34 protein-coding genes (1 of these 34 running past the window's edge) are annotated in these 57,671 nt (G+C 34.6%); 11 read left to right on the top strand and 23 right to left on the bottom strand.

Annotated features, from left to right (window positions below; genetic code table 11):
- The 10 genes from BSF41_RS14345 to BSF41_RS14300 all read right to left on the bottom strand — a co-directional run.
- A protein-coding gene (locus BSF41_RS14345) for a DUF4837 family protein (RefSeq protein ID WP_095930192.1) crosses the window boundary here: on the bottom strand, window positions 1-6 show its 5' portion. It extends 963 nt beyond the left edge of the window; only the first 6 of its 969 coding nucleotides appear in the window; its start codon is at window positions 4-6; its stop codon lies beyond the left edge, outside the window.
- A gap of 46 nt (window positions 7-52) precedes the next feature.
- Entirely contained in the window at window positions 53-1,870 is a 1,818-nt protein-coding gene (locus tag BSF41_RS14340) for a LysM peptidoglycan-binding domain-containing protein (RefSeq protein WP_095930191.1), read from the bottom strand.
- Window positions 1,871-1,980: 110 nt separating this feature from the next.
- On the bottom strand, window positions 1,981-3,168 hold the full coding sequence (gene pgk, locus BSF41_RS14335; RefSeq protein ID WP_095930190.1) for a phosphoglycerate kinase: 1,188 nt from the start codon (window positions 3,166-3,168) through the stop codon (window positions 1,981-1,983).
- A 158-nt stretch (window positions 3,169-3,326) separates the two neighbouring features.
- Window positions 3,327-4,283, bottom strand: coding sequence for a type IX secretion system membrane protein PorP/SprF (locus BSF41_RS14330; RefSeq protein ID WP_250834677.1), 957 nt, complete (start codon window positions 4,281-4,283; stop codon window positions 3,327-3,329).
- Window positions 4,284-4,326: 43 nt separating this feature from the next.
- A complete protein-coding gene (locus tag BSF41_RS14325) occupies window positions 4,327-21,942 on the bottom strand; it encodes a T9SS type B sorting domain-containing protein (protein ID WP_172426912.1) in 17,616 nt (5,871 codons plus the stop codon).
- A 132-nt stretch (window positions 21,943-22,074) separates the two neighbouring features.
- On the bottom strand, window positions 22,075-26,709 hold the full coding sequence (locus tag BSF41_RS14320) for a type IX secretion system membrane protein PorP/SprF (RefSeq protein ID WP_095930188.1): 4,635 nt from the start codon (window positions 26,707-26,709) through the stop codon (window positions 22,075-22,077).
- A 1-nt stretch (window position 26,710) separates the two neighbouring features.
- Window positions 26,711-28,144 (bottom strand): gliding motility protein SprC, encoded by a 1,434-nt coding sequence (gene sprC / locus BSF41_RS14315; RefSeq protein WP_095930187.1) that lies wholly within the window; start codon window positions 28,142-28,144, stop codon window positions 26,711-26,713.
- Window positions 28,141-28,545: a hypothetical protein gene (locus BSF41_RS14310; RefSeq protein WP_253251832.1), complete on the bottom strand. Its 405-nt coding sequence runs from the start codon at window positions 28,543-28,545 to the stop codon at window positions 28,141-28,143. Before BSF41_RS14310 ends, sprC begins: the two co-directional genes overlap by 4 nt.
- 100 nt (window positions 28,546-28,645) lie before the next feature.
- Complete coding sequence (locus BSF41_RS14305; protein WP_095930185.1) at window positions 28,646-29,938, bottom strand: hypothetical protein; 1,293 nt, start codon at window positions 29,936-29,938, stop codon at window positions 28,646-28,648.
- A gap of 181 nt (window positions 29,939-30,119) precedes the next feature.
- Window positions 30,120-30,572, bottom strand: a complete 453-nt coding sequence (locus tag BSF41_RS14300; RefSeq protein ID WP_095930184.1) for a hypothetical protein — start codon at window positions 30,570-30,572, stop codon at window positions 30,120-30,122.
- A gap of 445 nt (window positions 30,573-31,017) precedes the next feature.
- Between BSF41_RS14300 and BSF41_RS14295 the strand changes: the two genes are divergently transcribed.
- The 4 genes from BSF41_RS14295 (at window position 31,018) to recA (ending at window position 34,333) form a co-directional block, all read left to right on the top strand.
- Window positions 31,018-32,166, top strand: coding sequence for a hypothetical protein (locus BSF41_RS14295; RefSeq protein WP_095930183.1), 1,149 nt, complete (start codon window positions 31,018-31,020; stop codon window positions 32,164-32,166).
- A 6-nt stretch (window positions 32,167-32,172) separates the two neighbouring features.
- On the top strand, window positions 32,173-32,556 hold the full coding sequence (locus BSF41_RS14290) for a DoxX family protein (protein WP_095930182.1): 384 nt from the start codon (window positions 32,173-32,175) through the stop codon (window positions 32,554-32,556).
- A gap of 116 nt (window positions 32,557-32,672) precedes the next feature.
- On the top strand, window positions 32,673-33,182 hold the full coding sequence (locus BSF41_RS14285) for an acyl-CoA thioesterase (RefSeq protein WP_095930181.1): 510 nt from the start codon (window positions 32,673-32,675) through the stop codon (window positions 33,180-33,182).
- A 143-nt stretch (window positions 33,183-33,325) separates the two neighbouring features.
- Window positions 33,326-34,333, top strand: a complete 1,008-nt coding sequence (gene recA, locus BSF41_RS14280; protein WP_095930180.1) for a recombinase RecA — start codon at window positions 33,326-33,328, stop codon at window positions 34,331-34,333.
- Between the two features lie 554 nt (window positions 34,334-34,887).
- Here the strand turns inward: recA and BSF41_RS14275 are convergent.
- Entirely contained in the window at window positions 34,888-35,631 is a 744-nt protein-coding gene (locus BSF41_RS14275) for a 1-acyl-sn-glycerol-3-phosphate acyltransferase (RefSeq protein WP_095930317.1), read from the bottom strand.
- Between the two features lie 294 nt (window positions 35,632-35,925).
- Here BSF41_RS14275 and trpS point away from each other — a divergent pair, with 294 nt between their 5' ends.
- Window positions 35,926-36,900 (top strand): tryptophan--tRNA ligase, encoded by a 975-nt coding sequence (trpS, locus tag BSF41_RS14270; RefSeq protein WP_095930179.1) that lies wholly within the window; start codon window positions 35,926-35,928, stop codon window positions 36,898-36,900.
- A gap of 126 nt (window positions 36,901-37,026) precedes the next feature.
- Window positions 37,027-37,149, top strand: coding sequence for a hypothetical protein (locus BSF41_RS24025; protein WP_256385528.1), 123 nt, complete (start codon window positions 37,027-37,029; stop codon window positions 37,147-37,149).
- Between the two features lie 18 nt (window positions 37,150-37,167).
- Here BSF41_RS24025 and dprA read toward each other — a convergent pair whose 3' ends face one another.
- Complete coding sequence (gene dprA, locus BSF41_RS14265) at window positions 37,168-38,268, bottom strand: DNA-processing protein DprA (protein ID WP_095930316.1); 1,101 nt, start codon at window positions 38,266-38,268, stop codon at window positions 37,168-37,170.
- 237 nt (window positions 38,269-38,505) lie between these two features.
- Between dprA and BSF41_RS14260 the strand changes: the two genes are divergently transcribed.
- The 3 genes from BSF41_RS14260 to BSF41_RS14250 all read left to right on the top strand — a co-directional run bounded on the left by BSF41_RS14260 (window position 38,506) and on the right by BSF41_RS14250 (window position 40,972).
- On the top strand, window positions 38,506-39,477 hold the full coding sequence (locus BSF41_RS14260; RefSeq protein ID WP_095930178.1) for an SPOR domain-containing protein: 972 nt from the start codon (window positions 38,506-38,508) through the stop codon (window positions 39,475-39,477).
- Between the two features lie 129 nt (window positions 39,478-39,606).
- Complete coding sequence (locus tag BSF41_RS14255; protein ID WP_095930177.1) at window positions 39,607-40,374, top strand: DUF2185 domain-containing protein; 768 nt, start codon at window positions 39,607-39,609, stop codon at window positions 40,372-40,374.
- Between the two features lie 163 nt (window positions 40,375-40,537).
- Window positions 40,538-40,972 (top strand): hypothetical protein, encoded by a 435-nt coding sequence (locus tag BSF41_RS14250; protein ID WP_095930176.1) that lies wholly within the window; start codon window positions 40,538-40,540, stop codon window positions 40,970-40,972.
- A 42-nt stretch (window positions 40,973-41,014) separates the two neighbouring features.
- On the opposite strand, the gene BSF41_RS14245 is transcribed toward BSF41_RS14250, so the two are convergent.
- From BSF41_RS14245 to BSF41_RS14215, 7 genes are all read right to left on the bottom strand, one after another.
- Complete coding sequence (locus BSF41_RS14245) at window positions 41,015-41,776, bottom strand: hypothetical protein (RefSeq protein ID WP_095930175.1); 762 nt, start codon at window positions 41,774-41,776, stop codon at window positions 41,015-41,017.
- A gap of 78 nt (window positions 41,777-41,854) precedes the next feature.
- Complete coding sequence (locus BSF41_RS14240; RefSeq protein ID WP_095930174.1) at window positions 41,855-44,134, bottom strand: helix-turn-helix domain-containing protein; 2,280 nt, start codon at window positions 44,132-44,134, stop codon at window positions 41,855-41,857.
- Between the two features lie 102 nt (window positions 44,135-44,236).
- Window positions 44,237-44,821 (bottom strand): OmpH family outer membrane protein, encoded by a 585-nt coding sequence (locus BSF41_RS14235; protein WP_095930173.1) that lies wholly within the window; start codon window positions 44,819-44,821, stop codon window positions 44,237-44,239.
- Between the two features lie 236 nt (window positions 44,822-45,057).
- Entirely contained in the window at window positions 45,058-45,906 is an 849-nt protein-coding gene (locus BSF41_RS14230) for a bifunctional 2-polyprenyl-6-hydroxyphenol methylase/3-demethylubiquinol 3-O-methyltransferase UbiG (RefSeq protein ID WP_095930172.1), read from the bottom strand.
- Between the two features lie 334 nt (window positions 45,907-46,240).
- Window positions 46,241-48,112 (bottom strand): tRNA uridine-5-carboxymethylaminomethyl(34) synthesis enzyme MnmG, encoded by a 1,872-nt coding sequence (gene mnmG, locus BSF41_RS14225; protein ID WP_095930171.1) that lies wholly within the window; start codon window positions 48,110-48,112, stop codon window positions 46,241-46,243.
- 835 nt (window positions 48,113-48,947) lie between these two features.
- The gene (gene ybeY, locus BSF41_RS14220; RefSeq protein ID WP_095930170.1) at window positions 48,948-49,367 is read right to left on the bottom strand and encodes an rRNA maturation RNase YbeY; all 420 of its coding nucleotides are present in this window, start codon (window positions 49,365-49,367) and stop codon (window positions 48,948-48,950) included.
- Window positions 49,364-52,765, bottom strand: coding sequence for a hypothetical protein (locus BSF41_RS14215; RefSeq protein ID WP_095930169.1), 3,402 nt, complete (start codon window positions 52,763-52,765; stop codon window positions 49,364-49,366). The genes ybeY and BSF41_RS14215 overlap by 4 nt, the downstream gene beginning before the upstream one ends.
- 163 nt (window positions 52,766-52,928) lie before the next feature.
- Between BSF41_RS14215 and gltX the strand changes: the two genes are divergently transcribed.
- Together gltX and BSF41_RS14205 are read left to right on the top strand one after the other, a co-directional pair.
- A complete protein-coding gene (gltX, locus tag BSF41_RS14210; protein WP_095930168.1) occupies window positions 52,929-54,434 on the top strand; it encodes a glutamate--tRNA ligase in 1,506 nt (501 codons plus the stop codon).
- Window positions 54,435-54,568: 134 nt separating this feature from the next.
- Window positions 54,569-55,549: an SPFH domain-containing protein gene (locus tag BSF41_RS14205; RefSeq protein WP_095930167.1), complete on the top strand. Its 981-nt coding sequence runs from the start codon at window positions 54,569-54,571 to the stop codon at window positions 55,547-55,549.
- A gap of 25 nt (window positions 55,550-55,574) precedes the next feature.
- Here the strand turns inward: BSF41_RS14205 and BSF41_RS14200 are convergent, their stop codons facing one another.
- The 4 genes from BSF41_RS14200 to BSF41_RS14185 form a co-directional block, all read right to left on the bottom strand.
- Window positions 55,575-55,829 (bottom strand): DUF6327 family protein, encoded by a 255-nt coding sequence (locus BSF41_RS14200; protein ID WP_095930166.1) that lies wholly within the window; start codon window positions 55,827-55,829, stop codon window positions 55,575-55,577.
- A 2-nt stretch (window positions 55,830-55,831) separates the two neighbouring features.
- Window positions 55,832-56,182 (bottom strand): competence protein, encoded by a 351-nt coding sequence (locus BSF41_RS14195; protein WP_095930165.1) that lies wholly within the window; start codon window positions 56,180-56,182, stop codon window positions 55,832-55,834.
- A gap of 74 nt (window positions 56,183-56,256) precedes the next feature.
- A complete protein-coding gene (locus BSF41_RS14190) occupies window positions 56,257-56,583 on the bottom strand; it encodes a YtxH domain-containing protein (protein WP_095930164.1) in 327 nt (108 codons plus the stop codon).
- 93 nt (window positions 56,584-56,676) lie between these two features.
- Window positions 56,677-57,156, bottom strand: a complete 480-nt coding sequence (locus tag BSF41_RS14185; RefSeq protein WP_095930163.1) for a hypothetical protein — start codon at window positions 57,154-57,156, stop codon at window positions 56,677-56,679.
- Between the last annotated feature and the right edge of the window lie 515 nt (window positions 57,157-57,671).

Genomic DNA, 57,671 nt, shown 5'->3' with positions numbered 1-57,671 from the left:
ATTCATTTTTTTAATTTATGAAATAAAACCCAAATTTAATAAGATTTTTCTATTATCCGTTTATTTTAAGTTTCATTCCCGGTTTAATATCTTCATCTTTAATACCATTCCATTTTTTAATATCTGAAATTGTTACTCCAGGATATTTTTTAGAAATGCTGTATAAAGAATCTCCTTTTTTAACGTAATAATCTTCACTAACGTTTTTAGAAGGTGCTTTTTTCTTGAATGAATCAACCGAGTTTGATGCAATTGCTGTTGAAGCCGGCTCTTCTATAACTATTGCTGCTTTAGAAATAATAAGTGTTTTTCCTAAACCAATGTTATTTGAAGTTAAATCGTTAAGTTCTTTTAACTCCGCAATAGTCGTACCGAATTTCTTTGCAATGCTTCCTAAATTGTCGCCAGCCACTACAACATAGTCCATATCGACAGCTGTTTTCTCTTTATTTTCAGCAGATGCGATTGCTTCTTCTTTTTTATCTACAATTGCATTTGCTTTAATAGCAGAAGGTGAAGGCTCTTCTGGTTTAATTTTCAAACTTCTGCCAATTGCAACTGCATTTGTTTTTAAATTATTCCATTTTTTAATCTCGCCAATGCTCACATTATATTTAGAAGCGATTGCACCCAAATTATCTCCTTTTCTAACTTTATAAAATTCGAAATCTCCATTATCAATAGCAGCAGGTTTAACTGTTGCAGGTTTTGCTTTTGGAGCATATTTTACAGCTAATCTAGAAGATGTCGATCTAAATTCTGTATTGTGTTTTACGTAAGCATAAATTTGCTCTTCGTTTGATACAAAAGTTGCTATTTTATCTTTTGGAAGTCTGATAAAATGCTGTTCTCCCTGATAAAATGGAACAACTCCCATTTTGTATGACGGATTTAAAAGTTGAATCTGTGATTGTGGCATGTCTAACAAATCGGCAATCTGTTTGAAAGACATTTGATTTTTGATCGCAACGGTATCTGTTTCAAAGTTTTTAACCACAGCTCTTTCCGGATTGATTCCGTGCTCTTTGTGGTATTCAAAAAGGTACATTGTTGCTAAGAAAGCGGGTACGTAACCTTGAGTTTCTTTTGGAAGATAATTACGAATGTCCCAGTATTTTGTTTTTCCTCCAGAACGACGAATTGCTTTAGTAACATTTCCTGGACCTGAGTTGTAAGAAGCTAAAACCAGTTCCCAGTCTCCAAAAATATTGAACATTTTGGTCATGTACTCAGATGCTGCAGCCGTAGCTTTAAGAGGATCACTTCTTTCGTCGATATAAGAATCGATTTTTAAAGCGTATTGTTTTCCGGTTCCGTACATAAACTGCCAAAGTCCCGTAGCGCCCATTTTAGAAACTGCTTTAGGATTTAAAGCAGATTCTACAACGGCTAAATATTTTATTTCCAAAGGAACGTTTTGTTTTGCAAAAGCATCCTCGAACATTGGGAAATAATATTCTGATAAAGCCATTAATCGAGAAAACGATTTTTTACGGTTCTTAAGAAATGACTTTATTATATTTTCTAAACCTTGATTGTATTCTATCTCAAAAGGTGATTTCTGATTCATCGCCGCCAAACGCTGTTTTAGCAGTTCGGTTGGAAGTTCTTCATCAACAGTAACATCTTTGTTAATTGTTTGAATGTCTTTGGTCAGATCATCATAAATATCTAGACTTACTAATTCATTCATCCAAAGACTATCTACTTTTGTAGCTAAATGATCTTTTTTGAATGTGCTTTTAATAGAATCTAAATATGAAAGCTTAACCTCTGGCTTCAGTTCTACATCTGCCTTTGCCGTTTCCTGTGCACAGACAGCTAACGAAAAGAAAGCGGAAACCACTAATGATAATTTTTTTACAATCATATAACATTATTTTAAAATTCTGTAATTCAATCTATTACAAGAGTTGTATTTTTGCAAATCTAAGCCCTTTATTGAAGAAAAGTGTTTAAAAAAATGTTAATTGTGATATTTTAGTCTAAAATCGCTGCGATTCCAGGTAAAATTCTTCCTTCTAACATTTCTAGCATTGCCCCACCACCAGTAGAAACATAGCTCATTTTGTCTTCAAATCCGAACTGTTTTACTGCTGCAACAGAATCTCCACCTCCTACTAAAGAAAATGCTCCATTTTCTGTAGCTTCAGCGATATAATCTCCTAATGCGATTGTTCCTTTAGAGAAAGTTTCCATTTCAAAAACTCCTAATGGACCATTCCAAAGAATTGTTTTTGACTCTAAAATAACTTTTTTGAAGTTCTCCAAAGATTTTGGACCCGCATCTAAACCTTGCCATCCGTCAGGAATTGCAGTAACGTCTACAATCTGAGTATTTGCATTGTTTGAGAAATCGTCTGCAGCAACAACATCAACAGGAATATGTACCTGCACTCCTTTTTCTTTTGCTAGTCTTAAAATTTCTAAAGCCAAATCTAATTTGTCATCTTCGCAGATAGACTCTCCGATTTTTCCTCCTTGCGCTTTAACGAAAGTAAAAGTCATTCCTCCTCCAATAATCATGTGATCTACTTTATCTAAGATATTTTCGATAACGGTGATTTTAGAAGAAACTTTAGAACCTCCAAGAACAGCAGTTACAGGTTTTTCACTGTTTTTAAGAACTTTATTTAAACTGTCAATTTCTTTTGCCAATAATGTTCCAAAGGTTTTATCGTTTGGAAAAAACTGTGCAATAATTGTAGTAGATGCGTGTGCTCTGTGAGCTGTACCAAATGCATCGTTTACATAAATATCTCCCAGAGAAGCTAATTCTTTAGCGAAAGCTACATCTCCTGCTTCTTCTTCAGCATGGAAACGTAAATTTTCTAATAAAAGAACTTCGCCTGGTTTTAAATCTTTTGCTGCAGTTTGAGCTGGTTCTCCAACGCAGTTTTCAGCAAATTTTACTTGAACTCCTAAAATATCAGAAGCTGTTTTTAAGATATGTTTTAGAGAGTATTTCTCTTCTGCTCCTTTTGGTCTTCCAAGGTGCGACATTAAAATCACACTTCCACCTTGAGCTAAAATAGCGTCAATTGTTGGCTTTGCAGCTTCAATACGTGTTGTATCTGTTACATTAAAATTCTCATCCAATGGCACGTTGAAGTCAACACGGATAATTGCTTTTTTATTTTTAAAATCGAAATCGTTTAAAGTTTTCATCTGCTAATTTTTTTAATTTTTTGAAAGAATAACAAATATAGAACTTTTACAGTAGTCTAAATTTCAAAAAAGCAAAAATAATCCATTAATAAAAACGAAAACGTTGTAAATTATGAAAACAAACAAAATAATTCTCAAAGATGATAAAAATTACTTGTCTAATCGTGAACTGGACTTTGTGTACAAGGACAGTTACTGATAGATTGTAAGAAATCGAATCCGATTGTGATGGAATGTGTTCCTGTGTTATACGTTCCAAGTCCATTAAACATTAACTGGTAAGAGTATGCAAAATAGAATTTAGATTTCATAAAACCAGCCATTGGTCCCATTGCCAAAGGTTTTGGGAACTGGTCATTTAAGAAACGGTAAGAAACTCCAATCCAATAGTAATCTTCGTAACGATTGTAACGTCTGTATTTGAAGTTAAAATCGGTTGTAGAACGCTGGTCATTTGCAAAGTACTGTAAGAAAACCGATGGTTCGTATTCGATACGTCTGTTTTCTCCATCTTTAAAAGTAAATCCAGAATATACCTGAAAGTTCGATAAAAGATCTGGTTCGTTTGCTCTCTCAAGACTAATATTCTTTTTCAATACGTTGTTGGCATTGAAACTAAAATAAAATCCTCTGTTACGATACAATGCACTAAGATCAAAGTTGTTGTTAGATGTACGACGATCGTCTGTTATCCCTCCGTCAGTCCCCGTAAAATTATTTGTTTCTAAACGAAAAGTATTGATGTTATACGAAATACCAAATGAAAGGTATTGCTCTGTACGATAATCTAGAATCAAGTGGTGCGCAAATGAAACTTTGGCTCCCGTTTGTCTTGTATTACCATTGCTATCATTATACAATGACAAACCAACTCCAGAACGATCTAAAACACGAAAATCTGCATACAATGACTGGTTATCTGGTGCGTCTTTAATTCCGACCCACTGTGTTAAACCATTGGCTCTAATACGGAGATTATCTCCAATACCAGCATAAGCAGGAGAAAGAATAAAAGGGTTATCAGCTAAATACTGGGTAAACACCGGTAGGTTTAACTCTTGGCTGTAACTTGTTGTTACAGCCATGAGTACTAAGGATAAAATAAGCTTTTTCATTGTATTAATATTTTTAGATAACATCATTGGGGCTATAATTTTGTTATCTGTATAAAGTGAAATGTCCAACAAATTCTCTTGGATCTTTCGGATCATTTAATTTAAGAACATACCAGTAATCACCTGTTGGTAATTCGTTTCCATGATATCTACCATCCCATTTTTGACCTACGTGGTATTTCGCTACTACTCTACCATATCTATCATAAATATCGAACGTTAGTTCTTTGTATGCTAATGCACCACAATCTGGACCAATAGTATCATTTTGTCCGTCACCGTTTGGAGTGAAGTAGTTTGGCAGACAGAAGTCATAGAATGTACCCTGAACTGTTATTGTTGCCTCACAACCATTTTTGTCTCTTACGATCACTACATAATCACCAGATTTGTAGATTCTATAGCTATTAGATGATGAGAATGATTCACCATTGAAGCTGTATTCGTAAGGAGCAACTCCACCAGAAGCTTTTACAACAATTGTGTTGATGTCTTTGCTTTGGTTTGTCACGTCAATTAAACTTACTGGATCTACAGCTGCTACTTCAAAAATTGGAGTTGGCACCTCACATCCGTTAGTATGTCTAGCAACAATGAAGTGGCTTCCTGGAGCAACATTTGTGAAAATGTTACTTGGCTGGAATGTTCCATTATTGTCAAGAGAGTAATCTACCTCTGCAGGGTTTGTGATAGAAGCATCGATTGTTACTACTACCATGTTTGCCTGTGCATTGTTAACACAATCATATGTTACTTCTGCAGTTGGGTTAAGAATTACAGCATTTGGCATATTCTCTACGAAATCTACCGGACAGTTGTTTGCATCTTTCACATAAACTGTATGTGCTCCACCTTTAAGGTTTGTAAAGTCAAACACTGTTTGTGTTGCAGTACCTGCAGTAAATGGTCCGTTTGGAGCATCTAAACTTACACTGTAAGGTAAAGTACCACCTTTAATTTCGATACTAAATGCACCATCTTTATCTCCGTCACAAACTTCTGGTATCATTGAGTTTGGAACCTCAGTTACAACTACAGGTCTTGGTTGTGAGATTGTGAAATCGTACAATACAAAACATCCGTTTTCGTCCTGAGCTATAGCTTGGTAATCACCAGGCGCCAATTTCTCAAATATCACTTTAGTATCAAACTGGTTCAGATTTGGAGAAATTGCATATTTAATAACTCCTGTTCCACCTGAAGCGATTATTTCAAGTTTACCATTATTCTCACCGAAACAAGTAACATCAGTTGGTTTAAATTGAGCTTGTAAAGCTTCTCTTGGTTCCGTAATAACAACCAATTCAGATTTATCACTACAATCCACACTTTCAACTGCTACTTGATATGTTCCAATTGGAAGATCAGCAAATACTCCATTGTCTTGAGCTGGACGAACAATTCCGCCTGTTCCGTTTAACAATGTATAAGAATAATGACCCAAGCCTCCTACTGCTTCTGCAGTAATTACTCCTGTAGCTTCTCCAGTACATTTTACAACTGCGCTTGAAACATCCAATTTAACATCTAATGGAGTTAATGCATAGATTGTAACTGTATTAGAGACAACACTTCTACATCCTTTAGAATCAAAAACAAAATACTTATAAGAACCTACTGGCACTTCAAATGAAACTGAAGATGCGAATGTACCTAATATTGTTGTTCCATCTGCACTATAAGTATATGGTCCTGTTCCTCCTTCAGCACTTAGCGTAAGCTCTGTTAAAGTCTGACAAGTTTGTGCTCTAGACTCTACTAAAGTAGCTAATACTTTTAGTGGATCTTTTATTTCAACTTCATTAGTTGTAAACTCACAAGAGAATCCATCTGTTATTGTTACACTATATCTTCCTGCTCCTAATCCAGAGAAAACTGGAGAAGAGAATGGTCCTGATGAAATTACAGGATTTTCAGAAAGTATATTTAAAGTATACATATAGTTGCTTCCTTGACCACCTGTTGGAGGGCTCACGGTAACTACACCAGATTTATCTCCAAAACATGGTAACGTTGTAACATTTGCACTTGCTGTAGCATTAATAGGCAATGGCACTATTAAAGTCTGACTTGTAGATGCCATACAACCTTTAGCGTCTTTAACGTTTATGGTATAAACACCTGCTGTTAGACCTGGATAGTTTGTCTTACTTGAATAATCTTCTACAACAGTTGTACCTCTTACTAATTGATATTGGTAAGATGTGTTCCAACCTCCTGTTGCGCTAACAGATATTTCACCGTCATTATTACCTGCAATACATGTAATATCCACTTTTGCTGATGTTGCAACTAATGCTTCGTTTGGTTGACTGATCGTAAATAATGTTTCTACTGAACATCTAGGATCACCTACTAAGGTAGCCACAACTTTGTATAAACCAGCGCTCAAATTAGAAACTCTTTGTGGACCTGCAGTTGGTGATTGACCTGAAGCTACTACCGCTGTACTTGGCGAAGGACCAGTCACTACATAATCAAATCTACCTGCATCGTCTTTTGGAACTATCTGATTGTCTACAAAAGTTAAATCTACGCTTCCATCAGTAGCATTGAAACAAATTTCTCCATTTACAGCAACTGCTTGAATACTGAATGTATTTGGATCAAACACATTGTGAACTTTCTGTAATAAACAGCCAGTATCTTTATTCAGAACTGTGATGATATATTCACCAATTCCTAAATCTGTAAATACTCCATTTGCATTTGGCGCATTTCCTGGTACAGTAGCACCAGAAGAATAAGCGATTGAATATTCTAAGTTTGTTGGTGTACCTCCTGTCGCATCTACTGATACTGTAATGTTTTCTTTAGTAGGACAAGTGATTGCATCATCAACTCTTACATTTACTTTGTCTAAACGGATGAATGGATTAATTACCCAAGTTGTTGGATTAGTACCCTCACAACCATTTTCGTCATAAACTTTTACTACGAAATTTCCACCTGTAAAATCGGTTTGAGTATACACATTTCTTTCTCCTTTGTAAACTCTTACACCATTTCTAATAAACTCATAAGTGTACTTATCATAATTTTCAGAACCTCCAGTAACACCAGTTACTGTGATTGTTGCAAAATTGCTAGTGTTACCGCTAGTACATAAGTACTGCACCACAGCTGGATCTGGAACCACAATTGCTTTAGGTCCTTCAACTTTTACATCAATAAAGGCTGTACAACCTCTTCCTGAGAATACTTCAACTCTGTAATCTCCAGCTGCTAATCCTTCAAACAATCCGCTTTCTTGAAGTGGACCGTTGTTGATTCTATATTTGTATATAGGGTTATCATTTACTCCTGGAGTAATGCTTGCTCTAATTTTACCATCTGTATAACTGAAACATGTAACAGGAGTAGGAACTGCTTTGAAACCATCAATTTTAGTTGCTGGAGCAATAACCACCGTTGTTGAAATTGGACAGTTAGTCGTTGTATCAATCACATCGATTGTGTGAGAACCAGAATCTAAACCTGTAAATTCAGCTGTCGTAGTTGTTACTGCAGGTTGTCCGTCAATTGAATAACTGTAATTTCCTGAACCACCAGTTGCTGTAACACTAATTCTTCCGTCTCCTTCATCACAACTTGGCCAATCTAAAATTTTAGTATCCAATTCTAAAGGCTGTAAAATAGTTACTAGAGCTGGGAATTTAGTCTCACAACCAAATTTATCGCGTACTGTGATATCGTAAGCTTTTGCCACGTTCACTGTAAATGATTTAGAAATTTGGAATCCTCCACCAATACTATATGTAAATGGACCTACTCCAATAGCAACAGAATCATCTACTACAATTTCATAATTTCCATTATTATCAGCACAATGAGATGTAACTTTTGCTGTAAAGTTACTTGGCAATGGATCAGTTGTAATGTTAACTGTTATCGGTTGAGAGATACATCCGTTTTTATCTTTCGCATATACATACCAACTCGCCGTAGCAGGATTTAATACTCTAGTAGCTTCTGGTTCAAATGTACCGTAAGCTGCTCCCGCTGCAACAAAAGAATAGGTATAATCTCCAGCTCCTCCGTGTCCTAGAACTGTCACTACTGCACCAGTTTTACAATTAGCATTTACGTTATCTTCTTCTGAAACAGTTACATCGATAGGATCGTTAACCGTAACGCTGAAAGTTATTGGGCAAGTTGTTATATCATCAACAACACTAATCTCATAAACTCCTATTGCTAAATTCGCTAAAGTAACCTCTGTGTTAGAAGTTGTATGTGGTCCATCAAAAGCAGCACCATCTTTAGTTACTGAGTAAGTATATGTTCCTTTGAAATCAGACATTGTAAAGACTACTTTTCCGTCGTCTGTACCGATACAAGATTTCGCGAAAGCATCACCTGTAGCTTGGATTTTAACAACGTCTTTGATAGTCAATATATCAGTGAATGAACATTTAAAACTATCTGTTACCTCAAATTTATATTCACCGAAAGGTAATCCTGTAAATACGGCTGGATCTGCACTTCCAGTTGTTGAAACTGGTGGATAAAGCGTAGTTGCCACACCGTTGAATTCTATAATTTTAAATTCTAACGCACCTACACCGTTTGTAGCTGTTACTGTAACAGTACTAGTAGCGTTTGCAGGATTACAAGTAATAGCAGTTGCTAAGAATTCTAAAGCACTCGGTTTGTTTAATGGAACAATCGGAACTGTTACTGGTGGTGTTTCACAACCATTAGCATCTCTAACCGTATAGGTAACTGATGCAACTGAACCGTCATTTGGTACAGAGATACTATTTGTATCATCGTATCCATTTCCGTCAAAATTATATTGGTAAGGTGCCGTACCTTCTTTACCTGTTACCACAATTTCTGTAAATCTATTACAAGCATTATTTGCTGTAATAGCATACTCTTGATCTAACTTATTTGGCTGAATAATTATAATATTAGCCGAAGTAGTCGTACAACCTTTACCATCTGTAACTTGAACTGTATACGTACCTTGAGGTAAATCGGTATAAACACCGCTTACATCTCCTGTTGTATTTGTAACTGTTCCAGAAAGCACATATGAATATGGTTCTACTCCACCAGTTGGTACAACTGTTAAAGTTCCATTGCTGTCATTCCAACATAATACATCTGTATGCGAATCTCCAAGAGTAATTGGCTCTGGATCTGTAACCGTTACAGGAATAGTTGTAAATGTACATGGTAAGTTACTGTCTGAGATTTCAAAAGTGTAATCTCCTTCAGCAGTTACAAATTCTGTAAAATCACCCGTAGCTGTTTTTGGAGCTGGGAATACTGCAACACCGTCTAGGTACATTTGGTATGTATAATCTTTTACACCACCTTTTACTTCAACAACAATTTTTGCTGCTTCATTACCTACTTCACAATAAAGATCTTTCTCTAATGTTGCTGCGGCTGTTAAACGCTCTTGAATAATATACGTTTGCTCATCTGAACAACCATGCTCATCTGTTAAAACGATTTTATATGAACCTGCTTTTGTAAATGTCGCTATAGCACCTGTTGGCAATCCATCAATCGTAAATGTTTTAACATTATTGTATGTTGTAGCAAGAGCATCAAGATCTACAGTCAAGTCAACATCTACAAAACACTGTTGTACAGGCATATTAAGAACTGGAGCTGCGTCAAGATCAATATCTACTGGGATTGGCGCTGAAACGCAACCATTCGCATCTTTAATATAAACATCCCATAATAGGTTTGTCAAATCTGTATCAACCACCAATGGAACAGTAGACGCTGCAAACGCTACTGGAGCTGGTTGATTTCTTATAACTGCTGCATAAGAATAATTTGGCGTTCCACCTACAATGTTTGTAATTGTAATTGTAGAATTATCTTCAGAACAATATACATTGCTACCCGTTGCAGTAAATACAATTGGAGCTGGCATTGTAATGGTAACATCTGCAGATTTCGAACAATTTGTTGTATTATCTGTTACTGTTACTGTGTAAGTTCCTTCAACAAGACCATCTATTGTAACTACATCACCTGCTGTTGTAGGAGCGTTGTGAGCTAATCCAGTTGGTGTACTTGTAACAACAACTGTGTAACCAGCAGTACTAAAGTCTGAAACTGTGAAAGTTGCCTCACCGTTGTTATTGGTTCCGTTTATTGTGTTACAGCTTACATTGATTTGTGATGTTTTAACAATATCAATTTTATCTAATTTTTCAATTACATAAGGTCTTTCGATAGAACATCCTCTCTCGTCTGTCACTTTAAACATGTAAGTTCCAGCAAGTAAGTTGTCAAATACATTTGAAGTTCCGTTGTCTTTAGTGAATGGAGAAACAATTTCATATTTATCAATTGCATAACCACCTATTACTGTTAAAGTAACTTGTGTTTCTTCATCTGGACATGTTGCTACTATCGTTTGAGCAAAATCAATATCGTCTAATTTCGTAAACGGATTAACAATTGTAGAACCATTTGTTTTACAACCATTCTTATCGATTACATAGTAATTTACCGTATGAGGGTTTCCGTCATTTGGAATCGTTACTTTATTTTCTTTCGTATAATTTGCACTTCCATCAAAATTATATAGATACGATGCTGTACCTCCCGTTCCAGTAATTGTAACTTCTGCAAGTTCTGGATCGCTTCCTGAAAGACATCCAAAATCTTTCAGAGCAACAATGGCTCCTAAAGCAACAGTTGGTCCTCCAATAGTGTAATCTTTATATAAAGAACACAATCTCTTAGAAGTCACCGTAATTCTATAATCTCCTATCGGAAGATTACTAAATACGTTATCTGTCTGTACAATACCTAATGGTAGAGGCGCTCCTGATACTAATGCAATTTCGTAAGTATACGGAGGTTCATTATTACCTGCAAGTAAATTTACTGTAATAGTTCCGTTTGAATCTCCAAGACAAAGTACATCTGTAGCTACAGCATCAAAAGTAACTGGAGTTCCAGCTGGCAATTCAAATTCTGTTGTAGTAGTACATCCAACATTTGTAAGGTCGGTCATTGTTACTACATACTTACCAGCTTGTAATCCTGTAATTGTATTGCCTACTATAGATACACTTGGGAAACTTGGTAAAATACTATAACCATAATTTCCTGATCCTCCACTTGGAACTAATGTTACTCCACCATTATCATCATTACAATTTGGCAGAACAAGATTTGAAGCTTCAAGTTTTAATGGAGCGTCAATTGTTATCTTCTTAACATCTGTACAGTTGTTTTTGTCTTTTATTGTAATTTCATGTTCTCCAGAGTGTAAATTTGGTATTGTATACGGGAATGTTCCAGTATATGGTACAAAAACTCCATCGTCAACTTTAATAGAATATCCTGGCATTCCTACGTTAGACAATGTTACTACGATTCCGAAAGTATCTTCGCTAACACATTTGTTATCTACATCTAAACTAATTTCTGGACTTGGGTCTTTAGAAATTATCTGACCTAGTTCTTTCTCACATTCATTAGCATCTTTTATAACAATGTTATAGTTTGTAGTAGTTGGAGAATATGGCAACTCTAAAACATTTTCACTTCCAAATGAAGCTGGTGCTGTAGCTGGTGCAGTATAGAAACCATAAGTATAAGGTCCTGTTCCTCCACCTGCGCTAATTGTTACAAAAGCATTTTTATCGCAAGTTGCATTCACCACTTTAGTAATACTAGCATCAAGTGCTGAAGCTGGCTGTTTAATTTGGAATTTCGTTGTAGTAGAACATTTAGTTCCGTCTATTTCTTTTACATAAAGAATGTAATTACCTGGCAATAAACCTGTAATTGTTCCTGTGTAAGGAGCTGCATAGATATCACCAAATTTAGGGCTTAGAATTGGCAGATTAGTTAAGTTATCTCTTACTTCATAATAAATATGAGTAGTTCCTGCGCCTAAATCTTTTACTTCAAAACTTAATTCACCATTTCCTGCATTAAAACATGTTACATCTTTTGGCGTAACGTCTGCCGTAATATCTGAAATCTTAGGTGTAGTATATTCTAAATACGATGGACATCCGTTCGCATCTACAACCATAAAATTATAAGTCGTATTCTGCTCTAATTTTTTGAAATCCCACTCTTTGTCAGGTACAATGCCAGAAGACTGACCAAGTCCATAAATAGAATATTCAAAATCTGCTGTACCACCTGTTACTTTAACTCTAACAGTGATACCTTCCTCGCAATCCATTCCAATAGTCTCAGCTTCAAAAGCCAAATATGGAAGTGGTTCAATTCTTATCGCAGTACTCTCATACTTACATCCTTTTGCGTCTACTATATGAATAAAGTAGTCACCAAAATCTAAATTAGGGAAATTATGCTTTACCAATGCATCTGCTGCATTTGCAATATAAGTTCCTTTTACTGCCATTGTATTATCATACAAATAGTATGTAAATGGTGCTGTACCTCCAGAAGCAGCTGTAAGATTTACATCTATACTTCCTGGTTTTGTACTTAGACATGTAATTCCATTTGCTTTAATTACTGGTATAATAGCCGCAGGAGCAGTAACAATAGCTATTCCAGAAGCTTCACAACCTTTGTTGTCTCTTACTGTATAAGGATAGTTTCCTGCAATTAATCCTCCATAAATAAATTTATCTAAGAAAAGTCCTCCGTTAAAACTAAATTTAAATGGTCCTTCTCCTGCTGTCGCCTCAAGTGTTACAGATCCGTCTGCATCTCCATTACAAGTTGGACTTGTTGGAGTATCTTTTACCAGAACCGTTTGAGGATCTTTTAATTCAACTGCTATTGTTTCTTTTATACAGCCATTAGCATCAGTAATTTCAAACTGATACGTTCCTGCCGCTGTTACTGGATAATCGAAAGATGTTCCTGTAAAAGGTGTTCCTGTAGTTGGGTAAGAGCCTGCATCTATTTTTACTTTATAAGTAAAGTTTGGTTTTCCTCCAGTTACCACTTTAACCTTAATGTTTCCATTTACTGGTGTTACAGCAGCACATGTAAGTTCTTTAGTGATGTCTGCACTAACCGTCATTGCATCGTAAACAGTAATTGGTGCTGTTCCTGTACAACCGTTAGCATCTTTAACCGTAATCGTGTATGTTCCTGCGCCAACAGTAAATATATTAGCTGGACTTGGTGCAACACCTGTATTAATTGTATAAGTATATGGTGCAACACCACCATTACCTGTTGCTTCTATAACAAATGCGTTACCAGAAACTGTACATTGATTGTTTACTTTAACATCAACAGTTGGTGCTAAATCAGTATCGATAGTTACGTCTATCTTAGCTGTACAATTATTAGCATCTTTAACCCAAACATCCCATTCTGTGTTCATTACTGGGCTAAGATCTGCACTCGCAGCATCTTTGTAATCAGAATCTGTTGGGGCTACATTGTTTTGTTTAAATGCATATTTATAATCTAACGTTCCTCCAGTAGCATGTACTGTTACTTTAGACGTTGCTTTGTTACAGTTTGCATTTACATTAGAATCTAAATGTAAAACTAAAGCATCTGTAGGCTGTGTAATTACAACTTTTGTTGAGAAAATACATAATGTAGTTTCATCTGTAAATACTACATCGTATGTTCCTTCTCCAAGATTAGTTAAATCGAAAGAAGTCGCAGTCTGATTTGTAGCTGTCACAACTCCATTAACTGTATAGCTATAAGTACTTACAAATTTACCTACTGTATATCTAATAGCTCCTGTAGTTTCTTTTGGAATCGCATAACAATAAACATCATTAAGTTTATTTGCTGCTGCAGTAATAGAAACTACTGGTGGAATATTAATACTAAACTCATCATAACAACCATTTGAAGCTGTTGCTCTGAAAGTATAGTTACCAGAATCAAGATCAGTAAATACTCCTGAAGTAGCTCCAGTAGTATTCGTTTGTCCTGAAACGATTGTGTAAGAAGTTACAGCTCCGCTACCAGCAACTAATGTAATTGTTGCGGTACTTTTTCTGCTAGCAACTGGATCACAATAAATTTTTGTTACGTCAACTTTTGCAATCTTAGGCGGATTAAGCGGTAAGATTGTAAGTGTTTTAACAGCAGTTGTACAACCATTACCATCCATGATAGAATATCTAACAGTCTGTGTTTTTGTATTATCTACAACTTCTAAAGTGTTTGATGGACCATAAGATCCTCCATTAAAGCTGTATGAATAAGGAAGCACTCCTCCTGTTCCTGTAACGGTAACATTTTTAGGTTCTTTAGTATTTGTAGTGTTACAAGTAAATGGGTCAATACTTGCATCGGCTGTTAACTCAGCTGGTTCTGCTATAGTAACATCTGCTGTAGCCGATTTACAACCTAAAGCATCTTCTACCACAATATCATAAATACCTGCACCTAATCCTGAAGGATTATTTACATTATAAACCTCTGCTGGTGAAGAACCTCTTTTGGTAATCGTATATGTAAATGGCGCTTTTCCAGAAGTAGCTGTTACCAAAATACTTCCTGTTTTTGCTCCATAACATTTTACATCAACTTTAGATGTACTTATTGTTAAAACTGTAGGTTTTAGAGTAACCGTAATATCTGCTGTATAAGCATAACAAACTGGGTTTGCAGTATCGTTAACTCTAAATTTATAAGTTCCTGCTGCACTTGCTGTGTAAGGGCTTGTTACTGTTGAGTAACCCCCTCCATTGAATGAAACTGCATAAGTACGAGTTCCTGTTCCTCCTGCAGAAGATAAGCTTATTGTTGTATTTGGCGTACAATCTGTATCTGCAACTACTGATGGAGTAATTGTTAATTGTTCAGCCACTACGTAATTAATAAAATCGATACAACCGAATTTATCTTTTACCGTTAATTTATAAGTTCCAGGCGTTAAGTTAAATGTATCAGCCGTTCCAAAATTAGTACCATCTTTACTAAATGTTGCTGGCAATGCATATGTACCTGTAATTTTTACAGAAATTGGAGTTCCTAGGTAACATTGTGCTGCAATAGGATCCATTTTTGGAAGATCCTCTGTTCCAACAGAGACTGTTTTCTTAATAGCACAATTATTTGCATCTTTAACGTATACATCTATACTTGTTGTAAGAACTGATGTGTCTACTGTTAAAGTTGATCCGTAAGGTGTTGATGGACTTGTTGAACCACTTGCTGCAAATGCATAAGAATAGTTTCCTGTTCCACCCTGTAAATTTGAAATTGTGATTGTTGTAAATTTATTATTACAGCTAATTTTTGAAGCATTAACATCAAAAGTAATTGGAGTAGCTGCACCAATGATAGCTTCTTTGCTATCAGAAACACAACCTGTAGTTCTATCTGTAGCAACAAAAGTATATGTTCCAGGTGCTAAATTTGTATACGTAACTTTATTACCATTAACATTTGGTGTACCTGTATTAGGAGTAAAAGTATATGTAAAGTTACCTGTACTGCTTACATCAGAAACAGTAAATGTAGCACTACCATTTTTAGAGCCCGCACATAATTCATCCGTTTTTACAACATCAGCTTTAATTTTAACTCCATCAGCAATAGTTTTTGATCCTGTAGCTGTACAACCTCTTGCATCTGTCACTTTAAATTCATAGTAGCCTGCTGTTAGACCAGTAAATGTAGCCGTATTTCCAGTTTGCGCTGCTGGCGTAACTGGTCCTACAGTAACTTCGTATGTATACGGAGCAATACCTCCATTTGCTGTTAATGTAAGACTTGTTTCTGTTGCATTACATGTAATTGCAGCAGGGTTAGAAATTGTAATTCCTGTTGGCGGGTTAAATGCCGGAACTTTAATTTCACCTTCAGCTGTACATCCATTTCCATCTTTTACATAGAATTTAATAGTTTGCTCAGCATTTGTTAAAGTAACTGTTTTAGTCGTTACATTATTATAATTTGTACCACCATCAAAGTTGTACGTATAGTTACCTGCACCACCTGCACCAACAATTGTAATTACTGCTGTAGAGCTACATGTAGTATTGGCTGGGAAGCTACCAGTAACTTTAACCTCTGTCGGGTTTGTTAATATAACATCGTAAATAGGTGAAAGACATCCTTTACCATCTTTTACTTGATATTTATACGTTTTTGTATTTGTTGCACCAACAAATGCATCTAAGTTAGAATGTGTTGCAGAAGTGGTAAAATTACCTCCGTCAAAACTAAATTCGTATGGTCCACCATTTCCGCCAGCTGGTATAACTGTAAAACTTCCGTTATTACCGTTATAACATTTAGGATTTATTGGCGTAGTAGATCCTGTTGGTTCAAGCTTAGCATCTACAGTTACTGCAGTTGTTAAAGCAGGACATCCTTTAGAATCTGTAACTCTAAATACATAAGATCCAGTTCCCGAAGCTGGGTAAACATTAGATCCTATTGCTACAAAAGGAGCTCCATTAATAGATACTTCATAAGTATAGCCTGGTGTTCCGTTTTGAGCTGTAATTGTAATCTGCGCGTTTGGCGAATTTGTACAATCTAATGGTTTTGTTACCTCTGCATATGCTGTAACTTGTGTTCCTATTGCAATATTTGTAAGTGGCGTAGCATTACAGCCATTTGCATCTCTAACGTAGATTGTATAATTACCTGAACCTAAATTCTCGAATTTTTCTGAATCCTGATAATTCACACCATCCAAACTGTAATGGTAAGGTGCTTTTCCGCCGCTAACACTTACAACCAAAGTTGCTTTGTTTCCAGCATCATAACAAAGATCTGAACTAGGATCTAAAGTCGCTGTAGGAGGTACTGCTCCAACAACAGTTACCTTATCAGAAGCTGCTGAAGAACAATCTCCAGAATCTTTTACTACCACTACAAAGTCACCTGTCGCAGTTAAGGGCAAGTTGAAAGTATCTTCAGTCTGGAATGCTATTACAATTGTTCCATCTGGACGTTCTAACTGATATTTATAATTTGGTTTTCCGCCTTTTGCAGAAGCCTTAATTACAGCACCGTCTATACATGTTGGCTGAGTCGTTACAGTAGCCAATGCAGTAACAGCTTCTGGAGCAGTTACACTTCTTGAATAACTTGTAGAACAATTTCCAGCAGTATCATACTGAACAACTACTGTATAATTTCCTGCAGCTAACTTATCTAAAACTAGAGGTGAAGCACTTGAATTTTGTAAACCTCCACCATTTACTGTATAATAATATCCTGTTGCAGGATTAAAGTTACTAACCGGAATTGTAATTATTCCGTCAGCTTTATCAATACAAGTTAAGTTATCAACAATTGGCGTATCGGCTTTAAAGCCTTTGTTATCTTCTATAATAACTGTAAATTCTTTCTCTGCATCACAACTTGCAGGAATCTGGCGTACCCAGATATCATCAATCAATACATCGTTACCATTAAATTCGTTACTATAAGATCTAATAACAAAACTTAAATTAGTGTATGCTCCAGGATTTAATGATAATTCTTTATATTCCCATTGCTCGCTTTTTGGAACTACCCAAGGGTTTGAAGTATCTGTTGTTGCAACAATCGTTTCTGTACCTCCAACTCCATTCAAGTTATTAATTAATTGAATAGTTAATTTTGGATCAGCATGAGAAGTTGATGTTTTAACAATAAGATTTTCTGCCCATAACGAAATAATAACGGGTTGATTTACAATAACATCTCGAATTGGCTTACTATATAAGATTCCTCCAATACCTGCTGTACCTCCAACGTTCACACATAAAAATCTTCCTAACGGACTAGTAGGCACTGTATGATCTTTGGCTACTATCCAAGAATCATTAAATCTAGTTCTAATTGAACTTGCTACTGCATATTCACCATCATTTATCCATTCATCTCTATTACATTTATAATCTGGAGCTAAATGTGTTGATGTCTCATCTTCAAAGCAATAACCTGGGTTAATTCCTGGTGTTGTTGTATACGAACCAAGACCAAAATCCTCTCTTAATAAGTTACTATAAGTAGGAACTTTAGTTACTGTATATTTAACTTTTATTTTATGATTTCCTGCTGGAACATTTGTAAATACGTTATTTGTTATTGGTGTATTAGGTGTTCCATCAATATAGTATTCATAAGTATAATTTGTGTTTTGAGGATTTCTTACCGTTATGGTTGTAGAAGCCTTACCATCACAACTATAAACTGTAATAGGATCATCAATTGTCGGATCTGTTGGTTTAGGATCTAAAATAATTTTATCTGTTATTGTAAAAATACATCCTGCATTATCTTTAACTCTTAAAGTATAACCAGTAGTATTTGGCATAACATCTGCCTCATTTACATTTACCCAACCTTTGCCATCACCAAAATCGTATTGGTATGGAGGAGTTCCTCCCTCGACATTGTTAATTCTTAATTTTCCTCCTTGATTATCACCATTTGTATCTGGCAACGTACAGCCTGCTAATGCTGCTACACCTCCAGATGCAGTAAGTGCTGATGTTGGACCTGTAATTGTTACATTAATTGGATCAGTAAAACAGTCTTTTCTTTGTTGTACATTGTTTACTGTATAAGTAACACTATATCTAACAATAACTTTATAAACACCTGGATTCAAATTAAGGAAAGTAGTATTTCCAGAATAACTAAGTCCATTGTCAATACTATAAGCCAAAATGTTACCATTAGGCACAATATTTTCAATTCTAATAGAAGACGAACCATCATAACAAGCACTACTTGTATGATTCACATCAAAAGTAGGTTTTGAAACTTCTGGTATAGTAATAGAAGTTGTTGCAGAACAGCCTGCATCGTCAACGACTCTAATCTCGTATGTTTTTGCTTCTGTAATAATAACCGGATTGGTATCAACACGTGTTGGAGATCCGTTTATAAAATAAGCGTATGGTGCTTTTCCTCCCGAAGCTGATAATAATAGTTTACCATCACTACAAGCTGTAAAAGGTTCTTGTAATGTTGCAAATGCTTTTAATTGGCTTGAAGGCGCTTTTATTTCAAAATAATAAGATACATCACATTTTGGCGCTGGAGTCTGGTCTATAGGACTGCTTGTAACTCTGATATAATAGTTTTTACCGTAAGTTCCGTAACTTAAAGATGAAAAACTATAATCTAAAGCTGTAACAGGACCATCTTGTTTTTCAATTTGTCCAGTTGCCTGATTATAAAGATAAATATAATATGGCCCTTCAAAATCTTTGATTCCAACACTTGCACTTCCTAAATCAGTTGGACAGATCGGATCTGTTTTCTTACCATCTAATGTTAGGTTTAATCTTCTGATTAAAATATTAGGTATTTTAAAAATACATGGGTTTGTAGTTACCCCTTTCTGTCTAATATAAATCGTATATGCATCTGGATTGTAAATAGGGAAAGTATTGCTGTCTTGCCATTCCCAATCTTGGATAGTCGCAGTTGGACTTGTTTTAATTGCATACTGGTATCCTGCAGGAACGTCACGTACTGTAATACTTCCATTGCTACCACAAAGCATATCAACATGTTCTTCTGTTGGTGCTAATGGATTAGTGAAAACATTAAAGTAAAAACGGTTGAAACAGCTACCAGAATAATTAATTGTCAAACGGTATTGTCCAGCATCTTTTGCAGTAAAATCTGGACCCGTACTTACTTGTATCCATTTACAATCTGTACTTTCGTTAGCACAATTTTCGTTCGTTACGGCTTTACAGCTACTTGTGTCAAGCCTTTCCCAAACGATATTAGAACTATCATTAATTCCTGTCTTAATTAGTCTTGATGCATTTGCTCCACACAAAAATATCTTTGGCAATTCTTTACCATCGTTAGGACAAATTACAATTTGATCTGCAACATCCAATACTGGATTCTTTGCAGTTTCACCAAATCTTTCAACAGTAAATTTCTCAAAAATAGATCTACAAGGTGCTGGCGCTTCATTGTAAACATAATAAGTCCCCGGATCTTTAACCGTTAGAGTCTGTCCTGTTCCTATTTTTTTAGTTTTTTCCTTATCGCTGTACCAAGTATATGTTGAGTAACCATTTGCTGCAGTAATATCCAACGTCTCTGTACACAAAGTACGTTTTCTATCATATTGACAACCCTCAACACCTACTAAAAAGTTGGTTGCTTTTGGTACCAAAATACATCCTGTATTAGTATCCACACTCGGGTCATCCGATATTGTGAAAGAGGTATTTTGAGAACCTTTATATGTAGCGTATGCAGAGTTATCGATACTGTTTGAACAAGCTTCATCAAGCATTGTACAATCAGGAATTACCTGCACTTTAAATTTTATTGTTTTTTCTGTTAAACCTACTTTAACGATATCACTACGAACATCAAAAACAATACTTCTTGTAGTAGGGTTCCAACTTTTTACCGTTACACCATCTGGTAATGGCAATAAATCTGTTGGATAATTAAAAATAATATTGATAGGCAGCTGATCACGAATTGTAAAAGAAGTCGCATCATCATTACCTGTATTTTTAAAACCAATTTCGTAATTTAATTGCTGACCTAATGTTACCGTTTGCCCTCCAATATTATCTCCATTCGAGTTTTTAACGATTTTTGTAAGTACAATTTTAGGTTCAATAATTTCAACCGATATGGCAGTAAAGAACATAAAGTACGAATCCTGCGAAGTATTAATTCTTAGCGTCGCACTCGTCTCATTATTTTGAATGATATTATTGCCATCATTTAAAACTTTAACCACTCCGGCATCATAACCCAATGTATTTTTACTGGCCGGATTACGATTGGTCATAATTGCATCTCCGTCAGTAATCGTACTATTAAAAAAGTTAGGTTTAGCAGGACTTCCTGCATCCCATCTAGTAGGCGGAACTGCTGGCGTAATTGGTCTAGCTAATGAAGATATAGGTCCCCATAGAGTAGATTTTCCACCTTTAAATTGTAATCCGTCACCCTCTAAAGGATTATCCCCCTCTAAGGCACTAAATCCTAATTTTACATTTACATTTCCTTCAGGGTTCGTTGTAAAACCACTAATTGGAATATCCAAAGGAGGATCAGTACTTCTAATCATACTGAAACCATCAAAACTAGTAATGTATTTACTTGGCAGTTTTGGATCTTTATAAATTACGTAAATACTCCATCCTGCAGAGTTTCCACCTCCAGGGTTAAGTGACCCTTGAGAACAAACTAAATCTGCTATAGTATATAGACCTGGACCGGCAGCCTTAACTTCTGTCGTAATTTCTTTAAAACAAGCATAAGGCTTTGAAAGATAGGCATTGTTTACTCCTGATGCTCCTTCATCCCAAATTATACTTCCTGTTATATCCTTATAAGCGCTAGTGCCCGTTTTTAATTTAACCTTATTAATATTGTTTCTATCAGAGCCTTGATAAGTTCCCGACCAATATAAAGCGGCATAAGCAATTTCGTAACAATCTTTACTGGCATCTGGAATAACCAATGTTGCCGAACTAGAATTGAAAGTTGCTGCATCATTATCTATGTCGATATACTTCATATCCAAGTTATCGTTCGCCGTAGTACCGGTACCTTGAGAATCGAAAGCATTATTTGGACGGTTGTTTCTTCCACCTCCATCTCTATTTAAGATATTGTTTCCAATAACTAAAATATCTCCTTTTAAACTGGTATTATACCTTGGATCAAAATTCTTTCTTAACTGACCGTAAGAAGAAATCCCGAGCAAGAGAAATACAGCTGCAATAAATACTTTAAAAATAGTAGGTTTTTTCATAGTCTTCATTTTGTTGTGGCCTTTTTTTAATTTTTTAAGGGGCATTAAAAAATAAATCATAGCATTCTTAACATTTTATTTTTATGTCCTTCTGAAACCTCAGAAGGACTATCTTATCTATATATATTTCTATTAATTCTCAATTTTTACGACAGCCATTCTACCGTTGTATGGCTTGCTCCCTTTCGCTTCCAAAGCTTTTGTAGCTTCTTGTAGACCGTCGTATTTTTCATAATAGATGTAATATTTACTTGTTGTCACATTATAAAAGAAATTCACATCTGTAAGTCCAGCAGCTACTGCTTTCGTTAAAAACTCATCTCGTTTCTCGACACTGTTGTGTACTGCAAGAATCAAGTAATATCCACTATCAGAGTTTTTAATATTTTTAATAATCTGCATGTTTGACTGCTCTTCACCAAAATCAAAATCATTTGCTTTCAGTGGTGTGCTGCTTACTTTTGTTGTCTCTTTTATTCGTTTAAGAGCGGCAACGTCCTGCGCATATCTTCCTTCATCATTCTCATAAGCTGCACGTTTAATTCTACGTTTACGCTCAACTTCAGTCTCTGTTTTAATACGCTCTAAATCGGCAATTAAAGCTGCACCTTCTCGTTTCATTTTTAATTGAGCCGCTTTCAATTCGTTTATCTTTTCAAGATAAGCTTTATTCAAAGGATCATCTTTAGGGAACTTTTTACTTCTTTCGTTATAAAGATTTGTCAGCTTCCCAATTTCATTTTCCATGCTGTTGTTTGCATCAGCAATCTGAACTTTTAATGATTCTATCTGACTGTTTTCTGCCGCTACACTCTTAAATGGTTTTGGCTCTTTATAAATACCTTTTTCACTTAAATCATTCTCCTCTTTTAAATCGTTCAAGTCTTTTTGCTTATTCGCAACAGTTGCCTTAAACTGATCTAATAAATCTGTTTGTACTTTACTTGTACTTTCTACAGACTGAGTCAAGTTTTCAATAGCTTTTCCAGTATCATCTTTAGCTTTCGCCGTTAATGCCGCTGCTGCCGCATCTGCTTTAGCTTTATCTGCTGCTAATTTTGCCTGACGCTCCTCTTCTTCTCTTAACAGTCTTGTTTCCTCTTCTGCTTTTAATTTTTCTGTCGCTTCCGCATCTGCTTTTGCTTTTGCGTCTGCTAGAAGTTTAGCTTGAAGAGCTTCCATATCTGCTTTTGCTTTTGCATCTGCAGCTAGTTTTGCTTGAAGAGCCTCAGCATCTGCTTTTGCTTTTGCATCTGCAGCCAGTTTTGCTTGAAGAGCCTCAGCATCGGCTTTTGCTTTCGCGTCTGCAGCCAGTTTTGCTTGAAGAGCCTCAGCGTCTGCTTTTGCTTTTGCATCTGCAGCTAGTTTTGCTTGAAGTGCCTCAGCGTCTGCTTTTGCTTTCGCATCTGCAGCTAATTTGGCTTGGCGAGCTTGTTCTTCAACTCTAGCTTTTTCTTCAACAGCTTGTTGCGCTTTTAATGCCTCAGCATCGGCTTTTGCTTTTGCATCCGCAGCCAATTTCGCTTGACGTGCCTCTTCCTCTTCTTGTAATTTTTTAGCTTCTGCTTCTGCTTTCGCTTTTGCCGTTGCTTCTGCGTCTGCTTTTACTTTTGCATCAGCTAACAATTTTGCCTGAAGAGCTTCCATATCTGCTTTTGCTTTCGCATCTGCTGCCAATTTCGCTTGAAGCGCTTCTGCGTCTGCTTTTGCTTTTGCATCTGCTGCTAATTTCGCTTGACGAGCTTCTTCTTCTACTCTAGCTTTTTCTTCGGCTACTTGTTTAGCTTGTAATGCTTCTGCATCCGCTTTCGCTTTTGCTTCGGCTGCTAATCTTACTTTCTCTGCTTCAGCATCCGCTTTTGCTTTTGCGTCAGCGGCTAATTTTGCTTGACGAGCTTCTTCTTCTACTCTTGCTTTTTCTTCAGCTACTTGTTTAGCTTGTAATGCTTCAGCATCGGTTTTCGCTTTTGCTTCGGCTGCTAATCTTGCTTTTTCTGCTTCGGCGTCAGCCTTTGCTTTTGCCTCTGCTGCTAATCTCGCTTTCTCTGCTTCTGCATCAGCTTTTGCTTTTGCCTCTGCTGCTAATTTCGCTTGGCGAGCATTTTCTTCATCTTGTAATTTTTTCGCTTCAGCTTCAGCTTTTGCCTTTGCCGTTGCTTCGGCATCTGCTTTCACTCTAGCATCTGCAATTAATTTAGCTTGCAAAGCTTCCATATCGGCTTTAGCTTTTGCATCAGCTGCTAATCTTGCTTTCTCTGCTTCGGCGTCAGCTTGTGCTTTTGCTTCTGCAGCCAATCTTACTTTTTCTGCTTCAGCATCGGCTTTTGCTTTTGCGTCAGCTTCTAATTTCGCTTTTGCAGCAGCTTCGGCATCAGCTTTCGCTTTTGCATCTGCTACAAGTTTCGCCTGAAGTGCTTCAGCATCGGCCTTCGCTTTTGCTTCTGCCGCCAATTGTGCTTGGCGTGCATCCTCAGCTTGTTTTATTTTCAGCGCTTCTGCATCAGCTTTTGCTTTTGCTTCTGCGGCAATAAGTGCTTGTCTTGCTTCTGCATCAGCTTTTGCTTTTGCATCTGCAGCTAATTTTTCTTTAAGTGCAGCTTCTTCAGCAGCTTTTGCTTTTTGATCAGCAGCCAGTTTCGCTTTGTTAGCTGCATCAATAGAAACTTTTGTCTTCGCTTCTGCAGCTGCTTTTGCTTTTGCTTCTGCAGCTAATCTTGCTTGTAATGCATCTGAATCTGCCTTTGCTTTTGCATCTGCTGCTAAAATTGATTGCATATCTGCAGCTTCAGCTTTTGCTTTAGCATCTGCTTTACGTTTTGCTTCGGCAGCATCTGCTTTAGCTTTATTGTCTGCAATTAATTTCAATCTCGCTGTTTCAGCATCTGCTTTTGCTTTCTCTGCCGCTGCCAATCTAGCTTGTCTCGCAGCCTCAGCATCAGCTTTTACTTTTTCAGCTGCCGCTAATCTTGCTTTTGCTGCCGCTTCTGCATCTGCTCTTGCTTTATCAGCAGCCAACTGTGCCGCTGTTTTCTGTGGCGCTGGAGCTGTTTTTGCAGGTTCTGCTTTTGCCTTAGCCGCTGCTTCTGCATCTGCTTTCGCTTTTGCATCTGCAGCCAATTTCAATTTCATTGCTTCAGCATCTGCTTGAGCTTTATCAGCAGCTAATTGCGCCTCTGTTTTTTGTTCTGCTTGAGCTGATTTTGCAGTTTCGGCTTTTGCTTTTGCTGCTGCCTCTGCATCGGCTTTCGCTTTTGCATCTGCCGCCAATTTCAATTTCATAGCCTCTGCATCAGCTTTTGCTTTATCAGCAGCCAATTGAGCTTGTGTTTTTTGAGCAGCTGTTGCTGTCGGCTTATTTGCTACTGCTTGTGCTCTCGCTGCCGCTGCCGCATCTACTCTAGCTTTGTTGTCTGCCGCTAATTTTATTCTACGCTCTTCTGCATCTGCTCTTGCTTTATCAGCAGCTAATTGAGCTTGTGTTTTTTGTGTTGTAGCAACGGCTCTATTTGCTGTTGCAGTTTGTGCTCTCGCTGCGGCTGCGGCATCTGCTTTTGCTTTTGCCTCTGCAGCTAATCTTATTTTAACAGCTTCAGCATCTGCTTTAGCTTTATTGTCTGCTTCTAATTTTGCTTTTGCTGCAGCTTCAGCGTCGGCTCTAACCTTTTCTGCTGCTGCTAGTTTTGCTTGTTTTGCTTCGGCATCTGCTTTTGCTTTTGCTTCTGCAGCTAATCTGTTCTTTTCAGCAATTTCAGTTCTGTTAACCTGAGTTGCTTCTGACTTTGGTTTAGCTGGTACCGATTTTGGTTTTGAAGGATCAATCAACGAACCTTCATCATCATCTCCGTAATAGTAATTTCTATTTTTGAATTTGTAGGCAATAGCAAATTCATGAGAACCACCTAAATTAGAGAAATTGCCCATTCCTCTTTCGTAATTGTATTCTATAGCAATACTTGGAGAAATATTAACCCCAAGTCCTGCAGAAACTCCATATAATGTATTATAGCCTACTTGTGCCCAAACCCCTTGTTGAAGTGCAAGCATTCCTAGACCTGAAATAACAGTTTTATCTTTTTTAATTTCTGTTCTAACCAATCCAGAGAATTTACTTCTATCAAAAAAGCCATAACTGTCAATATATCCAGTATACATGGCGTGCAATTGAATTGCTCTTTCTGGATCTTCTTTTACCATTCCAGATCCAAAATTATACAGCACTAAATTGTTAATAGCCAATCCGAAATCTAAAAAAGCAGTCCCATAGTTAATCCCAGGATTTACAGTTAAAAGCGTGCTTTTTGGAAAATCTCCAGTTAAAATCGTTGAATCATCTGATATAATTTTTCCTGTGTTTATTCCGCTTTGATAAATCCCTGCATTTAAACCAAAAGTCAAGTTACTATCTTCTTCAAGAACGATGTTATGAGCGAAATTGGCAACTCCGCCAAAAACAGTCATAAGCCCGTAATTTTGTTGAAATAACCCAACTGCAAATGCTTCGTTTTCTCTAAAACGACCAGAATAATTAGCCAAATACGTCTGCGGAGCATTCTCAAATTGTACCCATTGTCTTTTGTTATAGAAACTTACGTATGGATTTGATTCTCTAACAAAACTGAAAGTCGGGTTAATTAAATATCTATTGAACTTCAAAGAATTTCTAATAGGTAATGAAAACGAAACAACTCCATCCTCACTTGCGTTTTGAGAATAGAGTACATTAGATAAACCGTAAAATAACGTGATGAATAGTAAAAGTTTCTTCATATTATTTTATAACAGTTATTGATCCTTTTTTTTCACCTGTGTCGGATTGAATGACATAGTAATAAACGGGATTTACATTCTTAAAATCTACATTGTTTTGAGGCCAATCGCCTTGGTAATTCACTACATCCAAAACCATATCTCCGTTTGAACTAATGATCATTACCTTTGTATTTGCATTCTTATATTCGTCTGGAATATTCCAGTACGGATTCATACCACTTAATTTGATAATGTTTGGAATAACACTAGATGGGCCAGATTCTCCATTTATTCTAAATGTAAATTCTTTGCTAGAAACACATCCAGATGCCAAAGAAACCTTAGCTTTATAATTACCTTTAACAGCTACAACATAAGATCTTGTTGTTTCGTTCGGAATTAAGTTATCGTTTAAATACCATTCGTAAGTTGCGTCTGCCGCATCTGTATTAATCGTAACCGTTACTGTTTCTCCTTCGCTTAATTTATATCCATCCTCAGCATCAATGCTTGCGTCAAAACTATTGCTTTTCAAATCGATAGTTCCAGTTGCTTTACATCCGCCAAAATCAACTTCAACAGAATACACTCCTGATTCGTTTGTAGAATAAGTACGGTTAGTAGCACCAGCTATTAAGACCCCATCCTTTTTCCAAGCATAGCTGTTTCCAGAAGTCGCAGTTAAAATAGTTCCTGTTCCACTAGCACAAAACGGGTTTCCTAAACTTGAATTAATAGTTACATTAGATCCATTTGAAGAAGAAACGACATTAACACGATTAGAACTAAAGTTAACATCAGAACATTGACCATAATCAATTTCTGCATAATATTTTCCTGTACTATTAATAACTATGTCTTTAGAGGATTGTCCTGCGATAAGAACATCATCTTTATACCATTTGTATTTAATATTAGAAATATTGATTGGAGATGGAGTATCTGCACTAACAGAAATGGTTAAACTACCGCCAGCGCATAACATGGCTGTATCAATCTTACCATTAATAAAGAAAGATGATTCGTATGGTTTGAAGTATGCAGGAAATGCAGTATTTCCTAAAGAATTTCTAAATCTTGTACTCGTAACGCCTGTTGAACTTTTTACTCTAAGACTATAAGTATCAAAACCAACTAAATTTGTAGGCACTGCATATTTAATTGTTTTTTGAGTTGCAGAAACATCAACAGTTTGAAGCAAAGTTGTGGCAACAGGAGTAGTAAAATTTCCCGCAGCGTCTGAAAGCTCCACTACGAAGGTAGTACCTGCGGGAAAATCTATATAACTAAAAGAAGCATAAAACTCGTTGAACGAATTACCAGCACAAAGCTTTTCTAACCCATCAAAGGTTTGAGGCGCTATAGTTTGGGCATAGGCATTCGATCTAGCAAATAGTAAAATGCTAAATAATATTAAAACTTTAAAAAAAGATAAAGTAATTTTTTGAATCATATAGTGCGTGTTCTTGCTAGATCTATACGCTCAAAAAACAAGATATCTATGAATGTTTCTGAGAAATCGTACTTGTAGTTTTCAATCACTTCTTTTGCAAGAACTGAAGTAGCCGCAAGTGTAGAATTCTCTTCACAATCGTTAGATAATGCATTTGACTCAGCCGCTATAGTAAGGCTGTCCTTGGGGTTGGACATCCCTACTATAAACTGATTAAAATTGCTGTTTTCAATAACAGCACTATTATTACTGTTCTTTTGGTTATTGCAAGCCAAAGTTAAACTGTGCTCAGAACCAGCAGCCTTTGTAGGTTGTTCTGCTGTATTCTGTGCATATAGAGTTAACGAAATAGGCGAAACCAAAAATATTATATATAAAAAATATTTTTTCGTAGATACCATTATGTTTTGATCTTTATTTAGGCCCTTTAGACGATACATAAATTGTGTCTGGGGACTTAATTAATAAAATTTACGCGTGGGAAATAAAAATCGAAACTATTTATCTATTACCGCTAGAAGCTGTGATTTTTCCTAATTGTAATCTAAAATCTGGTTTTTTTGGATTGAACATATCAATGAATGTTTCTTTGTTGTCACTTTGTGACATTACGTTAAAGAAAACACTGTTTCCATACCAGCTTTCTAGATCTTCATTGTTAGAATTGTACTCTGTAAAGATGTTTCCATTACATAAGTTGAAGTACATTTCCTCAAATTTGATTTTTTTAAGGTTGGCATCATTGATTTCAGTTTTGCTATCTAATAATACTGCAGGGTTAAATCCAGAGATTACACTTCTTTTCATTTCAAGAGAAGCATTCTCTGCTACATAAACAGCCTCTTTTACTAAACCTGCTTGAATGTCAGCTTTAATGTTTTCGCTGTCGTTAACCATTGTAATATTACTAGCAACAACTAAAGTTTGTTTTTTAGTGAAGTCTGTTTCACTTTTCTTCTCATAAGATTTAACCTCCATACAACGAGATCCATCTTTAGTACTTGAGAAGTAAGAAGATCTAACTGCTAGAGAGTTGAAGAAACGACATTGAACTCCTTGAGAAAATTTAAAGTCGTCGTTAACTGATTTATAAGATACGAATTTTGTAGCATTTAAGTCACCACCTAAGACTCCGAAAGAATCTCCTCCAGCGTAACTTACCATAATGTTTTCAAGAACAGTTTTGTTTCCAACAGCTGCAAGAGTCAAACCGTTGAAAGTATCTGAACCCTTTACTTTTTTACCAGCAAACTCGATTCTAACGAATCTTAAAACTCCAGAGTTTGAAGCTACATTATCACCACCGTAAGTAGTCATTGTAGGATCTAGGTCAAGGTTATAAGAACCAACATTTCCGAATTTGTTAATTGGTGCATCTCCAAGGATTACAATTCCACCCCAATCTCCAGCTTTTTTCATGCTGCGGTTTGAAGTAAATACAATTGGATCTGTTTCTAAACCATCAGCCACTAATTGTGCACCTTTTGTAACTACCAATGTTCCTTTTGTTTCGAAGTCACCAATAATTACAGTTCCAGGTTCGATAGTTAAAACAGCATTGTTTGTAACATAAACGTTTCCTTGTAGAACGTAGATATTTCTTTTTAGCAATTTAGTATTAACAGAAATGTTTCCTGCTAAAATTTGGTTTGCTTCTCCATAGTCAACTTTATTAGGCTTAAACTCGGTCCAGTTGTTTAACCAATTAGTGTAGCCCATAATTCCTTTCTCTTGTTGAGCACTCATACTCGTAACTGTCAAAAGAACGCAGATCAATTGAGTAATTTTTTTCATGATAAGGGGGTATTACGGTTAATAATAAATTTGGGTATGCGCAAATGCAAAAACTCCTCTCGAATTTTCTGGAATTTTACAGAACCCTCGAGAATGAGTTTTTTTTATTTTGTTTTCGAAGAATGTCAAAGCAATATTTTACTGAGACTTTCCAGAAAAAAATTTCAAAAAAAATGCTTTATTACATTTCGTTCAAATCGTTGAACTCGTGTAATGATTTCAATGTACTTTCGTAGAACAAGATTGCCGCGATTAGATTTCCTTTATCAGAGTAAGGCATCATTTTTCTTTGGAATTCTACAGTTGTATCCAAAAATGTTGTTGTACCAACTGCTTGAGCATCCAAAACTTTTTTGTGTTCACTATCGTCTGGAATACCAAGGTCGGCCATAGTAACTCCAGGTTTAGTAACCAAAGCAATGTAAGGGAGAGTTTTAACTAATACTTTGATACGCTCGATGTATAATTCCAAAAGTTCACCCTTTTGCATACCACTTAATTCTTTTTGATCATGGTATTTTCGGATAAGAGCAGTTGTACTAATAATACTTCTCGGTGCGTTTTTAGCTTGTGCTGAAACAGCCGCAGTAGTTAAGATAAAAAAAGCACTAAATAGAATAATTTTCCCTTTCATAGATTCTTATTTTATAATTGGTTGTTGATAAAAACAAAAATATAGAAATTAACTTAAATTACAACTCTAATGAATTTTTTTTTCAAAAAATTTCCTTAAAAAAACCTTAAAAACCAGTCTTATGTCGAGAAAATGTGCGTTTTAACGGGCTTTTTGTTAAAAATGTTAATTAAAAAATCGTAAGAGATTATATATAAAAAATAAAAAATTAACTCTATAAATAGCCAAAAAAAACCTCCGTTTGTCGAATTTCGAAAAAAAATATTAACAAAAACATCTTGATATTTACTCACTTGAAGATATTTATTAACAAAATTCTGTCGAAAATGATCCGAATTTTTTAAAAATCATCTCCTCACTTCGGCACCGAATTTGAAAATTGTGAACTACTAAATAATCTTATCCTGAAAATTTTTGCCTCCACATTTTCTTCTATCTTTGCGTAATGCAATTTTCTCAAATTTTAGGTCAAGATTACATCAAAAGCCACTTGATAAAAAGTGCTGCTTCTGGTAGAATTCCTCATGCACAATTATTCGTTGGTCCGGAAGGAAGTGGCACATTAATAACTGCCATTGCTTATGCTCAATATATTTTGTGTAGCAATACCGGCGATGAAAATTTAAACGGAAACGATTCTTGTAATCTAAAGTTTGATAACATCTCTCATCCCGATCTCCATTTTATTTATCCAACCGTTACAACCGAAGATGTAAAAACAAAACCTAAGAGTTTAGATTTTATTCAAGATTGGCGCAGCTTTATTCAAGAAATGCCTTACGGAGGTTTGTTCGATTGGTATAAAATTCTGGGTGTACAAAACAAACAAGGAGAAATTCGTGTTGAAGATGCACAGGAAGTTTTAAAATCGCTTTCGCTAAAATCGTACGAAGGCGGATACAAAATCATGATTATCTGGATGGCCGATAAAATGAATATCGCCGCTTCCAACAAACTTCTAAAACTTCTGGAAGAACCTTCAGAAAAAACCATGTTTATTCTGATTTCTGAAAACGAAGAAGATATTATCCAAACCATACGTTCGCGCTGCCAGGTAATTCATTTTAACGGATTGCCAGAAAAAGTTATTGCCGATGCTTTAATTGCCCAAGAAAATATAGATGCCGGCTTAGCCAAAAAAATTGCACATCAGGCGCAAGGTAATTTTAGTAAAGCATTGCATTTGTTAAAAGAAGATGATGATGATCTTCCGTTCGAACAATGGTTTGTTAATTGGGTACGCGCCGCTTTTAGAGCAAAAGGAAATGCTGCGGCCATTCAAGATTTAATTTCATGGAGCGAACAAATTGCAGCACTGGGACGCGAAAGTCAGAAAAAATTCATTCAGTATTGTATCGAAATGTTTAGACAAGCTCTAATGCTAAATTATCAGACGCCAAGTTTGGTTTATATAGAGCCCAAGGTCGATAAATTCAAATTAGAAAATTTTGCTCCTTTCGTAAACGGAAATAACATTCACGAAATATTCAAAGAGCTTTCAGATGCTTTGTATCATATTGAAAGAAATGGAAATGCAAAAATAATCCTTACCGATTTATCCATCAAATTGACTCGTTTAATTCATAAAAAATAATTCATAATGAACAATGTTGCCTCAATTTTACTTTTAGCTTTTCTAGCTTTAACTTTTTTACAATCGGGTTACGAAAAAATTTTTTATTGGAAAGATAATGTGGCTTGGCTAAAAGAACACTTTGCCAAAACACCACTAAAAAATCAGGTTCCGCTGGCTCTTTTACATTTACTAATTTTGGAATTAATTTCTGGAATTTTATGTGTTGTTGGAGGAATTCAATTATTTACAAATAATGGCAGAGAATTTGGTTTTTACGGAGCTATCTTTTCATGTATCTGTTTGTTAATGATGCTTTTCGGACAAAGACTTGCAAAAGATTACGATGGTGCGAGAACCATTGTTATATATTTTATTCCAGCCGTTATGGCTGTTTATTGGTTGAACTAAAATATGCCACAGATTTCACAGATTCTCACAGATTTTTTTAATCATTTTAATCTGTGAAATCTGTGGCAAAAAAAGCCTTTTTATTATAGGCGTTAAAACAAATTTTATTTAAAAAAATGAATCCAAAACATCCTTCAGAATCCCTAACTATTTTAACTGATTTAGTTTTACCGAGCGAAACAAATCCTTTAAACAATCTTTTTGGTGGTGAATTATTAGCCAGAATGGATCGCGCCGCAAGTATTGCAGCCCGCAGGCATTCGCGCCGAATTGTAGTAACGGCTTCTGTAAATCACGTTGCTTTCAACAGAGCCATTTCGCTTGGAAGCGTTGTAACCGTAGAGGCAAAAGTTTCAAGATCATTCAAAAGTTCGATGGAAGTTTTTATTGACGTATGGGTAGAAGACCGCGAATCTGGAAACAGAACCAAAGCCAACGAAGCAATTTACACCTTCGTTGCTGTTGACGATACCGGAAGACCAGTTGAAGTTCCAGCAATTATTCCAGAAACCGAGCTAGAAATTCAGCGATTTGATGCAGCGCTTCGTCGCAAACAATTGAGTTTATTGCTTGCTGGCAAAATAAAACCTTCTGATGCTACAGAATTAAAGGCTTTATTTTTATAGAACGATTTTGTGACAATTTGGAACAATCAAACTTCAAAAAAAGAAGTAATTTTACAAATTATAAAACAGATCAATAAGATTACAGAAGAATTTTCTTATTTTTATCCAGAAAGACAAAACAATAATTTAGATATTAGAAAAAAATGAGTTCAGAGAAAGAAGCCAAATTAAAAGCACTACAATTAACGCTTGACAAACTTGACAAAACCTACGGAAAAGGAACCGTAATGAAAATGGGCGACAGAGCCATTGTAGAAGTAGAAACGATTTCTTCTGGCTCACTAGGTGTTGACTTAGCTCTTGGAGTAAACGGATATCCTAAAGGAAGAATTATCGAAATATATGGTCCAGAATCTTCTGGAAAAACAACTTTGACGCTTCACGCTATTGCAGAAGCTCAAAAAGCAGGTGGTATTGCTGCCTTTATCGATGCCGAGCACGCATTTGATAGAAATTATGCTGAGAAATTAAATGTTGATATCGAGAACTTAATTATTTCTCAACCAGACAACGGAGAGCAAGCTTTAGAAATTGCCGAAAACCTAATTCGTTCTGGAGCTATAGACATTGTTGTAATTGACTCTGTGGCGGCTTTAACTCCAAAAAGTGAAATTGAAGGTGAAATGGGAGATTCTAAAATGGGTCTTCACGCACGTTTGATGTCTCAAGCATTGAGAAAACTTACTGGAACTATCAGTAAAACAAACTGTACTGTTTTCTTTATCAACCAGCTTCGTGAAAAAATTGGTGTTATGTTCGGAAATCCAGAAACTACAACTGGAGGTAACGCACTTAAATTTTACGCTTCTGTTCGTTTAGATATTCGTCGTTCTGCTCAAATTAAAGATGGTGAAAATGTAATCGGAAACAGAACTAAAGTAAAAATCGTTAAAAACAAAGTTGCACCACCATTTAAAACTGCCGAATTTGACATTATGTACGGAGAAGGTGTTTCTAAAACGGGTGAAATCTTAGACTTAGCAGTTGAATTTGATATCGTTAAAAAAGCAGGATCTTGGTTTAGCTACGGCGATACAAAATTAGGTCAAGGTCGTGACGCTGTTAAAACTTTAATTAAAGATAATCCAGAACTTGCTGAAGAACTGGAAATTAAAATTAAAGAACACATAAAAGAATTGGCAAATGCCTAAAAAATAAGTCGAAAAAAGACGCTTTTAAAAAGCCGAGTGATATAAAAATTACTCGGCTTTTTTTATTTTTTGAAATAAATATGAAATTTTCACGCAACCTTTTTACAAAACTTCCATCTCTATAAAAAAGCAGTTTATAATTGGTACTGCCATATATCAATTTCGAGTTTTTTTTAGAATTTACGTTGGTTGGTTATTTGATTAAAAACCCGTTGGCATCTTCATCTGACGGGTTTTATCAAATTTTTTAAATTTTGACGCAACCTTTTTAATTTTTCTACATCTATAATAATGTGACATTAACTTGAGTTATTAACTAAACTCTTTATTATCAACCATTAATATTTTTAACCATGAAAGAAAAAATGGAATTGTTGTACAGTAAAAACCGAAGAAAAACCAAATTAAGATTTAAAAAAGTATTACGTTTTATTTCAGAAAAGATAATTCACAGATAATAACTTTTGAATAAAAATAGGGGGTTTTTAATTCAAAGAAAAGCCGGTAGATAATTAAATCTACCGGCTTTTGTATTTTACATAATGTTTTTATGGTTATTCCTTTTGATAATCCATTAAACCATTATAAATCATGTTTCTAACTTGATCTCTTAATTCTTTTCTGTTGTCGCTTGTCAATCCTTTTGTTTCTACGAAAGGTAAAATTCGCGCGCGCATTTTTCCTGGACTTCCGCTCAAAAAAGTATACGAAAAACGTTCCTTACTATCTGGATAAACAATCGGCACAATCGGAATCTGATGATCGATCGCCAATCTAAATGCGCCGTCTTTAAACTCATCCAGCAATATGCTTTCGTCATCTGGAACTCCACCCTCTGGGAAAATGCAAATACTTAAACCTTGATTTAATCTATTTTGAGCTCTTTTAAAAACTTCATTTTTACTTTTAGACGAACTTCTGTCAACTAGAATACAAGTTCTTTTATAGAAAAATCCAAAAAGCGGAATCTTTACCAGCTCTTTCTTCCCAACAAAAACAAACGGATTTTTAATTAAAGCCAACGTAAGCATAATATCGGTCATTGAGGTGTGATTGGCCACGATCATGTAACTTTTGCCTTTAATGAGCTTCTGTTCACGTTTTACGGTATAAAAGAAACCCATTCCGAAAAGGATGAATTTAGCCCAAATGCGGGCCATTTTAAAGAAATATGGATATCCTTTCTCAGAAAGGATAGAAACTACCAGAAAAGGTAACATAATGAGTATTGGAATGGCCATCAAAACGTAAAACCAAACTCTCCAAAGAATCCAAAAAGTAATTTTAAATATTTTCATAGCTTCAAATGTAAGAAAACCGAAATGAATTTTAAACAAGATTTTTTCTAAGTGTAACATCTTTTCTAACGCAAAGCACACAAAGATTTTACGCAAAGGCCACAAGTTCGTAGACACAGATTTAAATGATTAAATGGATTTTAAAAAATCTGCGAAAATCTTTTTAATCTGTGGCAGAACATTTAAATCTTGGAAAAAACATAGTGAAAAATCTTTGCGCGCTTTGCGTAAAATCTTTGTGTGCTTTGCGGTTATAAAAAACTTCACGAACTTTGCATCTAAGAAAAAACTAGAATGGCAAAAATACTTACTGGTGTTCAAAGTACAGGAACACCGCATTTAGGAAATTTATTAGGAGCAATTATTCCGGCAATCGAATTATCAAACGATCCAGCAAATGAATCTTATTTGTTTATTGCCGATTTGCATTCCATCACACAGATTAAAGACGGAAAAACTTTAAGAGAAAACACCTTTAGCACAGCTGCGGCTTGGCTTGCGTGTGGTTTAAATCCTGACAAAGTTACTTTTTACAGACAATCTGATGTGGTTCAAACTACAGAATTGACTTGGTATTTGAGCTGTTTTTTTCCATTTCAAAGATTGACATTAGCACACTCTTTCAAAGATAAAGCTGATCGTTTAGATGATGTTAACGCTGGACTTTTCACATATCCTATGCTAATGGCTGCCGATATTTTATTGTATGATGCTGAATTTGTTCCTGTTGGAAAAGATCAGTTGCAGCATTTAGAAATTACTCGTGATGTTGCGGCTCGTTTCAATCACCAGATGGGTGAAACTTTTGTTCTTCCAGAAGCTAAAATTGAGGAAAACATTATGCTGATACCGGGAACTAACGGAGGAAAAATGAGTAAATCTGCAAACAATATCATCAATATTTTCTTGGACGACAAAACATTACGCAAACAAGTAATGAGTATTGAAACTGATTCGACTCCACTTGAAGATCCAAAAAATCCAGACACTTGTAATGCTTTTGCTATTTATTCATTGCTAGCAAATGAAGAGCAAACTGCCCAAATGAGAGCAAACTATTTAGGCGGAAATTACGGTTACGGTCACGCGAAACAAGCTTTGTTTGAATTGATTACAGAGAAATTTAAAACAGAAAGAGAAAAATATAACTACTATATCAACAACCTTGAAGAAGTTGACGCTTTGTTGAAAAAAGGCGCTGCAAAAGCTTCGGTTATTGCCGATGGTGTTTTGGCAAAGGTTAGAGAGGTTTTAGGATTTGGAAAATAATTCCATCTAAAAAATGTTTTCAAAGAAACGCTGATCATTTTAAAATTGGTCAGCGTTTTTCTTTTAATATTCATTTCAATTATTTTTTGTAACTTCAAGTATATTAACCTCTTAAAAATAAAAAAGATGGATAAGTATATTGAAGATTACAATGTTCCGCCGTATGTATTTCAAATTCTAAATATCGTTTTTGGCTTATTGCTTATTTACATTTTATATCGATTGTACAAGCACTTTATAAGAAAATAATATATAGGATTTTCTGCGTTAAATTGACTCAAAAAGTTTTCCAGGAAGTGGTCTTATAACGCCTTTTAATTCCATACCAATCAGAATTCCAGATAGTTTGAAGATTGGAATATCACATTCAATTGCAATGATGTCCAATAATTCCTTTCCGTTTTTCTGGAGAAAATCATAAATCGTTTGTTCTACGGGTTCCAATTCTACAAAAAGCTGTTTCTGAATCATTTTTGGATTTTCTTTAATATCCCAATTCAACATATAAATCAAATCTGCGGCACTTGTTAACACATTTGCTTTCTGAGTTTTAATTAAATTATTACAGCCCTGGCTATACTTGTCAGTCACTCGTCCTGGCACTGCAAAAACATCCCGATTGTAATCATTAGCCATATTTGCCGTTATTAAAGATCCGCCTTTGTCAGCAGATTCTATCACGATTGTAGCTTCAGTCATCCCAGCAACAATACGATTTCGGCGAACAAATTTTTCTTTATCCGGATTCGAATCACTCCAAAACTCGGTTATGAATCCTCCCTTCTCTTCCATTCTGGCCATGTACTTTTTATGAGTTCTCGGGTAAATTTGATTTAAGCCATGAGCCAGTACACCAACAGTTTGCAAATTAAAATCCATTGCTGCCTGATGCGCCACGATGTCAACTCCATAAGCAAATCCGCTTACAATTACAGGATCAAGAGGAGCAATATCTTCTATCAATTTTTTACAGAAATCGGTTCCATAAGAAGTAATCTGACGAGTACCAACAATGCTAATTATTTTTTTGTTTTTGAAATCCAGATTTCCAGCGGTAAAAATCAGAATTGGTGCATCAATGCAATGCTTAAGCCGTTCCGGGTAGTTTTCATCCTGAAAAAAAGAAACCTGAATATTGTTATTTTTAATAAACGAAAGTTCTTTATCTGCTTTCTCAAAAACACTTTTATCTTTCAGATTTTTCAATAAAACACTTCCAATTCCGTCAACAGCTGCTAATTGCGAATTTTTAGCTTTAAAAATAGCCGAGGCATCACCAAAAGAATTAAGCAATTTTTTGCCCATTATATCTCCCACTCCATCAACCTTTAATAAGGCAAGTAAATTAAATAATTCCTGATCGGTCATTGTTTTTAACATTATGTAAAATAGAAAAAATAAATCTACTTTTTATGAGGCGCAAATATCTATAAAACAAAGTAATTTCTTAATAAATTTTAAAAATAATTGTTGTAATGCTTTTTAAATAAGAAAAACCAACCACTTAATTAATTGAAAACGAATTGTCTAAAAATAATTCTGAATTGTTAATAAAAATTGTGAATAAAATTTTGATAACTATACGCGTTGTCTAACTTTGTTACTATGAAAATCGAAGTATATATCTCACAGTTATTGTATCGTTATCAGTGTGTAACGGTTCCAGGGTTTGGTGCATTTTTAACAGAAACTCATTCGGCGCAGCTAAATGAAAGCACTAATTCGTTTTTTCCACCAAAAAAAACCATTTCTTTCAACAGCCGTATCAAAAATAATGACGGATTGTTGGCAAATCATATTGCACAAGCAGAAAAAACATCTTATGGTTTTGCTGTTAGCGCGATTGCTTTTGAAATTTTGAATTGGAAAAAAGCATTAGAAGAAGATGGCGTAATTCTTTTAAAAAATATTGGAGAACTACGTTTAAATTCTGAAAGTAACATTGTTTTCAAGCCAAACGATCAGACCAACTATTTAGCTGCTTCTTTTGGACTGAGTCCTTTTGTTTCTCCAATGGTGAAAAAAGAGGCATTCGAGAAAAAAATCGAAAAGATTGCAGCAAAAGAAAAAGATGCTGTTTTAATATACGAAAGTGAAGAAGAAACCAAATCTTCGAATCCGTTCTTGCGATATGCTGCAATTCTTGTTTTAGGACTAGGAATTACAGGAAGCATTGGTTATCCATTATACCAAAATCAAATTGATAACCAAACACTTGTTGTAGAACAAGCGGTTCAGAAAAAAGTGCAAAACAAAATTCAAGAAGCCACTTTCTTTATCAAAAGTCCACTTCCAGCTGTAACTCTTTCTGTAGATTCTGCTGCTGTTGAAACTGTCGAAACCACAATGCCTTACCACATTATGGCCGGTGCTTTTAGAAGTGAACAAAATGCTAGAAAAGCTTATAATCAATTAATTAAAGATGGTTTCAAAGCTAGAATGCTAAAAGAAAACAAACACGGTTTATTTCCTGTTTTGTACGGAAGCTATGCTACAATGAAAGAAGCAGAACAAGCTCAAAAAGAAATACAAAAAGGCGAAAATCCACAAGCTTGGATTCTGGTCGAAAATCTATAAAATACCTTTTAATCCTGTTCGAAAGAGCAGGATTTTTTTTGCCTTATTCTGTTGTTTTTAAAACCTAAACTCCCTCGTAAATAAATTATTAGCCTTTAATTTTATAATTTATATAAAAGGAACAATTAAATGAAATTCTTCAAAACGAATAATAAGTCTAACGAAAATAATTTCGAAAACTTCCCAGCGATTGGCGGTCTTATGGTTTCGAAAATGATTGTTGATCAAAACATTAAACCACGTTTTCTGTATAGAGAAAAAAGAGCCCGCTCCGAAGATAGCGGCTGGAGAATTTTTACAGGCTTTGAATCTGAGGAATATACTGATGATCCAAATAATATCGGAATATATAGTGCGTCTACAATTCTTAAAATTGATCCTTCTCTCGAAAATATTTTATTAAAAGGAATTGGTTCTGTCTACGAGAGAGCCGATGACAACTCGGATTGGTACAAAGTCACCGATTTTGATTTGGAAGATGATTTCATGATAACTAACCGTTTAACAAAAGAATGGTCGATTGAGATAAATAATCTTTTTGAAAGATCTATAGAAGAAGATGGAACTTTATATTATACAACTGGAAATAAGTCTATTAGACTTTCTATTTGGAATTCTAATCTAAATAGGGAAGCGCTTTTTGAAGAATACAAAAAAGACGTTGAAAATAGAGATCAGACAAAATCTAAAACATTACAACAATTTGATTTTTCTGATTCGGAAGTCTTTAGAATTGGATATTTAATAGAAGAAACTGATAAAAATAAAACTTACAACTTGATTATTGGCTTTTCTATAGTAGATCAAAAAGTAATTCAAACAGCATTTTATTTTGATGAGAAAAGTGATTTAGACTGGGCAATTTCTACTTGGAAAAACATAACCTTCAATAGTTAAAATCTCATAGATTAAGAATGTTCCACGTAAAACCATTTTAATACAAAACCAACATCTAGCAACAAATAAACTTTTTGCCTTATTCTGTTGTTTTAAAATCTTTGAATGGACACTTCTTAAACTCTATTCAAATAAATTCGTCTTCATAAAATTTAATACAATCATGAAGACAATTTTTAAAACCTTTGCTTTTTTATTACTACTAGGCTCTCAGTCCATTTTTGCACAACAAACCAATTCTGATCAAGAAAATCAAATAAAGAAGAACGAAGCTCAAACACAGCAAGTTCTTAAAGAAAATTATAAAAAACTTGATGATAAAATTGCTGTTCTCAAAAAAGAACAGAAAGAGTTGGAAACCAAAAAGAACACTCTCGCCAAGGCTGAAAACCAGTTAAAATCGACTAGAGATAAAATTGAAAAGTTGGAAAAGGCCAATCAGAAAATCGAAAACAAAATCACCACTACATCCGTTTCTGAAGAAGAGATTCAAAAGCAAAAAATAAAAACCAAAGAGAATGAAGTTACAATTCAGAAATTGAAGCTTACGCAAATTTCTCAAGAAAAAGAATTGGAAAAAGCACTATCAAATATCTAAACAAAAAAGCCTGATTCGTTCTGAATCAGGCTTTTTTAATGTTTATCGTGAAACAATTTTGGCATCTTGAGATAAGATTGCTTTTCCAGACTGATACACCGTCAATATTGCTGGTGGCGAATCTTTTTCTCCCAAAACAATGAAATAGCATCGGTATTTGAAATTTCCTTTTTTAAAATCGAAGTAATGGTTTCCTCCCGTTCCGTCTGCAATAAAAACTCCCTTTTCGATTACAAGATCTGGAGTTTCAGTCATTTCTTGTTTGATGGACCAAGAAGCATAGCGATAATTATTATTTCCTAAATCATCAATTCTAATTCTGAACTTTGAAGTTTCAAGAATTGCAACAGGTTCTTTAAAATTTGAAAGTGAAGAATTTACGCTTTTTTTCTGCTTTGCGATTAATGAATTTTTCAATTTCAATTCTTCCTCCGATTGATGATTGATGCTGATAATTCTTCCGTCAATATCTATCCACATGTCTCCACGATTTAGCATAATTCCGCGCCATCCCACTTCTGACCAATCTTTTGCTGGATCCGATTTTGTTATTTTCTCAATCAAAACCTTATCAAAAATTTGGTTATATCTTTTCACAAAATCTGCTTTGTCCTTAACCGAAGGAATTGGATAATCTCGCTTGAACGGAAATTTTATACGTTTTGCAATTGCTTCTTTATCACCATTTTTTACTTCGAGAATAAATTTCGAAATAAACTTTTGATATTCTGGCTTCAAATCCTGGGCAATCAAAAACGAAGAATTAAACACCAGAATTGTTAGCAATATTTTAAATGTTTTCATGTCAAAAATAATTTAATGTGTTAGAAATTAGATTTTTGAAAAACAGAAAACCATGTTTCACATGGGACGTTCAAAAAATTAATTAATGCTGGCTTTGAACATTTTTAGCTCGTCCCAAGTAAATTCATCTCCATATTTTTCTTTCAAAGGACTCAAAGATTCTTCTTGATAAAACTGAAAAGCTTCTCTCAAAGCCAAAATTTTATCATACGGAAGAACATCGGTAATTTCGATTTTCTTCGACTGAATAAGTCTTATCAAATGGCCTTCGATCGTTTGAACATTTAATTTACGCATTCTTGCAATATCTTCAACCGAATTTTTATCCATCCACAAATCATACGTTTCTTCGACAGTCGTTTTTTTAGCCGTTTTAAGCTCACTTTTCTCTGTCTTAGTTGATTTGTATCGAACAACGGGTTCTTCTGTCCTAAAAATGTCCGTATTTGTCGTTTTCAACTCTTCTCGAATCCTTTCTGCTTTGTTCGTTTTGTAATTTCTAATATTTGGCGATGTTAGTTTTTCTTTACTGATTTCTTCGCCGGCCACAACCACTTCGATCAATAACTTGGCTTTCATCAATCTCAAAACCGCCTTGGTCTGAAGATCTTCCAAAAAGTTAAGCTCTTCGTAGAACTCTTTTACTTTTTTAAATTTTTGAATTTCAGCCATTTTGTAAATCAGATCATCAACCAATTTGTCCATTGGCTTGAAAAAATAATCGTAGGCCGCATCTACCCTTTCTTTCACAAAAAACAAATCGACCGTTTCTTTGATGAAGATTTTATTGAGTTGCGAAATGAATTTCTGCGAAGGATCTAAAAGCTGTTCTATAATTTCCATTCGTTTATGCGCCCAAACCGCATGTTTCGTTTTTTCGGAACCTGCTGCGTTTTCGTTATAACTGAAACGATGATTTCGCCATTCTTGCGCCAATTCTCCCCAATTAAAACTGTTTATCAAATAGTTGTGAATAAAATTTTTGGTTTCGAAGTGAAGCGCTTTCTCCAAAGTTTCTTCCGTTGCTCGGTTCAAAGCGTAATCCATCACATCTTGGTCGTTCGAAATGCCATTCATCTGCATCGGAGAAAGCAAAATAAGCCCGTCTAACGAACGCAAACGCGAAAGCGCTACATAGGCCTGCCCAGGCAGAAAAACTTGCGATACATCGAGCGCTGCTTTGTCAAAAGTTAAACCTTGGCTTTTGTGCACCGTAATCGCCCATGCCAGCTTGATTGGATAATGCGCAAAAGTTCCTAAAACCTCTTCTTCGATATCTTTGGTTTGTTCGTTGACTTTGTAGCGGATATTTTTCCATTCGTACTTCTCCACTTCGAGTGTCATGTTCTCTTCTGGAAAGTGAACAAAGATTTCTTCATCAGAAAGCGATTTGATTACGCCCATCTTTCCGTTGAAGTATCTCTTTTCAAAAGACAGGTCATTTTTGACGAACATGATTTGCGCGCCCACTTTCAATTTCAATTCTTCTTCAACAGGAAATATCTTTTCTGGAAAATCTCCTACCACAAATGGCGTATATATATATTCTTTACCATCTAAATCATTGATTGACTGTGAGTTGATAGAATCAGCCTTAGCATTATGAGTTGTCAGCGTGATATAGCCTTTGTTCTCTTTGAAGTCAAAATCTGGCTTAACATACTGATTTAGAATAGTTATGTCCTCGGGAGTGATCTGATTATTTCTCAAATTGTTCAAAACCGAGATAAAAGCATCATCGGTCTGGCGATAGATTTTTGACAACTCGATATAAATCGGCGGATACGTTTGGAGCACATGAGAATGGAAAAAGAATTTTCCGCGGTAATAGTTTTTCAGTGTTCGCCATTCTTCATCACGAATCACTGGCGGCAATTGCAGCAAGTCTCCAATAAACAAAACTTGAACTCCGCCAAAAGGATGCGTGTTTCTTCGAACGGTCTGCATCATGAAATCGACCGCGTCCAACAAATCGGCGCGCATCATACTCACTTCATCAATCACAAGAAGCTCCATGTTTTTGATTACATTTCGCTTAACGTTATTCATTTTGAAATGGCGGCGAAGTGATTCTTTGTTTTCAAATTTTACTGTTTCTGTAAATTGCGCGCTTACATCATACGATGGAATAAACGCAGAAAACGGAAGTTGAAACATGGAGTGAATGGTTACGCCACCCGCATTCAAAGCAGCGATTCCGGTTGGTGCAACGACCACCGTATTTTTATGCGTTGTGGCTATAATTTCGCGTAAAAGCGTAGTTTTTCCCGTACCTGCTTTTCCCGTAAGGAAAATAGATTTCTGGGTCTGATTGATGAATTGCAAAGTATAAGCTGCCGCTTCTGAAACGTTCTGCATTGGGCTTGTATTAAAAAAATAAAATTACCGCATTTTTATAAAAAGAAAAAACCTAAATCGCAGTGGATTTAGGTTTTCAGTAATTTAGTTAGTTTGGTAGTTTTATTTTTTAGCTTCGCCTTCTTTTGTTTCAGCTGCTGGTTTTGCATCTGTTTTTGGCTCTGCTTTGTATTTATCATTTAAAGCTTTGATAATTTCTTTTGTAATATCGTATTTCTCTTCAGCATACAAAATTGTAGCAGCATCCCCTGTTCCGTAGATGTAAGAGTAACCGTTTTTCTTTCCGTAGTCTTTAATGAATTTTTTAACTCCACTAACAAGAGAATCCATTTCAACACCACTTTCTTGTTGTAATTGTTGTGCTAATGCTTGTTGTGCATAACCTAATTGCTGCTCTCTTTTTTGCAATTCAGCTCCTCTTTGCTGTGCCCAAGCTTGACCGTTTGCTTGTGCCTGGCTTTGAAAATTAGCCGCGTCTTGTTTAAAACGTGAAATCTCAGCTTGTAATTGTCTACCTTTTTCTTCCGCTTGAGCTTTGTACTTTGCCTCTAAATCTTTTGCCTCAGTGTATTCTTTCATCAAAACCGAAGTATCCACGTAAGCTGTTTTTACTTCCTTTACCTCTGCTGTTTTGTTACAAGAAACTGCGAAAACTGAAAGTGCGATAATAACTAATGCTTTTTTCATTTTTTTAAATTCTATTTTTTTAAGTATTGAAGACAAAAATATAAAAAAATCAATAGCATCAACATAAAGTTTAAAAAATGCGTAAAATTTATGATATTGTTTTTATTTATCGAAAAAAATATCATCATAAACCAACGCTATCGCAGTATTTTAGATGCTTTTTTGCTTTTTTTATATCAACAAGAAAAAGCCACTCTGCCCTTTTGGGGCAAAAATGGCTTTCTGTATTTTTTGTATTATTTATTCTTTAAAACATAAATATGCGATGAATACTCTTTTGAGTTCTTCGCTTTCCAATTTGATTTTAAACCAATGAAAAAAGCTTTAATATAATTCATCTTTCCTGTTTTGTATTTTTCAGACAAAAGGCTCACATAAAATGAATCGAACTTCATTGGAAGAACTTTTTCCAATTTCATCTCTACTCTTTCAAAAAGCAATTGAATTGATTTTTTTGAAAAATGCCAAAAATGAATTGGCACATCATAAGCAGCCCAAAAAGTTTGATAATGGTTTGCATCAAACGATTTGTAATTCGGAACCGCAATAATTAATGTTCCAGTTGGTTTCAATAAACGCTTCAATTCTTGGATCTGAAGTTCTAAATCTGGAACGTGTTCTAAAACGTGCCACATCGTAATTACATCCAGAGAATGATTTTCTAAAGTGCTAATTTCTTCTACAAATGAAATTCCTTTTTCTTTAGCAATGTTTTTAGCACGATCGCTCGGCTCTACTCCAATTGTTTCCCAACCGTCATTTTTTGCTTTCAAGAGGAAATCTCCAGTTCCAGCTCCAATATCTAAAAGTTTTCCTTTTTGTGGTTGTTGGCTATTAATTAAATTCAATTTATTCTTAAGAGCAATATTTTTCACAAAGTGATATGCTTTTTCAAATAAAGAACGTTTGTTGTCGGTATGCGAAATATAATCTTCGCTTTCGTAATATTTACCTAAATTTTGAAGTTCAGGTTGTGGAGAAGTAATTAGCATATCTAATTCTTCATCATAATACAAATCAAAAATTTCTTTTGAAACAGAGTGGTCTTTTACCGTAAGAAAATGTTTTTTATTTAAAACGTTCATTTTTTAAATTTATAGATATTGGGTTTAATTTATAGCAAATCCTAAAAACGAAATTATATCGCTTTTAGGATTTTTATCTTTTTTATTTTTAATTCTTCTGTAGAATTCTTTTCACTTTTCATAATTCAGCACACCTGTAAAGTTGCTTTTATCAAATACTCTTTCACTAAAATCTTCAAAAGGTTTCACGTGGAACAGCAACAATTTTAGATTTCTGACTTTAGATTTATAATGGATTCTGAAAATAAAAAACCGAAAAATAGTTTCACGTGGAACAAGTCATTTTCAAAATATTACAATAATCTGAAATCAGCAATCTAAAATCTAAAATTATTTACCTTCCCATATAAATCAAAAGCACCGAAATATCACTCGGTGATACTCCGCTGATTCTTGAAGCTTGCGAAATAGTTACAGGACGAATCTTGCTTAATTTCTGTTTTGCTTCAATCGACATGGATTTAATTTTATTATAATCGAAATTGTCTGGAATTTTTACTTCTTCCAAACGATTCAATTTATCTGCATTATTTCTTTCTTTTTCGATATAACCAGAATATTTAACTTGAATTACTGCTTGCTCTACAATTTCTTCATCCAAATCATTTTCTTCAACATACGCTGAAACCTTTTCAAATTTCAACATATCCTCCAATTCAATTTGTGGACGAGAGAAAATCTTGAACATTTTATCTCCTTGAGAAATTGGAGCCGATTCTTTCGCTTCTAAAATCGGATTTGTTTCGGCAATCGTAACACTTGTTTCTTTGAAGAATTGAACCATCTTTTCAGATTCGTTTAGTTTCTTTTCCATTCTTCGTAAACGATTTTCAGAAGCTAAACCAATTTCGTATGACATTGGAGTCAATCTGAAATCGGCATTATCTTGACGCAACAATGTTCTATATTCTGCTCTCGATGTAAACATACGATATGGTTCTTCTGTTCCTTTAGTAATTAAGTCGTCAATTAGAACTCCGATGTATGCTTCATCACGTTTTAAAATTAATGGATCTTTTTCGTGCACTTTTAAATGCGCATTTATTCCAGCCATCAAACCTTGAGAAGCTGCTTCTTCATATCCAGTTGTTCCATTAATCTGTCCTGCGAAATATAATCCTTCAACTAGTTTCGTTTCTAAAGTATGTTTCAATTGCGTTGGTGGAAAGAAATCATATTCGATAGCATAACCAGGTCTAAAGAATTTTACATTTTCAAAACCTGCAACAGAACGAAGCGCTTTAAATTGAATATCCTCTGGAAGCGAAGTTGAAAATCCGTTTACATAAACTTCGCAAGTATTCCAGCCTTCTGGCTCAACAAATAATTGGTGACGCTCTTTATCTGCAAAACGATTTATTTTATCTTCGATAGAAGGACAATATCTTGGTCCTAAACTTTTGATTCTTCCGTTGAACATTGGAGAACGATCAAAACCTTCTCTCAAAATATCATGAACATTCAACGAAGTGTATGTCATGTAACAAGAACGCTGATGCGTTAACGGAGCGGTAACATCTGAATAAGAAAACTTAGCTGGCTTCGCATCTCCTTTTTCTTCATTCATTTTAGAATAATCTAAAGAACGCCCATCTACTCGAGGTGGCGTTCCTGTTTTCATTCTTCCAGCTTCAAAACCTACTTTGATCAAATCTTCGGTAATTCCGGTTGCGGCACTTTCTCCTGCTCTTCCTCCTCCAAATTGTTTTTCTCCAATATGAATTAAACCGTTCAAAAAAGTACCATTTGTCAAAACCACAGATTTGGAACGAATCTTCACTCCTAGTGAAGTTCTAATTCCTTTTATCTTTCCGTCTTCAATAATTAATCCTTTTACCATCTCTTGATAAAAATCAAGATTTGGAGTTGCCTCCAACATCATTCTCCATTCTTCTGCAAAACGCATTCTATCACTTTGAACTCTTGGCGACCACATTGCAGGTCCTTTTGATTTATTCAGCATCTTGAACTGGATCGCAGTTTTATCTGAAACGATTCCTGAATATCCACCAAGCGCATCAATTTCACGAACAATCTGTCCTTTTGCAATTCCACCCATGGCAGGATTACAAGACATCTGTGCTATGTTTTGCAAACTCATTGTAACCAATAAAGTTTTCGATCCCAAATTTGCAGCCGCAGCCGCAGCTTCAGAACCAGCATGGCCTGCACCAACCACAATAACATCGTATTCTTCTAAAAACATTTTGTTTTATTATTCTCCAAAAACCGCTAACGCGGTTTTTAGAATTAAATTTATTTCTTTCTTGTTCCACGTGGAACTTTATATTTCATTTCAAGTTTTAAAATTTCAAGTTTTAAAATTTCAGGTTTCAAGTTCAAACTGAAACAGGTCAACTGGAATTCTTAAATTCTGAAATCAATAAAAATGTTTCACGTGAAACATTTTACTTCATTCAAATCAAAACTCTCAAATCAAAACTCTCAAATCAAAACTCTCAAATCAAAACTCTCAAATCAGAACTCTCAAAGCAGAACTCTCAAAGCAGAACTCTCAAAGTAGCACTTTTAAATCAGAACTTTCAAACTAGAACTTTCAAACTAGAACTTTCAAACTAGAACTTTCAAACTAGAACTTTCAAACTAGAACTTTCAAACTAGAACTTTCAAACTAGAACTTTCAAACTAGAACTTTCAAACTAGAACTTCTAAACAGAACTTCCGATAGAAATGTTTCACGTGAAACATTTTTAAACTTCCATTCTAAACTTCCATTCTAAACTTCCATTCTAAACTTCCATTCTAAACTTCCATTCTAAACTTCCATTCTAAACTTCCATTCTAAACTTCCATTCTAAACTTCCATTCTAAACTTCCATTATAGACCTCCAACGAACTATTTAAAATCATGTTCCACGTGGAACGATTTAATCTTTTATTCGAATTTTTTATTATAACGTTCCACGTGGAACGTTATAAAATTCTTTTATTTTCCTTAAATATGTTTCACGTGGAACGTTTAAAAAAAAACTAAAACCAAAACGTTTCACGTGGAACATATATCTTAAAGAGAGATTTAATTACTGTTCCACGTGAAACATCTTCATCTTCTCTTCTTCCTTCTGTCTCATTAATTCAGCTTCCTTCTCTGACTTATCTTTGTATCCACAGTAATGTAGTATACCATGAGATAGCACTCTCTTTAGTTCTTCAGCAAATGAAACATTGAAGTCTTTTGCATTGTCTACAACACGTTCTACAGAAACAAAAATATCTCCATTTAACTCGTTACCAACAGTATAATCAAAACTAATAATATCTGTAAGTGTATCGTGATCTAGATATTCAACATTGATCTTATGTAGATATTCATCATCACAAAATATATAGTTGATCTCTCCTTCATTCTTATTCTCAGAAACAATTACAGCACTTAGCCAGTCACTAAAAGCCTGCTCGTCTCCTAAAGTAAAATCTGTTTCGTAATTAAAATTTATCATTTTGTATTAAAGTATTCTTGAACTTTTTGATTAAAATTCGAGCGCAAAGGTAGTGATTGTCTGTTTAATATCTCAACGCTGTTTAAATATTCCAATAACGAACTTGGCAAAGCATTTGAACGATTACTAAATTCAGCCTTATTAGTTTCAGATTGTCTTTGTGTATCTTGCCCTTGTTGCTGAACTGCGTTGTTTAATTTCCATAATTCTTGTTGGATATTTAGTATACGTTGCAAGTTCTCATTCTTAAATCCTTTGTTCAAAATCTGCTTTTCAGATTGTTTCATTTGATCTATTATAGATTTACCTTGAGCATCCAAACCTTTCTTTGCTAACTCCTTTTGCAATGCTTCTCTAAGTTTAACTTGCTCTTTGTATATCTCCATAATAGCTTCTGCATCTCCTTCTCCATCTTCACCTTCATTACCTTTCTTCTCTCCTTTTCCGCTCTTACCCTCTTTACCAGAAGAACCTTTATCTCCACTTTTGTTACCTTGCCCTTCTTTACCCTGACCTTCTTTTCCTTGTCCATTTTGTCCTTGTCCAGACTTTCCATCTTTACCTTCTCCAGGTTTATCTCCAGATTGCTGTCCAGGTTTCATACCTTCTTTCATCTTATCAGCAAGTCCTTTTTGTTTCTGAATAATATCTGGCAATTGCATTCCTTTTCCGTCTCCAGGTTTAGGTTTTCCCGCTCCAGGTTTAGACATAGACATCTGCATATTATTCAATAAATCACTTAAGAAATCGGCTAACTTATTGGCAGATGAAACTGCATATTGTTGGTGTGAAACTCCACGAGGAATTTGAACATCGGTTAAAGTTTCAATAGCCTTGTCCATGTTGTATTGTACGTTTCCAATTTCTTTAGTCACGTCTTCTGCAACCTTTGGATTACGTAATGAAAGTGCAAACAAACTATCATCAACATGTCTAAACTGCTGTTTCAAATTCTGCTGAATCTTGATGTTCTTTGTAAATGTAGAGGAACCCAATTTCATTGCTTTGAACTGTTTCATCACATCTTCTTGTGATAAAGAATAAGCCAAAAGATTATCTAGAATCTGACGAAGCATTGCTACGTCTTCTTCCATTTGTTCTTGTTCTCCACCTTCCATTTCGCTCTGCATTTCTTGAGCCATAGACTTCATTTTCTTAGCCGCACTTTTCTGCTTTGGCTTAGCCGCAGAAGTATTCTTTTTGCTCAATTCTTCAGAAGCTTTATTAAGATCATTGTCTACATCTTTTTCTTTAGAAGCATCAGATGGAATATCCAAAGGTTTCTTCAAAGTCTTATTCTCTTCTTTCAAATCCTTTAAATCTTCCTGAATCTTATCAAAAGATTTATTGATTTCATCTTGCTTCTCTTTCGTATTTTCTTTCTCTTTATTAGATAACTGTTCCTGTTGTTCTGACAGTTTATTTAGTTTCTCAGCAACTTGCTCTGCTTTCTTAGAAACATAAAAACGTTTGGTCAACTCCACCAATTGTTCTAAATTACGAGATTGGTTTTTACTGATTTGTTTGAACTTTTCCATCTTATCAAACAGTTCTTCGCTGTTTAACTTATCGTTCAAGATCTTTAATTCGTCTAATAATTTCTGATTCTTTTCTAAATCTTTCTGTGCATTATCTAAACGCTTTTGCAAATCCTCAGCAGTTTTATCTTTCTTATCATCTTTGAATTTATCTAGATTCTGATTCATTTTCTCAGAGAATTGTTTCATCATTTCGTCTTGTTGTTTCTGACGTTTGATAAAATCATTGATCTTCTGCTGATCTTTAAACTCTAAATTATCTTTTTCTTTTCCGGTATTCTGAAGCTTATCCATTTCTGAAATCTGCTTCGTTTGGTTCTTCAAAGATTTAGATAAACTATTAATATTTTGATTTTGTTGCTGTAATTCCTGATCTTGAATTTCATCTGTTGTAGCTACACGATCTGAAAATGTAGAAGACTTTGTAGACTTAAATCCGTGTGGAGCATCGTTATCAAAAACTTCAAAATAGTATTCATAGGAAACTCCTTCTTCTACTGGGAGATTGCTTGGGAAATTAAAAACAAACTGATCAAATACTCCAGCCTTTACAGGAATGTTTCCACGCTTAGCAGACTGAGGTTTGTTACGTTCGTAGTATACAATTTGTAGTTTCGAAAGTCCATAATCATCACCCAATCTACCTAGAATATAGTTCTTATCTAACTTCAAACTATCTGGCGCTGGCCCCACATTGATGGTTGGAAACTGATCTTTTATCACAGACAGCTGATAGTCCAATTTCTCGTAGTTTTTAACCTTATCGTTAGACGTAAGAATTTGATATTCTGTATTTTGACTAATATTTTTAGCCAATTTAAACTCATTTTCTACCTTATTAAACTTAAAAACTTCATTGTCTCTTTTCCACGCTACTTCTTGCGTAGATTTGGTGTTCATTTTCCAACTTACAGTTGTTCCTTCAGGTACAATTGCGTTTCCAGTTCCTTGAATTGTCTCTGATTTTTTCTTTAGATAAGAAGGAAAGTTCAAAACCATCTCGAAGTTTGCAATTGATGGAACAGTGATAACTTTCAAATCATACTCTTCAGAAACTACTGAGTTTCCTTCAAAAGAAAAACGAATATCTTCTGCTGGTTTCTCCACTTTAAATTCAAACTTTCCAGGTTGAGAAGATTCCATAAAATAGCTTTCATCACCAATATGAATCATTACATTTTCTGGAACTACATTCCCAACAGATTCCATTTTGATCACGAAATCTTTGTTTTGCTCTGCTTGCAAATTAGAATTCAAAACCACAAATTTGAAAGGAGCTGGCGGTAAAAAAGCAGAATTGAAATGCACTACTCTATTCAAACTTTGCGAAATAATATTACTATTTCCAGAAATATAAAACACCGCAAAAAGTAAAATTGGAACTAAAGCCAATGGTAAATATTTTTTATTTGCTTTAAAATTGATTGCATTTCCAAACGGAATTGGTTGCAAAGAATTTGCTTTTTGTTCGATTGAAGCTAACACCAATTCCGAACTTTCATTATTATTTTCAGAAGACAATTGCAAAAAGTTCGTCAGCTTATCACTCACTTCTGTGAAATGATTTCCTATAATTTTTGAAGCTTGAGTATAATCAATTCCCTTTTGAAGTTTGAATAATTTAAACAAAGGGAAAATAATTAAACGGACCAAAAGGAAAACTTCAACTCCAACAAATAACCAAAATAGAAAAGTTCTTCCCAGAGGTTTTAACCAAAGAAAGTACTCTACAAAAAGCGTAAATAGAAAATATAATAAACCAAAACCAGTAAAAAGTAATATCCCTTTTATCAATTCGTTGGTATAATATTTCTTAATGAAAGCCTCTAGCTTTTGATATATCGCAGATGATGTTTTCAAAATAAATCTGTTTTAATTATAACCTATAAAAGTAGTAATTATAATAATACCTTTTTAAGATTCTAAGTTACTAAGAGGCTAAGGTTCTAAGATTTCAAAATCTAAAATCAACATTCTGAAATCTAAAATCATAAAACGTATCTTTGCAACAAAATTTAAACAAATGTCAAAGCAAGTTCGTGTGCGTTTTGCACCAAGTCCGACTGGACCGTTACATATTGGCGGAGTTCGTACTGCCCTATTTAATTATTTATTTGCAAAAAAACATAATGGTGTTTTTTATCTGAGAATTGAAGATACAGATCAGACTCGTTTTGTTCCAGCTGCAGAAGCTTACATTATGGAAGCTCTTGAATGGTTAGGAATTGCTCCCGAAGAAACGGTTGGAAAAAATGAAAAATTTGGTCCATACAGACAAAGCGAACGTAAAGATTTATACCAGCAATATGCAGATCAATTAATCAATTCTGGTTGGGCATATTATGCTTTTGATACTCCAGAATCTTTGGATACTTTGAGAAAAGAACAAGAAGCTGAAGGAAAAACATTTATTTATAATCACACCAATCGTGAAAAACTAGATACATCTCTTGTAATTTCTGCTGACGAAGTTGCTAAAAGAATTGCAAATGGAGAACATTATGTAATTCGTTTTAAAACTCCAGTTGATGAAACTTTGCATTTGAAAGATATTATTCGTGGTGATGTGAAGTTTGAAACTAATCTTTTGGATGATAAAGTTTTATTTAAAAGTGACGGAATGCCAACATACCATTTAGCCAATATTGTCGATGATCATTTGATGGAAACTTCGCATGTAATTCGTGGAGAAGAATGGTTGCCTTCTATGCCACTTCACGTTTTATTATACAAAGCTTTTGGTTGGGAAGCTCCAGAATTTGCGCATTTACCTTTGATTTTGAAACCAATTGGAAATGGTAAATTATCAAAAAGAGATGGAGACAAAATGGGATTCCCAGTATTTCCATTAGAATGGAAAACTCAAGAAGGCGTTTCATCTGGTTATAGAGAAAATGGATTTTTCCCGGAAGCAGTTGTAAACTTCCTTGCTTTGTTAGGATGGAATGACGGAACAGATAAAGAATTATTTTCTTTAGAAGAATTAGCTCAATCTTTTGACTTGAACAGAGTTCACAAAGCTGGAGCAAAATTTGATCCAGAGAAAAACAAATGGTTCAATCACCAATATTTAGTAAAACAAAATGATGCTGATTTGGCCAAAACCTTCTCTCCTATTTTAGAAGAAAAAGGGTTCTCTACTCCAATTGAAGTGACAACTCGTATTGTTTCTTTGATTAAAGAAAGAGCAAACTTTGTATCTGAATTTTGGGATCTAACTGATTTCTTTTTCCAGGCTCCAACATCATACGATGAAAAAGCAAGTAAAAATTGGAAAGAAGAAACTCCTACTTTAATGCAAGAACTAATTTCTGTTTTAGAAAATATTGAAGATTTTACTTCTGTAAATATTGAAACAATCGTAAAAGATTGGTTAACCAAAAATGAAATCGGAATGGGTAAAGTAATGCAACCTTTCCGTCTAAGTTTGGTTGGAGCGCTTAAAGGTCCTCATCTATTTGACATTGTTGAAATCATTGGAAAAGAAGAAACTATTTCGAGAATTCAGAAAGCGATTGAAACTTTATAATTAGAATCAACTTAAAAAATAGAAACGCTAAGAAACATGTCACAAATGTTCTTAGCGTTTTTTTAATGTTTTAAAATTTTAATTTAGAAGAATTTTCGTAATTTACCAGAATCATAAATATAAATTACATAACCATGAGTACAGCATTTATTATCTTTTTAGTATTGGCATTCTTCATTTTCATGTCGTCTTTCTTTACTGTAAAACAGCAATCGTCTGTTATTATAGAACGATTTGGAAAATTTCAGAGTGTTAGAAATTCAGGATTACAACTTAAAATTCCGTTGGTTGATAGATTGGCCGGAAGAGTAAATCTTAAAATTCAGCAGTTAGATGTTATCATCGAAACTAAAACTAGAGACAACGTTTTCATCAAAATGAAAGTTTCAGTTCAGTTCAAAGTAATTCAGGAAAAAGTATATGAAGCTTTTTATAAACTTGAATATCCACACGATCAAATTACTTCTTACGTATTTGATGTCGTTCGTGCCGAAGTTCCTAAACTAAAACTGGATGATGTTTTTGAAAGAAAGGATGATATTGCAGTTGCAGTAAAACGTGAATTGAACGAAGCAATGTCTACTTACGGATATGATATCATCAATACTTTAGTTACTGATATTGATCCAGACATTCAGGTAAAAAATGCAATGAATAGAATCAACGCTGCTGATAGAGAAAAAACGGCTGCTGAATTTGAAGCTGAAAGTTCAAGAATTAGAATCGTTGCAAAAGCAAAAGCCGAAGCAGAAAGTAAACGTTTACAAGGACAAGGTATTGCAGATCAGCGTCGTGAAATTGCAAGAGGTCTTGTAGAAAGTGTTGAAGTTTTGAACAATGTTGGAATTAATTCTCAAGAAGCTTCTGCCTTAATTGTAGTAACACAGCATTATGATACTTTACAAGCAATTGGAGCCGATGCAAATTCTAATTTAATTTTACTTCCAAATTCTCCACAAGCTGGTAGTGACATGTTGAATAATATGGTTGCATCATTTACGGCATCAAACCAAGTTGGCGAAATGATGAAAAAACACAATAAAAAAGTAGAGAAACCAAAACCAATTCAGCCACAGTCTGGTTATGAAGATGACATTCAACCAGATGTTCAATAATAATTTTACAAAATAAAAAAGAGGCTTAATTGCCTCTTTTTTTATTTATAAACCAATTGATCACAAATGGTAAAATAGATTGTAAAATTTCTGGAAATGATTTTTTGACATAACCTGTATAAGATGAAATAAAACCATTTACAATATTTTGCGGTGTTATGCTTTCCTTAGTTTTCTGAAAACTTAAAACCAATTTTTGATAATTGATATCTTTTTCTAGTTTTAGAATTTCCAGATCCCTTTCAATCTCAGCATACGAAGAGTATTTTTTTCTTTCCATAATTAATCATTAAAAAAGATTTCTGAAAATTTCTCCAAAATTGGTCCTTCAACAAACTTATCCTTTAGAAAGAAAAGTAAAATGGTAAAGAAAAGATAGATCCCTCCTACTGCCAAAAATCCGAGAGCATTACTTTCAAACAAAGAACCAAAAGCATACGCTGCGGCAAAAGATCCAAAAATCATAACCATACTGAAACACAATAAAATCAAGGTAAACTTAAAGATCAAAGTTGTCGATTTCATTGCAACCTTAAAACCCCAAAGTTTGTAATAAGCTAAATGACTATCAATATATTCTTTAGCCTGACCTTGAACTTTTTCAGTGCTTTCTTTTAATTCTTCAAAAGCCATAATTAAAATTTTAGATAAAAAAAAGCACAAAACTTTCTTATAAAAATAAGCAAGTAATGTGCTTTGTACAATTATTATTTCTGAAATTTAGCGTTTTGTGCTTTTAAATCAGCCAATTTAGTTTCTAAAAAAGTGATTACTTCTTCTGTTTTATGGCTGACATTAGAAAGTAACTCATTCAAAGTTCCGTCAAGATTATGAGTAGCACTCGTAAATTTTTCACGAAGAACTTCAGAGCTGGCATCAAAAGAATCTTTCAGATTATGTTTGGCATCATCTATACCTTCTTTAATTTTTGCTCTAGTTTTTGATCCTTTATCTGGAGCAAATAAAATTCCAATTGCCGCTCCTGCAGCTGCTGCAGCTAAAATTGCTGCTGCTGTATTTAAATTCTTAGACATGATAGTTACAATTTAAAATTATTAATAAAGATACTCTTTTTTAAAATGATAAAACTTTGATTAATTGCAATTTACACAAAATTAACAATATTATTAATACACATAAGCTACAGCTTCATACTTACCATCTGCTTTTTCAACAATGCTAACAAACGGATATCCATTTGAAGCCGACTTAGATTTGATTCTCATAGCAGTCTGGTTCTGATTTGCAATTGGCGGTTCCCCTTTTGTCCTTGTTGAGACACCAGTAAAACTAGCAACTTGTTTCAGTCCTATTGTTTTTTCTTGTGGCAGAACAGTTACCATTTTGTAATCATCTTTTGAATCCACTACTATTTTATCAGAAACTTTCTGAGTTTGTTTACTCTGTTTGTTTGTAATTGATGAAACAGCATGTTTACTAATTTTGATTTCTTCAGAACTTCCGTTTAAAGAATAATAAACAAAGCCATTTTCGTTTTTAATAAAATTTACATCAAGTTGTTCTCCATTGTGTTTTGTAATTTGATGTGTTTGCGAAATTGCAACGTTTGCAAATAATAGCGCTACTGCGAAATATAAAATTTTCATGATAATTAGATTTAAATTAAAAATTGTCAGACCTGAAATTTAAAAACTAAACTTTCACTCAAATTCAACATTATGGAATTTTGTACATTATGATACAATTTGAAAAAATATCTTTTACGGGAAATATTATCAAAATTACATCATAATAAAAATCAGAACATAAAATTGTCTTTTTAGGAAATCAGTTTTGAAAATCTATTGTTATAAAAATTACGAGTTTCTAAAAACAATAAATTTCAACTTAGATTCTTTACGGCAAATTTTAATTTTTTACAAAAATCATCTCTGACTTTTGGTATTGAGTTAAAAATAGCAGTTTTATAAACAATTGTGTGTTAACAACCCGTTAAACTGACTAAAATAACAGTAAAAAGTTAAATAAAGACCGTAAATAAACAATAATCTAAAAAATGAGTTATCTATCAATCAAGTTTTAAAAACGTCTTAAAATCAATTTATGAAGGTTAAAATCAATCTAGAAAAACTATTATTTTTAATTTTACAATCAATTAAAT

It is taken from the genome of Flavobacterium sp. ACN2, assembly GCF_002303885.1.
In the GTDB taxonomy this organism is placed as follows: Bacteria; Bacteroidota; Bacteroidia; order Flavobacteriales; family Flavobacteriaceae; genus Flavobacterium.
Note: the sequence above shows the minus strand (reverse complement) of the source record. Positions and strands in the feature narration are given on the sequence as shown.

Coding starts and splice junctions, on each gene's coding strand:
- BSF41_RS14340 (WP_095930191.1), bottom strand. CDS start 1,870: ATGATTGTAAAAAAATTATCATTAGTGGTTTCCGCTTTCTTTTCGTTA.
- pgk (WP_095930190.1), bottom strand. CDS start 3,168: ATGAAAACTTTAAACGATTTCGATTTTAAAAATAAAAAAGCAATTATC.
- BSF41_RS14330 (WP_250834677.1), bottom strand. CDS start 4,283: ATGAAAAAGCTTATTTTATCCTTAGTACTCATGGCTGTAACAACAAGT.
- BSF41_RS14325 (WP_172426912.1), bottom strand. CDS start 21,942: ATGAAAAAACCTACTATTTTTAAAGTATTTATTGCAGCTGTATTTCTC.
- BSF41_RS14320 (WP_095930188.1), bottom strand. CDS start 26,709: ATGAAGAAACTTTTACTATTCATCACGTTATTTTACGGTTTATCTAAT.
- sprC (WP_095930187.1), bottom strand. CDS start 28,144: ATGATTCAAAAAATTACTTTATCTTTTTTTAAAGTTTTAATATTATTT.
- BSF41_RS14310 (WP_253251832.1), bottom strand. CDS start 28,545: ATGGTATCTACGAAAAAATATTTTTTATATATAATATTTTTGGTTTCG.
- BSF41_RS14305 (WP_095930185.1), bottom strand. CDS start 29,938: ATGAAAAAAATTACTCAATTGATCTGCGTTCTTTTGACAGTTACGAGT.
- BSF41_RS14300 (WP_095930184.1), bottom strand. CDS start 30,572: ATGAAAGGGAAAATTATTCTATTTAGTGCTTTTTTTATCTTAACTACT.
- BSF41_RS14295 (WP_095930183.1), top strand. CDS start 31,018: ATGCAATTTTCTCAAATTTTAGGTCAAGATTACATCAAAAGCCACTTG.
- BSF41_RS14290 (WP_095930182.1), top strand. CDS start 32,173: ATGAACAATGTTGCCTCAATTTTACTTTTAGCTTTTCTAGCTTTAACT.
- BSF41_RS14285 (WP_095930181.1), top strand. CDS start 32,673: ATGAATCCAAAACATCCTTCAGAATCCCTAACTATTTTAACTGATTTA.
- recA (WP_095930180.1), top strand. CDS start 33,326: ATGAGTTCAGAGAAAGAAGCCAAATTAAAAGCACTACAATTAACGCTT.
- BSF41_RS14275 (WP_095930317.1), bottom strand. CDS start 35,631: ATGAAAATATTTAAAATTACTTTTTGGATTCTTTGGAGAGTTTGGTTT.
- trpS (WP_095930179.1), top strand. CDS start 35,926: ATGGCAAAAATACTTACTGGTGTTCAAAGTACAGGAACACCGCATTTA.
- BSF41_RS24025 (WP_256385528.1), top strand. CDS start 37,027: ATGGATAAGTATATTGAAGATTACAATGTTCCGCCGTATGTATTTCAA.
- dprA (WP_095930316.1), bottom strand. CDS start 38,268: ATGACCGATCAGGAATTATTTAATTTACTTGCCTTATTAAAGGTTGAT.
- BSF41_RS14260 (WP_095930178.1), top strand. CDS start 38,506: ATGAAAATCGAAGTATATATCTCACAGTTATTGTATCGTTATCAGTGT.
- BSF41_RS14255 (WP_095930177.1), top strand. CDS start 39,607: ATGAAATTCTTCAAAACGAATAATAAGTCTAACGAAAATAATTTCGAA.
- BSF41_RS14250 (WP_095930176.1), top strand. CDS start 40,538: ATGAAGACAATTTTTAAAACCTTTGCTTTTTTATTACTACTAGGCTCT.
- BSF41_RS14245 (WP_095930175.1), bottom strand. CDS start 41,776: ATGAAAACATTTAAAATATTGCTAACAATTCTGGTGTTTAATTCTTCG.
- BSF41_RS14240 (WP_095930174.1), bottom strand. CDS start 44,134: ATGCAGAACGTTTCAGAAGCGGCAGCTTATACTTTGCAATTCATCAAT.
- BSF41_RS14235 (WP_095930173.1), bottom strand. CDS start 44,821: ATGAAAAAAGCATTAGTTATTATCGCACTTTCAGTTTTCGCAGTTTCT.
- BSF41_RS14230 (WP_095930172.1), bottom strand. CDS start 45,906: ATGAACGTTTTAAATAAAAAACATTTTCTTACGGTAAAAGACCACTCT.
- mnmG (WP_095930171.1), bottom strand. CDS start 48,112: ATGTTTTTAGAAGAATACGATGTTATTGTGGTTGGTGCAGGCCATGCT.
- ybeY (WP_095930170.1), bottom strand. CDS start 49,367: ATGATAAATTTTAATTACGAAACAGATTTTACTTTAGGAGACGAGCAG.
- gltX (WP_095930168.1), top strand. CDS start 52,929: ATGTCAAAGCAAGTTCGTGTGCGTTTTGCACCAAGTCCGACTGGACCG.
- BSF41_RS14205 (WP_095930167.1), top strand. CDS start 54,569: ATGAGTACAGCATTTATTATCTTTTTAGTATTGGCATTCTTCATTTTC.
- BSF41_RS14200 (WP_095930166.1), bottom strand. CDS start 55,829: ATGGAAAGAAAAAAATACTCTTCGTATGCTGAGATTGAAAGGGATCTG.
- BSF41_RS14195 (WP_095930165.1), bottom strand. CDS start 56,182: ATGGCTTTTGAAGAATTAAAAGAAAGCACTGAAAAAGTTCAAGGTCAG.
- BSF41_RS14190 (WP_095930164.1), bottom strand. CDS start 56,583: ATGTCTAAGAATTTAAATACAGCAGCAGCAATTTTAGCTGCAGCAGCT.
- BSF41_RS14185 (WP_095930163.1), bottom strand. CDS start 57,156: ATGAAAATTTTATATTTCGCAGTAGCGCTATTATTTGCAAACGTTGCA.